The organism is Hydrogenophaga sp. 2FB (genome assembly GCF_005503365.1).
GTDB lineage: Bacteria > Pseudomonadota > Gammaproteobacteria > Burkholderiales > Burkholderiaceae_C > Hydrogenophaga.
Genome location: NZ_SCML01000054.1, coordinates 1 through 42,213 on the forward strand (window position 1 = coordinate 1; position 42,213 = coordinate 42,213).

General features: G+C 65.9%; 38 protein-coding genes and 2 pseudogenes. 23 read left to right on the forward strand and 17 right to left on the reverse strand.

Going from position 1 to position 42,213, the window contains the following annotated elements:
* Positions 1-222: 222 nt before the first annotated feature.
* The 3 genes from FFS09_RS24405 (at position 223) to FFS09_RS24415 (ending at position 4,021) form a co-directional block, all read left to right on the forward strand.
* Complete coding sequence (locus FFS09_RS24405) at positions 223-1,971, forward strand: tetratricopeptide repeat protein (protein ID WP_137921541.1); 1,749 nt, start codon at positions 223-225, stop codon at positions 1,969-1,971.
* Positions 1,972-1,974: 3 nt separating this feature from the next.
* Positions 1,975-2,883: an EamA family transporter gene (locus tag FFS09_RS24410; protein WP_137921542.1), complete on the forward strand. Its 909-nt coding sequence runs from the start codon at positions 1,975-1,977 to the stop codon at positions 2,881-2,883.
* Positions 2,884-2,968: 85 nt separating this feature from the next.
* The gene (locus tag FFS09_RS24415; RefSeq protein ID WP_137921543.1) at positions 2,969-4,021 is read left to right on the forward strand and encodes a LacI family DNA-binding transcriptional regulator; all 1,053 of its coding nucleotides are present in this window, start codon (positions 2,969-2,971) and stop codon (positions 4,019-4,021) included.
* On the opposite strand, the gene FFS09_RS24420 is transcribed toward FFS09_RS24415, so the two are convergent.
* From FFS09_RS24420 to FFS09_RS24450, 7 genes are all read right to left on the reverse strand, one after another.
* Positions 4,012-4,869: an aldo/keto reductase gene (locus FFS09_RS24420; RefSeq protein WP_137921544.1), complete on the reverse strand. Its 858-nt coding sequence runs from the start codon at positions 4,867-4,869 to the stop codon at positions 4,012-4,014. The genes FFS09_RS24415 and FFS09_RS24420 overlap by 10 nt on opposite strands.
* Before the next feature lie 19 nt (positions 4,870-4,888).
* Entirely contained in the window at positions 4,889-5,338 is a 450-nt protein-coding gene (locus tag FFS09_RS24425; protein ID WP_137921545.1) for a VOC family protein, read from the reverse strand.
* Between the two features lie 50 nt (positions 5,339-5,388).
* A complete protein-coding gene (locus FFS09_RS24430; protein ID WP_137921546.1) occupies positions 5,389-6,363 on the reverse strand; it encodes a Bug family tripartite tricarboxylate transporter substrate binding protein in 975 nt (324 codons plus the stop codon).
* A gap of 39 nt (positions 6,364-6,402) precedes the next feature.
* Positions 6,403-7,437: a fumarylacetoacetate hydrolase family protein gene (locus FFS09_RS24435; RefSeq protein WP_137921547.1), complete on the reverse strand. Its 1,035-nt coding sequence runs from the start codon at positions 7,435-7,437 to the stop codon at positions 6,403-6,405.
* A 102-nt stretch (positions 7,438-7,539) separates the two neighbouring features.
* Positions 7,540-8,001 carry an RNA-binding S4 domain-containing protein gene (locus tag FFS09_RS24440; RefSeq protein WP_137921548.1) on the reverse strand — a complete coding sequence of 154 codons (462 nt, stop codon included), beginning with the start codon at positions 7,999-8,001 and terminating at the stop codon, positions 7,540-7,542.
* Positions 7,998-9,428: a sensor histidine kinase gene (locus tag FFS09_RS24445; RefSeq protein ID WP_137921549.1), complete on the reverse strand. Its 1,431-nt coding sequence runs from the start codon at positions 9,426-9,428 to the stop codon at positions 7,998-8,000. Before FFS09_RS24445 ends, FFS09_RS24440 begins: the two co-directional genes overlap by 4 nt.
* Entirely contained in the window at positions 9,425-10,105 is a 681-nt protein-coding gene (locus tag FFS09_RS24450; protein WP_137921550.1) for a response regulator transcription factor, read from the reverse strand. The genes FFS09_RS24445 and FFS09_RS24450 overlap by 4 nt, the downstream gene beginning before the upstream one ends.
* A 137-nt stretch (positions 10,106-10,242) precedes the next feature.
* Between FFS09_RS24450 and FFS09_RS24455 the strand changes: the two genes are divergently transcribed.
* From FFS09_RS24455 to FFS09_RS24465, 3 genes are all read left to right on the forward strand, one after another.
* Complete coding sequence (locus FFS09_RS24455) at positions 10,243-11,202, forward strand: Bug family tripartite tricarboxylate transporter substrate binding protein (RefSeq protein ID WP_137921551.1); 960 nt, start codon at positions 10,243-10,245, stop codon at positions 11,200-11,202.
* A 176-nt stretch (positions 11,203-11,378) separates the two neighbouring features.
* On the forward strand, positions 11,379-11,903 hold the full coding sequence (locus FFS09_RS24460) for a tripartite tricarboxylate transporter TctB family protein (protein ID WP_137921552.1): 525 nt from the start codon (positions 11,379-11,381) through the stop codon (positions 11,901-11,903).
* A gap of 22 nt (positions 11,904-11,925) precedes the next feature.
* The gene (locus FFS09_RS24465; protein WP_137921577.1) at positions 11,926-13,419 is read left to right on the forward strand and encodes a tripartite tricarboxylate transporter permease; all 1,494 of its coding nucleotides are present in this window, start codon (positions 11,926-11,928) and stop codon (positions 13,417-13,419) included.
* Here the strand turns inward: FFS09_RS24465 and FFS09_RS24470 are convergent.
* Positions 13,411-14,340 carry a LysR family transcriptional regulator gene (locus tag FFS09_RS24470; RefSeq protein WP_137921553.1) on the reverse strand — a complete coding sequence of 310 codons (930 nt, stop codon included), beginning with the start codon at positions 14,338-14,340 and terminating at the stop codon, positions 13,411-13,413. The genes FFS09_RS24465 and FFS09_RS24470 overlap by 9 nt on opposite strands.
* Positions 14,341-14,436: 96 nt before the next feature.
* Between FFS09_RS24470 and FFS09_RS24475 the strand changes: the two genes are divergently transcribed.
* From FFS09_RS24475 to FFS09_RS24515, 9 genes are all read left to right on the forward strand, one after another.
* Positions 14,437-15,678 carry an MFS transporter gene (locus tag FFS09_RS24475; protein WP_137921554.1) on the forward strand — a complete coding sequence of 414 codons (1,242 nt, stop codon included), beginning with the start codon at positions 14,437-14,439 and terminating at the stop codon, positions 15,676-15,678.
* 30 nt (positions 15,679-15,708) lie between these two features.
* On the forward strand, positions 15,709-17,199 hold the full coding sequence (locus FFS09_RS24480; protein ID WP_137921555.1) for a sigma-54 interaction domain-containing protein: 1,491 nt from the start codon (positions 15,709-15,711) through the stop codon (positions 17,197-17,199).
* Between the two features lie 163 nt (positions 17,200-17,362).
* The gene (locus FFS09_RS24485; RefSeq protein WP_137921556.1) at positions 17,363-18,571 is read left to right on the forward strand and encodes a substrate-binding domain-containing protein; all 1,209 of its coding nucleotides are present in this window, start codon (positions 17,363-17,365) and stop codon (positions 18,569-18,571) included.
* Positions 18,572-18,703: 132 nt separating this feature from the next.
* A complete protein-coding gene (locus FFS09_RS24490; RefSeq protein WP_137921557.1) occupies positions 18,704-19,465 on the forward strand; it encodes an ABC transporter ATP-binding protein in 762 nt (253 codons plus the stop codon).
* Positions 19,462-20,196, forward strand: coding sequence for an ABC transporter ATP-binding protein (locus FFS09_RS24495; RefSeq protein WP_137921558.1), 735 nt, complete (start codon positions 19,462-19,464; stop codon positions 20,194-20,196). Before FFS09_RS24490 ends, FFS09_RS24495 begins: the two co-directional genes overlap by 4 nt.
* Entirely contained in the window at positions 20,193-21,179 is a 987-nt protein-coding gene (locus tag FFS09_RS24500) for a branched-chain amino acid ABC transporter permease (protein WP_137921559.1), read from the forward strand. Before FFS09_RS24495 ends, FFS09_RS24500 begins: the two co-directional genes overlap by 4 nt.
* A gap of 11 nt (positions 21,180-21,190) precedes the next feature.
* Positions 21,191-22,291: a branched-chain amino acid ABC transporter permease gene (locus FFS09_RS24505; RefSeq protein WP_137921560.1), complete on the forward strand. Its 1,101-nt coding sequence runs from the start codon at positions 21,191-21,193 to the stop codon at positions 22,289-22,291.
* A complete protein-coding gene (locus tag FFS09_RS24510; RefSeq protein ID WP_137921561.1) occupies positions 22,288-23,157 on the forward strand; it encodes an alpha/beta fold hydrolase in 870 nt (289 codons plus the stop codon). Before FFS09_RS24505 ends, FFS09_RS24510 begins: the two co-directional genes overlap by 4 nt.
* A gap of 238 nt (positions 23,158-23,395) precedes the next feature.
* Positions 23,396-24,277, forward strand: a complete 882-nt coding sequence (locus FFS09_RS24515; RefSeq protein WP_137921562.1) for a YihY/virulence factor BrkB family protein — start codon at positions 23,396-23,398, stop codon at positions 24,275-24,277.
* Positions 24,278-24,371: 94 nt separating this feature from the next.
* On the opposite strand, the gene hemH is transcribed toward FFS09_RS24515, so the two are convergent.
* Positions 24,372-25,421 (reverse strand): ferrochelatase, encoded by a 1,050-nt coding sequence (hemH, locus tag FFS09_RS24520; RefSeq protein WP_137921563.1) that lies wholly within the window; start codon positions 25,419-25,421, stop codon positions 24,372-24,374.
* A 19-nt stretch (positions 25,422-25,440) separates the two neighbouring features.
* On the opposite strand from hemH, the gene FFS09_RS24525 reads away from it, so the two are divergent.
* Positions 25,441-26,157: an HAD family hydrolase gene (locus FFS09_RS24525; RefSeq protein WP_252374502.1), complete on the forward strand. Its 717-nt coding sequence runs from the start codon at positions 25,441-25,443 to the stop codon at positions 26,155-26,157.
* 6 nt (positions 26,158-26,163) lie between these two features.
* Positions 26,164-26,811: a glutathione S-transferase family protein gene (locus FFS09_RS24530; RefSeq protein WP_137921565.1), complete on the forward strand. Its 648-nt coding sequence runs from the start codon at positions 26,164-26,166 to the stop codon at positions 26,809-26,811.
* A 3-nt stretch (positions 26,812-26,814) separates the two neighbouring features.
* On the opposite strand, the gene FFS09_RS24535 is transcribed toward FFS09_RS24530, so the two are convergent.
* The 4 genes from FFS09_RS24535 to FFS09_RS24550 all read right to left on the reverse strand — a co-directional run bounded on the left by FFS09_RS24535 (position 26,815) and on the right by FFS09_RS24550 (position 30,381).
* The gene (locus FFS09_RS24535; protein WP_137921566.1) at positions 26,815-27,276 is read right to left on the reverse strand and encodes an SH3 domain-containing protein; all 462 of its coding nucleotides are present in this window, start codon (positions 27,274-27,276) and stop codon (positions 26,815-26,817) included.
* Positions 27,277-27,383: 107 nt separating this feature from the next.
* Positions 27,384-28,769: a hydroxysqualene dehydroxylase HpnE gene (hpnE, locus tag FFS09_RS24540; protein WP_289509316.1), complete on the reverse strand. Its 1,386-nt coding sequence runs from the start codon at positions 28,767-28,769 to the stop codon at positions 27,384-27,386.
* Positions 28,770-28,771: 2 nt separating this feature from the next.
* Positions 28,772-29,638 carry a presqualene diphosphate synthase HpnD gene (gene hpnD / locus FFS09_RS31260; RefSeq protein WP_137921568.1) on the reverse strand — a complete coding sequence of 289 codons (867 nt, stop codon included), beginning with the start codon at positions 29,636-29,638 and terminating at the stop codon, positions 28,772-28,774.
* Positions 29,639-29,727: 89 nt separating this feature from the next.
* Positions 29,728-30,381, reverse strand: a complete 654-nt coding sequence (locus FFS09_RS24550; protein WP_137921569.1) for a cation efflux transmembrane domain-containing protein — start codon at positions 30,379-30,381, stop codon at positions 29,728-29,730.
* Between the two features lie 91 nt (positions 30,382-30,472).
* Between FFS09_RS24550 and FFS09_RS24555 the strand changes: the two genes are divergently transcribed.
* On the forward strand, positions 30,473-30,904 hold the full coding sequence (locus FFS09_RS24555; protein ID WP_137921570.1) for a Cd(II)/Pb(II)-responsive transcriptional regulator: 432 nt from the start codon (positions 30,473-30,475) through the stop codon (positions 30,902-30,904).
* Positions 30,905-30,929: 25 nt separating this feature from the next.
* A complete protein-coding gene (locus tag FFS09_RS24560; protein ID WP_137921571.1) occupies positions 30,930-31,262 on the forward strand; it encodes a YnfA family protein in 333 nt (110 codons plus the stop codon).
* Positions 31,263-31,436: 174 nt separating this feature from the next.
* Here FFS09_RS24560 and FFS09_RS24570 read toward each other — a convergent pair whose 3' ends face one another.
* Complete coding sequence (locus FFS09_RS24570) at positions 31,437-32,822, reverse strand: hypothetical protein (protein ID WP_137921572.1); 1,386 nt, start codon at positions 32,820-32,822, stop codon at positions 31,437-31,439.
* Between FFS09_RS24570 and FFS09_RS24575 the strand changes: the two are divergent.
* The 4 genes and pseudogenes from FFS09_RS24575 to FFS09_RS24590 all read left to right on the forward strand — a co-directional run.
* A pseudogene (locus tag FFS09_RS24575) lies at positions 32,821-33,453 on the forward strand (transposase); the annotation flags it as partial. The gene FFS09_RS24570 and the pseudogene FFS09_RS24575 sit on opposite strands and share 2 nt — an antisense overlap.
* 227 nt (positions 33,454-33,680) lie before the next feature.
* Complete coding sequence (locus FFS09_RS24580) at positions 33,681-35,030, forward strand: IS110 family RNA-guided transposase (RefSeq protein ID WP_137921573.1); 1,350 nt, start codon at positions 33,681-33,683, stop codon at positions 35,028-35,030.
* A pseudogene (locus FFS09_RS24585) lies at positions 35,026-35,937 on the forward strand (IS3 family transposase); the annotation flags it as partial. The gene FFS09_RS24580 and the pseudogene FFS09_RS24585, both read left to right, overlap by 5 nt.
* 47 nt (positions 35,938-35,984) lie before the next feature.
* On the forward strand, positions 35,985-36,884 hold the full coding sequence (locus FFS09_RS24590) for a hybrid sensor histidine kinase/response regulator (RefSeq protein WP_171020165.1): 900 nt from the start codon (positions 35,985-35,987) through the stop codon (positions 36,882-36,884).
* Between the two features lie 65 nt (positions 36,885-36,949).
* On the opposite strand, the gene rpoD is transcribed toward FFS09_RS24590, so the two are convergent.
* From rpoD to FFS09_RS24605, 3 genes are all read right to left on the reverse strand, one after another.
* On the reverse strand, positions 36,950-39,229 hold the full coding sequence (gene rpoD / locus FFS09_RS24595; protein WP_137921575.1) for an RNA polymerase sigma factor RpoD: 2,280 nt from the start codon (positions 39,227-39,229) through the stop codon (positions 36,950-36,952).
* A gap of 312 nt (positions 39,230-39,541) precedes the next feature.
* A complete protein-coding gene (gene dnaG / locus FFS09_RS24600) occupies positions 39,542-41,497 on the reverse strand; it encodes a DNA primase (RefSeq protein ID WP_137921576.1) in 1,956 nt (651 codons plus the stop codon).
* A gap of 71 nt (positions 41,498-41,568) precedes the next feature.
* Positions 41,569-42,213: gamma-glutamyltransferase (locus FFS09_RS24605; RefSeq protein ID WP_171020166.1), on the reverse strand; the 645-nt coding region annotated here is incomplete at its 5' end.

Consider the following 42,213-nt stretch of genomic DNA (forward strand, 5'->3'; position numbering starts at 1 on the left):
GCCTGCAGTGTCTTGCGATCCAGCATGCCACCTCCCAACGGCCTGTCATTGCAGACTTCAGCATAGGAGGGCGACGATCTTCAGTCCCCGGAAATCTCCGATGAACCTTTTTTCTTGCCCGCGGTCCGCACCGCTCGCGGAAAGCCTATCCCTTGGGCCCGTTGTTCGAATGGGCTTCTGCAATCGCGGAGAATCCGCTGCGATACAGAATCAGGGAAAACCATGAACGCCGGCAGCCTCGCCCCCACCCAGCAAATGCAACTGGCCGTGCATTTCCATTCGCACGGCCAGTTCGACAACGCCCGCACGTTGTACGAAGACGTTCTCAAGCAGTTTCCCAACGACTTCGTGGTGCTCTACCACCTCGGCATGCTGGAGTCCCAGGTCGGTCGCATCGACCATGCCGCGGACCACTTCGCGCGCGCGGTGCAAGTCGACCCGAGGAACGCCGACGCGCAGAACAACTTCGCGTACACGTTGCGGCAGCTTGGGCGCGATGCGGAGGCCTTGCAGGCCTACACCGAGGCGCAAGCCTTGAAGCCGGACGATGCGGACATTGCGGTCAATCTCGGTCTGTTGCACAAGAACCTGCAGCAATGGCCGCAAGCGCTGGCGGTGTTCGATCGTGCCTTGCAGACCAATCCCCGCCATACCGCGCTGCTGGGCAACCGAGGCAATGTGCTGCAGTTGCTGGGCCGTCACGAAGAAGCCCTGAGCAGCTATGAGCAGGCGCTGGCGGTCGGGCAGGACAACCCGGTGGTGCTGAGCAACCTCGCCAATGTGCTGAACGAACTCGGGCGCTACGAAGAAGCCTTTGCCTACACCGAGCGCGCCACACGCGCCCACCCCCGGCATGCCCAGGCATGGGTGGAACGGGGCAGTGCGCTCAAGTTGCTGGATCGCACGGCCGAGGCCGTGGCCAGTTTCGAGAAAGCGTTGGCACTCGAGCCTGCGCTGGTGCCGGCGCACACCGGCCTGGCGGCCACGGTGCTGAGCGACACGCAGGCGGACGCGCCGCGTGTGATCGAAGCCGGGCGCAAGAGCCTGGCGGTGTACCTGCAGGCCACTTACAAGGCGCCCACGCTGCGGCGAACGGGGCTGTTGCTGAGCACGTCCCGACTCAAGCACGACGTGCAGCAGGCGGCCTGGTTGCAGCAGCATGGCCATGACGTGCCCGGACTGCAGGCTTTCCTGGAGACCGGCGCGGCGTTGTTGCAGAACCCCGAGCAAGCGGGCATGCTGCGCGCCTCGGGCGCCGAACTGGCGCGCATGCAGGAATTCCTGGGCACGCCCTGGATCCACACCATGCCCGCGTCTTTGCCCGACGTGCTCAACCCCGACAACGACTGGCGCGCGCTGGAAGACGCTTACCTGGCTGGAACGCCCGAGATCCTCACCATCGACCACTTCCTGGCCGAGCCCGCGCTGCAGGCGTTCCAGACCTTCGCGCACGCCTCGCGGGTGTGGCACGGCGAGTACGCCAACAGCTACCTGGGCGCGTTCGCCAACCGCGGCTTCAACAGCCCGCTGCACCTGCAACTCGCGCGCGAGCTCAAGCAACGCATGCCGCGTGTGTTCAAGGACTACCTGCTCACGCAGCTCTGGGGCTTCAAGTACGAGCCGGCGGTCACCAGTGGCATCAACGTGCACGCCGATTTCGCCAAGGTGAACCTCAACTTCTGGATTGCGCCGAGCGAGCACAACCTGGACCCCGAGAGCGGCGGCCTCAAGCTGTACGACGTGCCCGCGCCGGCCGACTGGACCTTCGAGCAGTACAACGCCGACAGCGCGCTGATCTATGATTTCCTCCAGCGCCACGACGCGAAGTGCGTGACCGTGCCGTACCGCTGCAACCGCGCCGTGCTGTTCAATTCGGCGCTGTTCCATGAGACCGACACCATCCGCTTCGTGGACCGCTACGAAACGCGTCGGGTCAACATGACCTACCTCTTCGGTCAGCAGTTGCGCTAAGACATGGCGCACGCAACCACCGCCGGCATCAGCCGCGCCGCCTTCGCCACCTTGCTGCTCATCGCCTTCATGATGGGCGCCAACCACGTGGCCGCGCGCCTGGCGTTCGACGACGGCGTGAGCGTGGCCACCGCGGTGGCCTTTCGCAGCGGTGTCACGGCGCTGGTGGTCGCGCTTATCTTGCTGGCCTACCGCGTGCCGATGCGCTTGCAGGCACGGCATCGCAAGGCCCTGCCGGGCATCGGCTTGCTGGTGGGCGTGCAGAGCCTGTGCCTGTATGCATCGGTGGCGCGCCTGCCCGTGGCGCTCGCGCTGCTGGCCTTCAACACCTACCCGCTGTGGACCGCGCTGTGGGCGCGCCTCGTGTACGGCCAGCGGCCGCAGCCGCGTGTGTTGCGCGCCATGCCGGTGATGCTCGTGGGCCTGGCGCTGGCGCTCGACGTGTTCGGCGCTGCCTCGGGGCTGGGTGCTTCCGGCCATTGGGCGCGGATCGGCGTGGGTGTGGCGTTCGCGCTGGGGGCCGCGGCCACCTTCGGCCTGGCGCTGGTGCTCACGCAGCACGAAACCGAGGGCCTCGATGGCCGGCTGCGCACCGCGACCACGATGGGCATCGTCGCCGTGATGGCGCTGGTCGCCGCCAGCGCGCAGGGCGGCCTGGTGCTGCCCAGCGCGCCCATCGGCTGGTGGGGCCTGGCCGGTCTTACCTTCCTCTACGGGACGGCCTTCACCATCATGTTCACCGTGCTGCCCAAGCTCGGCGTGGTGGGCAACTCCGCGATCATGAACGTCGAACCGATCTTTGCACTGGTGTTGGCCTGGGCCATCCTGGGCCAGTCCATCGCGCCGGTGCAGGTGGCCGGTGGCCTGGTGGTGGTGGCCACGGTGATGTGGCTGGGTTTGCGCAAGGGTTGAAACCGACACGTCGTTGACGGCGCGTGCGCTACATTCGGCCGTGGTGCCGCGCGCGATGCGCGGCTGAATTCTTTGCTTCATCCCCATGCCGTCCAACAAATCCAATTCACCCGTCACGCTGCTGGATGTGGCCAAGGCGGTGGGCGTGTCCAGAGCGACGGTGTCGCTCGTGCTGCGCGAGAGCCCGGTGGTGGCGAAGGCCACGCGCGAGCGGGTGCTGGCCGCGTTCAAGGAGATGGGCTATGTGTACAACCGCAGTGCCGCCAACATGCGCAGCCGCCGCTCGAACACGGTCGCGGTCATCGTCAACGACCTGGCCAACACGCGGTTTTCGATGCTGGTGCGCAGTATCGAATCAATGCTGAGCCGCCACGGCTTCACGACCTTGCTGGGCAATTCGGACGAGTCGGTCGACAAGCAGCGCCGCTTCCTGGAGACGGTGCGGCAGTACAACATCGACGGCATCATGATCTGCCCCGCGGACGCGACCTCGGCGGAGGACATGAACCAGATCCTGTCGTGGAAGATCCCGTGCATCTGCGTGTCGCGCCACGTCAAGGGCGTGGAAGCGGACTATGTGGGCAGCGACAACAAACGCGGCATGGCGCTGGCGACCCAGCACCTGATTTCGCTCGGCCACAAGCGCATCGCCATGCTCGGTGGGCATGAGCGCTCGTCGATGGGCCGCGAACGCCTGGAGGGCTACCTCTCAGCCTTGGAGGCGGCGGGCATCAAACGCGATGACCGCCTCATCGCGCCAGCGCGCCAAGGCCATTCGCTGCAGAGCGAGGGCAAGCGGCTTGTCGCGGCGCAGCTGCGCATGAAGAACCCACCGACCGCCGCCGTCTGCCACAACGACGCCGTGGCGTTCGGGGTCATCATGGGACTGCGCTCGCTCAACCTGGAGGCCGGGCGGGATTTCGGCGTGGTGGGCTTTGACGACGTGCCCGAAGCCGCGTTGTGGGAGCCGACCCTGACCACCGTGGGCTCGCAACTGGAGCAGGTGGGCCAGTGGGCGGCGGAGCTGATGATCAGCCGCATGAACGACCCGGTGCGCCTGCCCACCCGCATCGAGGTGACCCCGACGCTGGTGGTGCGCGAGAGTTGCGGGTCAGGGCAGCGCCGCCCTCAGACCTGAGCCAGTGGCATCGCGGAGGGTGCCGCGTCCCACTGCGGCGAGAAGGGCGGGTTCACCTGCCTGCCATCGCTTCTGCGCAGCGCCGACACACGGGCCATCTCGTCGTCGCTGAGCGCGAAGTCGAACACCGCGAAGTTCTCCGCGATGCGCGCGGGGTTGGTCGAACGCGGGATGGCGCAGACCTGTGCTTGCTGGATGTTCCAGCGCAGCAGCACCTGGCTTTCCGTCTTGCCGTGGCGCTTGGCGATGGCCGTCAAAGCGTCGGACCGGATGTTGCCGCCACGCCCCAGAGGCGAGAACGAGATGAAGGCGGCCCCGGTGCTGCGCACCGCCGCCAGCACCGCGTCCTGATCGAGCAGCGGGTGGTACTCGCACTGGTTGGCGACGATGGGTGCGCTGCACAGTTCTGAGGCACGCAGGAACATCGCGGCCGGGAAGTTGGCCACGCCCACATGGCGCGCCAGGCCCTGGGCGCGCGCCGAGGCGAGGGCGCGCATGGTCTCTGCCAGCGGGATGTCGTCGTTCGGCCAATGCACCAGCAGCAGGTCGATGCAGTCCAGCCCCAGGCGCTCCAGGCTGGCTTGTGCGGAGCGCTGCAGGGCGCCGTCGCGCAGCTCTTCCCGCCACACCTTGGTGGTGACGAACACGTCCTTGCGGGGGACTTTGCTGTGCAGGATCGCGTGGCCCACGTCGGGCTCGTTGCCCGAGCGCGATGAGGTGTCGAAATGCCGGTAGCCGACCGACAGGGCGTGCGAGACGAGGTCGCGGCAAAGTTGCCCCGTCATGGGTGAGGTGCCGAAACCCAGAGCGGGAATGTCCGCGCCCCTGGCGTGGACGCAGGTGGTCATGGTGTGCATGGGGCGCCGCTCAGAACCAGAAGTCCGTGTCCTTCATGGACAACCAGGGCTCGCAAGGCGTCTGCCGTTCCATGCTGACGAATTCGACTTTCATCGCATCGGGCGTGCCGAACAAGGCCGTCATGCCGTCGCGCGGCGGGCGGATCAGCGGCACGCCTTTGTCGATCAGGTCATGGCAGGCGTCGTAGATGTTGTCGACGCGGTAGGCGAGGTGCCCCGCGGTGGACGCGTGTTGTTCGCGCAGCTTCTCGTCCTTGAAGTACAGCAGCTCCACGGTGGGGGCGAAGGTGGCGGAGTTCGCGGACTCGACATCACCATCGGCGGCGAGAAAGACCAGCGTGAACCCGCCCAGTGGCTCGCGCTCCATGCGCCGCACTTCGACCATGCCCATCACGTCCTGGTAGAAGGCCAGGGAACGATCGAGATCTTTGACTTTGATGAGGGTGTGCATGTACTTCATGGGATGTTCTTTGCCTTGGTAACGTGGTTCATAAAAAGAGGACGGGACGATCAGTCGGCCTTGATGTCGGCGGCCTTGACGACCTTGCCCCAGCGGGCGTAGTCGTCGGTGATCAACTGGGCGAAGGTTTCGGTGCTCTGTACCTTGATGAGCTGTGCGCCGCTGCCGAGCACGAAGGTCTTGAAGGCGTCGCTGGTGATGGCCGTGTCGAGCGCCGACTTCAATTGCTTGACCACGGCGGGTGGCGTGCCGGCGGGGGCGAACACGCCCATCCAGCCGTACAGCACGTAGTTCGGAACGCCCGATTCGACGGCGGTCGGAATGTCGGGCGCGTTCTCGACGCGTTGCGGTCCGGTGGTGGCCAGTGCGCGCAGCTGGCCGTTCTTGATCATGGGCATCAGTTGCACGACGGCGTCGATCATCACGTCCACCCGCCCGCCCAGCAGGTCTTGCAAGGCCGGCGCGCCGCCCTTGTACGGGATGTGTGCCATGTCCAGCCCCAGGCTGGTTTTCATGAGCTCCATCGCCACGTGGTTGATGCTGCCGCTGCCAGACGATGCGTAGTTGAGCTTGCCGGGGTTGGCCTTGGAGTAGGCGACCAGTTCGGCGATGGTCTTCACCGGCAGGCTCGGGCGCACCACCAGCACCATGGGGTTCTGCGAGATGACGCCCACCGGCGTCAGGTCCTTCATCGGGTCGATCGTGAGCTTGGTGTACGTGTGCGGGTTGATCACGATCGGGCTCAGCTGGGCGAGCAGCAAGGTGTGCCCATCGGCGTTCGACTTGGCCGCGTAGGCTGTGCCGATGTTGCCGCCCGCGCCGGGCCGGTTGTCGATCACCACCGTCTGGCCGAGTGACGTGCCCATGCTGCGGCCGATGATCCGGCCCATGGCATCGGCCGCGCCGCCGGCGGGGTAGGGCACCACCAGGGTGATGGGTTGGTGGGGGTACGCCGCCTGGGCCAGCGCCCACTGCGCCAGGGTCCACAGCAGCGCAAAGAGGCCGAGCTTTCTCAAGATGTTCATGCTTGTCTCCTAGGTGTTTGAATATGGATCGATCTAAATTCAAGTCAAAAAAAGTCCGGCCGGCGTTTGTTCCGGCGATTCTCTCCCGTTGTCGCGGTGCGCGGTGTTCCCCGCGATGCGGTTGCGCAAAATGCCCAGCGAACCGACCTCGCATTCGACGACGTCGCCCGGCTGGATCCAGCGATCGATTTCCATGCCGCTGCCATCGCCCAGCGTGCCCGAGGCGAAGAACTCGCCGGGGCGCAGCGTCTCGTCGCGGCTGGCATAGGCCAGCAGTTCCTCGAAGCTGAACAGCATGTCCGCGGTGGTGGCCGTGGCCCGCAGTTCACCGTTGACCCGCACCTGCGCCTGCAGCGACTGCACATCGGCGATCTCGTCGGTGGTGACGATCCAGGGCCCCATGGCGTTGGCGGTGTCGAAGCTCTTGCCCTTGCTCGGCCCCAGCTTCAATTCCATGTCGCGCAGCACCTGTTCGCGTGCGGAGTAGTCGTTGAAGACGGTGTAGCCGAAGATGTGCGCGCGGGCGTGGCGCGCGTCCAGGTTGCGGCCGCCGCGGCCAACCACCATGCCGACTTCCAGCTCGTAGTCCAGCAGGCCGGAGTAGGCGGGGCATTCGATCTCGGCGTCCGGCCCGACGACGTTGAAGCGGTTGGTGAAATAGAACGCCGGTTGCTGGTAGTACAGCGGGTCCAGTTGCAACACGGGCGGCGCGGCTTCGGTGTTGCCGGCCGCCTTGCGCCGCATTTCCGCCACCCGGGTGCGCGACTGCAGCATGTGTTTCTCATAGACGGAAAAGCAGCGGATCTGGCGCGGCTCGGGCAGTGGAGCCCGCAGCTGGATGCTGTCCAGCGGCAACGTCGGCAGGCCTTGGCCCGTAGCCTGGGTTTGCAGTTCGCGGGCGAGGTCCAGGCCTGGTTCACCGGCGGCAATCAGGTCCTGCATGGACCGCAAGAGGGGCGAAGCGTGTGCGTGAAGGCGTTCGTGGGTGGATTGCAGGTCCAGCACGGTCTGTTGCAGGGGATCGACGATCCCGATCCGGGCCGTGGAAGCATGCTGGAAAGTGCAAAGTTTCATCGATCACCTTTAGAAATTGACGCAAATTTAGATCGATCTAAATTTTGTGTCAAGAGGGAATTCGATGGATGGCATGTCGCCTCGGAGCGGACCGGCCGTTGTTCAGTCGGGGTCGTCGAGCGACGCGCTCCAGCGCTCGTTCCACTCGCCGCGCGGTGGTGCATCGCGCAGGTCTTCGATCTGGCGGCGGTCGCGCTTGGTGGGGCGCCCCATGGGCTGGCTGTGGGCGGGCTCGGGGGCCAGGCGGCGTTGTTCGGCGGCCTCGGCGCGCTGCTTTTTCGATGCCTCGGTTTCCTCGTAGAGCAACACGGCCACGGGCGCGGGGCCTCGCACGCCGCTCAAGCCGCGCACGACGATCGTGCGCGGCGTGTCCTGGTGCATGCGCAATTCGAGCGTGTCGCCCACCTTGACCTCCCGCGAAGGCTTCACCGGCAGGCCGTTGAGGCGCACATGGCCCTTGTCGATGGCCTCGGTGCTGAGGCCGCGGGTTTTGTAGAAGCGCGCCGCCCAGAGCCATTTGTCGAGGCGGACCTTGCTGTCGTTGCGGTCGGGTTGGGGTTTCATGGGGTGGTTGCTGCGGCCAGTGGCAGGCGCACGGTGGCGTCCAGACCGACCACTGTGCCTTGTCGGGTGCGGTTGTTCAACTCGATGCCGCCGTGCAGGGACTGCACGATTTCGCGGCAGATCGCCAGGCCCAGGCCGGAACCGGAGATGCCGGGTGCGGGTTCGGTGGCAAAGGGCTGGAACAGGCGTTCGCGCAGCGCGGGCGAAATGCCGGGGCCTTCGTCGCGGATGGTGAGCGCGGCGCTGTTCGCGTCGACCACGAGCGCGACCGACAGCGCCGAACCGGGCGGGGTGTTCTTGATCGCGTTGTGCAACAGGTTGCGGCTGAGTTCGCGCAGCGCCCATTCGTGCGCCTGCACGGGCGCGGGGTGTGTGTCGATCGAGAAGTCGAGCGAGCGATCGGCGATCAACGCCGAGAGGTCGAGCGCGACCCCGCGCACCACGTCCGCCCAGTCGATCACCGACGCGCCCTGTTCCTGGCGCAGCTGCTCGACCTTGGCCAGCGCGAGCATCTGGTTGGCCAGTTCGGTGGCGCGCTCCACGGTGTGGCCGATCTCTTCCAGCGCCAGCGCCGGTGGCACGTCGCCGCGCTGCGCCGATTGCACCTGCGTCTTGAGCACCGCCAGCGGCGTGCGCAACTGGTGCGAGGTGTCGCGCACAAAGCGTTTCTGGTGTTCCAGCAGGTGCGACAGGCGCTGCATGTGCTGGTTGGTGGCGTCGAGCAGCGGCAGCAGCTCGCGCGGTGCGCCTTCGGTGGGCAGTGGGGACAGGTCGTTTTCGCTGCGCAGGCCCAGCGCGTGGCTGAGCGCGCGCACCGGGCGCGTGGCGCGCTGCACCACGAACACCACCACCAGCGCGACCACGATCACCAGCGCGGCCTGCCGCCACAAGGTGTCCAGCAGGATCTGCCGCGCCAGGGTCTCGCGCAGTTCCAGCGTCTCGGCCACCTGAATGGTCGCCATGCCTTGTTCGTAGACGCCCGAGACCGGTTGCAGCAGCACGGCCATGCGCACTGGCACGCCGCGGTACTCGTCGTCGTAGAAGTTGACCAGTGCCGCGTACAGGTTCTTCTGCGGAATCTCGGTGCGCCAGGCCGGCATGTCTTCGAAGCCCGAGACCATTTCGCCCTTGAGGCCGTTGACGCGGTAGAAGATGCGGCTGCGGTTGTCGGCCTCGAAGGCTTCGAGCGCGGAGTAGAGCAGGGTGGATTCGATGCGCACGTTGTCGCCCGAACCGGTCACGCTCAGTTGCTCGCCGAGCGATTTGGCGGTGGCCAGCAGGGTGCGGTCGTACGCGGTGTCGGCGGCGGCGAGCGCCTGCCGGTACAGCACCACGGTGTTGACGACGATGAAGGCGAACACCGGCAGCAGGATGCCCAGCAGCAGCGTGCGGCGCAGCGAGCGCGGGCGGTAGCGCCGTGGTCTCATGCCTGGGCCTTGAGCAGATAGCCCAGGCCGCGCAAGGTGACCAGTTGCGCCCCGGTGTGCGCGATCTTCTTGCGCAGGCGGTAGGCCACCACCTCGATCGCCTCGGGCTGCACCTGGCTTTCACCCGGGAACACCAGCTCGAACAGGCGCTCCTTGGCCATCGCGTGCCCGGGCTTGCCGAGCAAGGCCTGCAGCAGCGCAAGTTCGCGCGGGGCGAGTTCCATCGGTTCGCCGTTGAAGTACACCGCGCCGCTGTCTTTCTCCACGCGCATGCCGCACCACGCGGGGCTGGCGCCCGGGGCGGCTTCGGCCTGGTTGCCCGAGCGCCGCACCAGGGCACGCACGCGCGCCTCGAGTTCGTCAAGATCGAAGGGCTTGGGCATGTAGTCGTCGGCGCCGGTGTTCAGGCCGAGGATGCGGTCGCCCACGGTGCCGCGCGCGGTGAGCACGATGACCGGGGTGGCCAATCCCGCGGCCCGCGCCTGGCTCAGGACTTCAAGGCCATCGACACCGGGCAGGCTCAGGTCGAGCAGCACCGCGTCGGGCAGGCTGGCCTGCCACATCGCCAATGCGCGGGCGCCGTCTTCGCAGCCCAGCACCTGGATGCCGCGCCGCTCGAAGCTGCGCCGCAAGGTGGTCTGCATGGTGGCGTTGTCTTCGATCAATAGCAGCTTCATGGCCGTCGATTATGGCCACGCGGTCCGTGTGTGCAGGCGCCTCAGCTAGGGTTTTCACCGAGGAAGTGGACAGCTAACTGACAGCGAGCCGGCAGAAGATACGCGGGTCGATTCTTCCCACATCCAGGAGACAAGCCATGCGTCGCGACACCTTCCTCAAATCCCTGGCCGCTTTGGCGGCCGCTGGTGCCCTGCCCAACGCGGCCTGGGCAGCCGCCAACATCAAGATGATGATCCCCGCCAACCCCGGCGGCGGCTGGGACGGCACGGGCCGCGCGCTCGGCGACGCGCTGCGCGACGCGGGCGTGGCCTCGTCGGTCACCTACGAAAACAAGGGCGGCGCGGCCGGCGCGATCGGCCTGGCGCAGTTCTACAACGCCAGCAAGGGCGACCCGAACGCGCTGATGGTCATGGGCGCGGTCATGCTCGGCGGCATCATCACCGGCAAGCCGCCGGTGTCCATCACGCAGGTCACGCCGATCGCGCGCCTGAGCACCGAGTACAACGTGTTCGTGCTGCCGGCCAATTCGCCTTTCAAGACCATGAAGGACGTGGTGGAGCAACTCAAGAAGGACCCGGGCAGCGTCAAGTGGGGCGGCGGTTCGCGCGGCGCCACCGAGCACATCGCCGCGGCGCAGATCGCGCAGGCGGTCGGCGTGCCGGCTTCCAAGATCAACTATGTGCCTTTCCGTGGGGGCGGTGAGGCCACGGCCGCCATCCTGGGCGGCAACGTCACCGTGGGCGGCAGCGGCTACAGCGAGTTCCAGCAGTACATCGAGAGCGGCAAGATGCGCGCGATCGCCGTCACCTCGGCGCAGCGCATCAAGGGCATCGACGTGCCCACGCTGAAAGAGCAGGGCATCGACGTGGAGATCGGCAACTGGCGTGGCGTGTACGGTGCGGCCGGCATCACTCAGGCCCAGCGCGACGCGTTGACCGACATGGTCGTCAAGGCCACGAAGAGCAAGTCCTGGGCGGCGGCCGTCGAGAAGAACAACTGGACGCCCGCGCTGCTCACCGGCAAGGCCTTCGACGAGTTCGTGGACAAGGACTTTTCCTTGCTGCGCGCGACCATGGTTCGCGCGGGCATGGTCTAGACAGGATCACCCCCTGCGCCGCTTCGCGGCTTCCCCCCTCTCTGGCGCGCCTTTGGCGCTGGGAGGGGGACGGCATCTTGGGCCGGCGGAGCCGGACCCTTGATGCCCCTGGTTTTGGGTTGCTCGTGCGTGGCGGGGCGCGCTCCGGGATATGGAAATAGCCAAGGGATACCAACATGAACAACGATCTTTCGCCTGGCGCCAACCACCGCCCTGGCCAGCTGGCCATGGGCATTGGCGCGCTCGTCGTGGCGGCTGTGCTGGCCTTCGGCGCCGCGGCCATTCCCTCCGACGCGGGCTACGCCGGCGTGGGCCCGGACTTTCTGCCCTGGGTGGTGAGCGCGGCGCTGGCGGTGTGCGGCGTGATGCTGATCCGCGAGGTGCTCACCGGCGGCTACCGGCAGATGGAGGAGCCTTCGGGCGCGGCGCGCGGCGACTGGCGCGCGCTGGCCTGGGTGTCGGCCGGCGTGTTGCTCAACGCATCGCTCATCACCACCATCGGCTTCATCCTCAGTTGCGCGATGTGTTTCGTGCTGGCGGTGCGCGGCCTGCGCATCAGCGAAGGCAAGCCCGCGGGGGATGTGCGCCAGACGGTGAAGGACGTGGTGACCGGCATGCTGATCTCGGCACCGGTGTTCTGGCTCTTCACCAAGGTGTTGGCCGTGAACCTTCCTGGCATCACCGCCAGTGGCTGGATCTGAACGCGAAGGCTGAAGCACCATGATGGACACCCTCAACCAACTGCTCGCGGGCTTTGCCACCGCAGGCACCCCGATCAACCTGCTGTGGGCCTTCGCCGGTTGCGCGCTGGGCACGGCCATCGGCGTGCTGCCGGGCCTGGGCCCGGCGGTGACGGTGGCGATGCTGCTGCCGATCACCGGCCAGGTCGAACCCACGGCGTCGATGATCTTCTTCGCCGGCATCTACTACGGCGCGATGTACGGCGGCTCGACCACCTCGATCCTGCTCAACACCCCGGGCGAGACCGGCACCATGGTGACCGCGCTCGAAGGTTTCAAGATGGCCAAGAGCGGGCGCGCGGGCGCGGCCCTCGCCACGGCGGCCATCGGCTCCTTCGTGGCGGGCACCATCGCCACCATCCTCGTCACGCTGTTCGCGCCCATCCTGGCCGAGTTCGCCGTGAAGCTCGGCCCGCCCGAGTATTTCTGCCTGATGCTGCTGGCCTTCACCACGGTGAGCGCGGTGCTGGGCCAGAGCACCTTGCGTGGTCTCACGGCGTTGTTCTTCGGCATCGCGCTCGGCCTCATCGGCATCGACCAGATCACCGCACAGGTGCGCTACACCGGTGGCGTGCTCGAGTTCATGGACGGCATCGAGGTGGTGCTCGTGGCCGTGGGTCTGTTTGCCGTGGCCGAGGCGCTCTACAACGCGCTGTACGAAGGCCGCAGCGAAGCCAGCATGAACAAGATGAACAAGGTGCACATGACGCGCGGCGAGTGGCGGCGTTCCTGGCCGGCCTGGATGCGCGGCACCGCGATCGGTTTTCCGTTCGGCACCATTCCCGCCGGTGGCACCGAGATCCCGACCTTCCTGAGCTACGCCACCGAGCGCAAGCTCGCCAAGCCCGAGCACAAGGCCGAGTTCGGCACGGTGGGCGCGATCGAAGGCGTGGCGGGCCCGGAAGCGGCCAACAACGCGGCCGTCACTGGCACGCTGGTGCCGCTGCTCACGCTGGGTATTCCCACCTCGGTGACGGCCGCCATCCTGCTGAGTGCGCTGCAGAACTACGGCATCAACGCCGGCCCGCAGCTGTTCCAGACCTCGTCCGCGCTGGTGTGGGCGCTGATCGCCTCGCTCTACATCGGCAACGTCATGCTGCTGGTGCTCAACCTGCCGCTGGTGGGCCTGTGGGTGAAGCTGCTCAAGATTCCGCGCCCCCAGCTCTACGCCGGCATCCTGATCTTCGCGACGGTGGGCGTGTACGGCATGCGCCAGAGCGCGTTCGACCTGTTCCTGATGTACGGCCTGGGCCTGCTCGGCGTGGTGATGCGCCGCTACGACTTCCCCACCGCGCCGGTGATCGTCGGTCTGATCCTGGGCCCCATGGCCGAGGCGCAGATGCGCAACGCGCTGTCCATCGGCGAGGGCAGCTTCATGGTGTTCCTGCAGCGGCCGATGTCGGCCACGCTGCTGGCGGTGGTGGTGATGGTGCTGGTGTTGCCGCGCGTGCTGGCGCGGCGCACCGCCTTAAGGTGACGCCGACACGCCCTCGCGCATGGCCTCGATGAAGCGGCGCAGGCGCACCGGGTAGTAGCGGGCGTGTGGGTACACCAGGTGCAAGGTGAGGTGCGGGGCTTGCCACTCGGGCACCAGTTGCACCAGCCGGCCGGCGGCTAGGTCGTCCTCCAGCATCCACGCCGAACCGATGCCAACGCCCAGGCCGAGCACCGCCGCGTGGCCCAACGCGTAGAGGTTGTCGGTGCACAGACGCGGCTGTATGGCAAAGCGCTGCACCTCGCCCGTGCGCACATGGGTCAGCGACACCTCGTTGCGGTAGTAGGTGCTCAAGGCCAGCCACGGCAACTGCGCCAGATCCGCGACTTGCCGAGGCTTGCGTGAGCCCTTGAGCAGCGCGGGTGCGGCCACCACGATGCGCGGAATCTCCAGCAGCTTGATCGCCACCACCGACGGGTCGCGCACCTCGCCCACCTGCAACGCACAGTCGATGCCTTCCCCAATCAGGTCGTGCACGTCGTCGCGCAGCAGCCAGTCCACATCCACCTGCGGATGGCGCTGCAGGAAGCCGGCCAGCGGGCGCACCAGTTGTTCCTGACCCAGGGCGTGCGGCACCTGCACGCGCAGGCGGCCCTTGGGCACTTCGCCCGCGCCCCGCGCATCGGCCTGGAGTGCATCCCAGCCGTCGATCAGGACCTTGGCGCGCTCGTAGCAGCGCTCGCCGTCTTCCGTGAGCCGCATCGCGCGCGTGGAGCGCTGCAGCAGCCGCAGACCCAGCGAGCGCTCCAGCGCCTGCAGACGGCGGCTCACGGTGGGTTGCGTCGTGCCCATTTGCGCCGCCGCCTGCGACAGGCTGCCGGCCTCGACGATGCGCACGAAGGTCTGCATCAGCTCCAGGCGGTCACCGGTGCCTGTGAGGGTGGGTGTTTGGGGCTTATTCATGCGGCCATCGTATATCTCAAGTGCGTTCCGTGCCTCTACCGGCGTGTTTGAAGGGCAAGCACAATCGGGCACCCCCCGTTTTTGCCAGCGCACACCATGTCACTCATTCAAGCAACGAATACCCTGCCGCAGACCGGCAACCCGGCGAGCGCGACCGGCCTGTCCACCCCGCTGGTGCTGCTGCTGGCCACGAGCGCGGGCCTGACCGTCGCGTCGATCTACTACAGCCAACCCATGCTGGGCGTGCTCGGCGAAGACACCGGCGCGGGCGCGCAGGCGTTGGGCCTGGTGCCCACGCTCTCGCAACTGGGCTACGCGCTGGGCATCCTGTTGATGGCGCCGTTGGGTGATCGGCACGACCGCCGCACGCTCATCCTCATCAAGTGCGCGCTGCTGGTCGCGGCCATGCTGAGCGCTGCCGTCGCGCCGGGTATGGGCTGGCTGCTCGTGGCCAGCCTGGTGATCGGCCTGGGCGCCACGGCCGCGCAGGACATCGTGCCCGCCGCCGCTTCGCTCGCGCCCGACGCGCACCGGGGCCGGGTGGTGGGCTCGGTCATGACCGGCTTGTTGCTCGGCATCCTGCTCTCGCGCGTGGTCAGCGGCTTCGTCGCCGAGCACCTGGGCTGGCGCGCCATGTTCGTGCTCGCGGCCGCGTCGGTGGCGGTGCTGGGCGTGGCCTTGTGGCGCAAGCTGCCCAACTTCCAGCCCACCACCCACCTGAGCTACCGCGCCTTGATGGGCTCGATGCTCGGCCTGTGGCAGCGCCATGCGCCGGTGCGCCGCGCAGCCCTGGCGCAAGGGGCGCTGGCCCTGGGTTTCAGCGCCGTGTGGTCGACGCTGGCGCTCTGGCTGCATGGCGCGCCGTTCCACATGGGCAGCGCCGCGGCCGGGGCGTTCGGTATCGCGGGCGCGGCCGGCGCATTGGGCGCTCCGGTGTTCGGGCGCCTGTCGGACCGCCATGGCGGGCACCGCATGGCCTTGCTCGGCGCGGTGATCGCGCTGGTGTCGTTCGCGGTCATGGCCTTTCTGCCGTGGCTCGGGCGCGAAGCACAACTGGCCTTGGTGGCGCTCTGTGTGGTCGGCTTCGATCTGGGTTTCCAGGGCACGCTGATTTCGCACCAGACCATCGTCTATGGCGCCGACCCCGCCGCGCGCGGCCGCCTGAACGCGATGCTGTTCGTGGTGATGTTCAGCGGCATGGCGATGGGCTCGGCCCTGGGCACCAGCCTGTTCGCGCGCTGGGGTTGGGCGGGGGTGACGGCGCTGTGCGTGGCCTCGGCGCTGCTGTCGATCGGCATCCGCCTGTGGCCGGGCAACACCACGCGCCCAGCGGCTTGAGACCGTACCGGTAGGGGGTACCATCCCGGCATGACCCGGGACAACCGCCTGCCGCGCGACGCGCAAAGCATTCTCGAACTGGCCGCGAGGTCGATGTTCGAGCTGTTTGCGAATGCGAGCGAGGGCATGTTGCTGGTGGACCGGGACGCGCGCGTGGTGTGGATCAACGACCAGTACCGCCGCTTCCTGCCCGCGCTCGGCTTCGAGCGCGAAGAAGACTTCGTCGGCCACCCGGTCTCGCGCGTGGTGCAGCACACGCAGATGCACCAGGTGCTCGCCACAGGCAAACCGATCCTGATCGACCTGCTCACCAACCGCGCCGGCACCTTCGTCGTCAGCCGCATTCCGCTGCGCGACGATGCGGGCGAGGTGATCGGCGTGCTGGGCATCGTGCTGTTCGACCACCCCGAGACCACGCTGCAACCCCTCATCAGCAAGTTCGCGCGGCTGGAGCAGGATTTGAGCGAAGCGCGCCGCGAGCTCGCGAGCCAGCGGCGCACCAAATACACCTTCGCCAGTTTCGTGGGCAGCAGCGCTGCGGCGCTGGAGGTGAAGCGCCAGGCGCGGCGCGCGGCGCAGTCGGCCAGCCCGGTGCTGTTGCTGGGCGAAACCGGCACCGGCAAGGAGTTGCTGGCGCACGCGATCCACGCGGCCTCGCCGCGCGCAGGCCGCCCCTTCGTGAGCGTGAACATGGCGGCGGTGCCCGACACGCTGTTGGAGGCCGAGTTTTTCGGCGTCGCCCCCGGCGCCTACACCGGCGCGGACAAGAAGGGCCGCGACGGCAAGTTCAAGCTGGCCGATGGCGGCACGCTGTTCCTCGATGAATTGGGCGACATGCCGATGTCGGTGCAGGTCAAGCTGCTGCGCGCGCTGCAGGAAGGCGAGATCGAGCCGCTGGGCTCGAACAAGCTGGTGCGTTTCGATGTGCGCGTGGTGGCCGCCACTTCGCGCGACCTGCAGCAGATGGTGCGCGACGGCACGTTCCGCGAAGACCTCTACTACCGCCTCAACGTGCTGCCCATCCGCGTGCCGCCGCTGCGCGAGCGGCAGGACGACATACCGCTGCTGATCGAAGCACTGTGCGAAGACATCGCCGCGCGCGGTGGCGGTGCTCAGCTGGAGCTGACGGCCGATGCGCAGGCGCTGCTGGCCGCGCAAGCCTGGCGCGGCAACATCCGCGAGCTGCGCAATGTGCTGGAACAGCTCGCGCTGCGCAGCGACTCGCACCACATCGCCGCCGCGCAGGTGGGGGCGGTGCTGCAGGAGGCAGGCCTGCCCGCATTGACGCCGCCCGCCGCGCCCTTGCGCGCCCCGCCGCGCGCCGCAGTTGTGCCGGGCGACCTGCGCCCGCTGCCCGAGCAGATCGCCGAGCTGGAGCAGCGCGCGATTTCCGATGCCCTGGCCCGCACGGGCGGCAACCGCACAGCAGCCGCGAAGCTGCTCGGCATTTCGCGCGCGAGCCTGTACGACCGCCTGGCTGCGCAGGATGGTGGTGCGTCTGAAATTCAGACGATTGTCTGAATTTCAGACGGTGGTGTTTTTGAAGACTGTCTGAAATCTGGACGGTGGTATTCCGTTTTTGAAAAAAGCTGTTTGAAATCAACGGCGTAGAAGATTGGCACGAAGCCTGCAATGCACCAGCACGGCGCTCGGCGCTGTGACCTTTCCAACCAGGAGACAAGACATGACACACACCACCCGCCGCCTGGCGGTCATCGCGCTCGCTTGCACGGCCGCGCTCGGCACCACGATGGCCAGCGCGCAGGCCAACAAGGGCGAGATCCGCATTGCCCACATCCACAGCAAGACCGGACCGCTCGAGGCCTATGCCAAGCAGACCCAGGCCGGCTTGATGATGGGCCTGAGCTACGCCACGGGCGGCACCATGATGGTGGGTGGCAAGAAGATCGTCGTGATCGAGAAGGACGACCAGGGCAAGCCCGACGTGGGCAAGAGCCTGCTGGCCGCCGCCTATGCCGACGACAAGGTGGACCTGGCCATCGGCCCGACCGCTTCACCCGTGGCGCTGGCCATGCTGCCGGTGGCCGAGGAATACAAAAAGATTTTGCTGGTCGAGCCCGCCGTGGCCGACTCCATCACCGGCGACAAGTGGAACAAGTACATCTTCCGCACCGGCCGCAACAGCAGCCAGGACGCGGCTGCGAACGCCGTGGCACTGGACCAGCCGGGCAACGTGATCGCCATGCTGGCCAACGACAACGCCTTCGGCCGCGATGGTGTGAAGGCCGCGAAGGACTTCACCAAGAAGGCCAAGATCGTTCACGAGGAATACCTGCCCGTGGGCACGACCGACTTCACCGCCGGCCTGCTGCGCATCGTCGACAAGCTCAAGGACCAGCCGGGCAACAAGTACATCTCGGTGGGCTGGTCGGGCGCGCCCACGCCGTTCGGCAAGATCGCCGAGATGGAGCTGGACAAGCGCTATGGCATCAAGCTCGCCACGGGCGGCAACATCCTGCCGGCCATGGTGGCCTACAAGCAGTTCCCCGGCATGGAAGGCGCGCTGTACTACTACTTCGGCATCCCCAAGAACCCGGTGAACGACGCGATGGTGTCCGAGCACTACAAGCAGTTCAAGACGCCGCCGGACTTCTTCACGGCCGGTGGTTTCTCCGCCGCGATGGCGGTGGTCACGGCGCTGAAGAAAACCAATGGCGACACGAAAACCGACACGCTCATCAAGACCATGGAAGGCATGAGCTTCGAGACGCCCAAGGGCACGATGACCTTCCGCAAGGAAGACCACCAGGCGATGCAGAGCATGTACCACTTCAAGATCAAGGCCGACCCGGCGTTTGCCTGGGGCGTGCCGGAACTGGTGCGTGAGATCAAGCCTTCGGATCTGGACATTCCAATCCGAAACAAGCGCTAACCCCCTGCGCCGCTGACGCGGCTTCCCTCTTGAAAGGGGGACAACACTGCGGCCCGGCGAAGCCGGTTCCGCGGTGTTTCTGGAAGGTCGGCGCACTTGCGCCGCCCACTGTCCACGCTCTCTGGATTTCCCATGCTTGAAACCCAAGACCTCACGGTCCGCTTCGGTGGGCACGTGGCGGTGAGTGCCGTCTCCTGCGCGTTCGCGCCGGGCACGCTCACGGCCATCGTCGGCCCCAACGGTGCGGGCAAGACGACCTACTTCAACCTGATCTCCGGGCAGATCAAGGCCAGCGCGGGCCGCGTGCTGCTGGGCGGCAACGACATCTCGTCGCTGGGCGCACCGGCGCGCGCCAAAGCCGGCCTGGGCCGTGCGTTTCAACTCACCAACCTGTTCCCCAACCTCACCGTGCAGGAAAACGTGCGCCTCGCGGTGCAGGCCAAGGCAGGTGCGGGCCTGAACCTGTGGCGCATCTGGAGCGATCGGCGCGACCTGCTGCAACGCGCCGACGAGGTGCTGGAGACGGTGGCGTTGGCGGACAAGCGCGATGCGCTCGCATCGAGCCTGCCGCACGGCGACCAGCGCAAGCTTGAGGTGGGCATCCTGATGGCGCTGGAGCCCGACGTGTTCATGTTCGACGAGCCCACCGCCGGCATGAGCGTGGACGAGGTGCCGGTCATCCTCAACCTCATCCGCAAGCTCAAGGAAGACAAGCGCAAGACCATCCTGCTGGTCGAACACAAGATGGACGTGGTGCGCGAGTTGTCGGACCGCATCATCGTGCTGCACAACGGCGAGCTGGTGGCCGATGGCGACCCTGCGACGGTGATTGCCTCGCCGGTGGTGCAGCAGGCCTATCTCGGTATCAATCCTGAAGAAGAGGTGGCGGCATGAACAACCTCCTCACCCTCAAGGGTGTCCACACCCACATCGGCGCGTACCACATCCTCCACGGCGTCGACCTCGTCGTGCCCGCCAACCAGCTCACCATGCTGCTCGGCCGCAATGGTGCGGGCAAGACGACCACGTTGCGCACCATCATGGGCCTGTGGCACGCGAGCCAGGGCTCGGTGACGCTCGATGGAGCGGACATCACCGTGCAACCCACACCCGACATCGCGCGCAGCGGCGTGGCCTACGTGCCTGAAAGCATGGGCATCTTCTCGGACCTGAGCGTGAAGGAAAACATGCTGCTCGCCGCGCGCGGCGCGCGCAGCCTGGACGACGTCGACACCACGCGGCTCGAATGGATCTTCGGCCTGTTCCCTGCGATGAAGAAGTTCTGGCTGCACCCGGCCGGCAAGTTGAGCGGCGGACAAAAGCAGATGCTCGCCGTCTCGCGGGCCATCGTCGAACCGCGCAAGCTGCTGCTGATCGACGAACCCAGCAAGGGCCTGGCGCCCGCGATCATCCAGAACATGATCGCCGCGTTCCGCGAACTCAAGGCGGCGCAGACCACCATCCTGCTGGTCGAACAGAACTTCAACTTCGCGCGCCAGCTCGGCGACAGCGTGGCCGTCATGGACGACGGCCGCGTGGTGCACAGCGGCTCGATGGCCGAGCTCGCCGCCGACGAAAACCTGCAGGCGAAGTTGCTCGGCCTCTCCCTCGGAGCACACCAATGAAACTGAATGCCGACTTCGACTGGAAGCCACTGGCCCTCGTGCCCGTGCTGGCGCTGCTCGCGCTGCCCGCCGTGGGCAGCCCGTCCACCTGGATCACGCTCACCGTGGCGGGCCTGGCCATGGGCATGATCATCTTCATCATTGCCTCGGGCCTCACGCTGGTGTTCGGCCTCATGGACGTGCTGAACTTTGGCCACGGCGTGTTCATCGCGCTGGGCGCCTTCGTCGCCACCACCGTGCTCGCGAGCATGGGCAGCTACACCACGACCGACAGTCTGTGGCTCAACCTCGTGGCGCTGCTGCCCGCGATGCTCGTGGCGATGGCGGTGGCCGGCGCCTTGGGCTGGGTGTTCGAGCGCCTGATCATCCGCCCGGTGTACGGCATGCACCTCAAGCAGATCCTGATCACCATGGGCGGCATGATCATCGGCGAAGAGATGATCAAGGTCATCTGGGGCCCGGGGCAGATCGCCTTGCCATTGCCCGAAACCCTGCGCGGCTCCTTCATCTTCGGTGACGCATCGGTGGAGAAATACCGCCTGCTCGCGGTACTGGTCGGCGCGGCCGTCTTCGCCGCCATGGTGTGGACGCTCAACCGCACCAAGGTCGGCCTGTTGGTGCGTGCCGGCGTGCAGGACCGCGAGATGGTCGAGTCGCTCGGTTACCGCATCCGCCAGCTCTTCATTGGCGTGTTCGTCGTGGGCAGCGCGCTCGCCGGCCTGGGCGGTGTCATGTGGGGCCTGTACCAGCAGACCGTGCTGCCGCAGATGGGCGCGCAGGTCAACGTGCTGATCTTCATCGTGATCATCATCGGCGGCCTGGGCTCCACGCTGGGCGCGCTCATCGGCGCGCTGCTGGTGGGGCTGATGGCGAACTACACCGGCTTCCTGATGCCCAAGGTGGCGCTGTTCTCCAACATCGCGTTGATGGTCGCCATTCTCTTGTGGCGCCCGCAGGGCGTGTACCCCGTCACCAACCGCTAAGGAGCCGAACCATGTTGTCCCGACTCCTCTCCAACGACCTCCCGCGCAGCCGCTGGCTCGTCGCGCTGCTGATCGTGCTGTTCCTCGGTCTGGCCTTCGCGCCATTCCTGTTCCCGGGCGTGAAGGCGCTCAACGTGGCGGCCAAGGTGCTGATCTTCGTGGCGCTGGTGGCCAGCTTCGACCTGCTGCTGGGTTACACCGGCATCGTGAGTTTTGCGCACACCATGTTCTTCGGCATCGGCGCGTACGGCGTGGCGATTGCGCTCAACGCGGCCGAGACCCCGTCGTGGGGCGCGATCGTGCTCGGCGTGCTCGGCGCGCTGGTGATCTCGCTGGTGCTCTCGCTGCTGATCGGCCTGTTCTCGCTGCGGGTAAAGGCGATCTTCTTCGCCATGATCACGCTGGCGGTGGCCTCGGCGTTTCTCACGCTGGCGTCGCAGCTGTCGGACTTCACCGGCGGCGAGGACGGCCTGACCTTCCGCGTGCCCGAGCTGCTCTCGCCCGGCTTCACGTTGACCGAGGAACCGCTGGTGACCCCGCTGGGCGAGGTGGACCTGAACGGCCGCTTGATCACCTACTACCTGATCTTCCTCGCCGTCACCGCGATCTTCCTCACCATCCTGCGCATCGTGAATTCGCCCTTCGGCCGCGTGCTGCAGGCGATCCGCGAGAACGACTTCCGCGCCGAAGCCTTGGGCTACCGCACGGTGGTCTACCGCACGCTGTCCAACGTGCTGTCGGCCTCGTTTGCCACGCTCGCGGGCTGCCTGCTCGCGCTCTGGCTGCGCTACAACGGGCCGGACACTTCACTGTCGTTCGAGATCATGCTGGACATCCTGCTCATCGTCGTCATTGGCGGCATGGGCACCTTGTACGGCGCGTTTATCGGCAGCGTGTTGTTCGTGATCGCGCAGAGCTACCTGCAAGACCTGCTGCGCCTGGCCGGCAACGCCACCGAAGGCCTGCCACTGCTGCCCGCGCTGCTCACGCCCGACCGTTGGCTGCTCTGGCTTGGCGTGCTGTTCGTGCTCTCGGTCTACTACTTCCCGACCGGCATCGTCGGCAAACTCAGAGAACGCGCCGCGCACGCCCGCAGAAGGGGGCAGCCATGAACACCGCCGCCGTCGTCGTCACACCGCGCTCGCGCTACCTCACCTGCGAAGGCCGCGAAATCCACTTCATGGACTGGGAGCCCGAGACGCCGGGTGGCCCGGTGGTGATCGCCTGGCACGGGCTGGCGCGCACCGGGCGCGACATGGACCCGCTGGCCGCGCACCTGTGCGCGCAGGGCTGGCGCGTGGTCTGCCCCGACACCATTGGGCGCGGCCTTTCACAGTGGAGCCCGAATCCCGAGGCCGAGTACTGCCTGGACTTTTACGCGTGCATCGCCACCGCGCTGGTGGACCAGCTCGCACTCAAGCGTTTCCACTGGGTCGGCACCTCCATGGGCGGCGCGATCGGCATGGTGTGCGCCGCGGGGCCGCTGCACGGCCGCATCGAACGGCTGGTGCTCAATGACATCGGTCCCCAATTGGCCGAGCCGGCGGTGCAGCGCATCCGCAGCTACGCGGGAAAGCCCGAGGCGTTTAACACGGTGAGCGAACTCGAGCAGTACTTCCGCACCGTCTACAAACCGTATGGCTTCCTGAGCGACGCGCAATGGCGCCTGCTCACCGAAAGCTCCACGCGCCGCCTGCCCGACGGGCGCGTGACGCCGCATTACGACCCGGCCATGGTGCAGCAGTTCACCCACCACCCGAACGACTACGACCTCTGGCCCACCTACGACCGCATCGACGTGCCGGTGCTGTGCCTGCGCGGCGCGGACTCCGACCTGCTGCTGGCCGACACGGCCGAAGCCATGCGCGACCGCGGGCCGCGTGCCTTGGTCGTGACCATCGCCGGGTATGGGCATGCACCTGCGCTGAACGTGCCCGAGCAGTTCGATCTGGTGCAGCGGTTCCTCGCGGGGGCGTGATCGGCTCGTGCCGCGCGGCACGCCCATCCGTGCGGAACGCTGTGAAAGAGGGCGTTACTGAACCTGAGTCCAGCAGGCCGTGCTCCCGTTCACTTGCGCTCTGACAGCAGCTCGATGAGGCCATCCCGCAGCGCGGCCAGCAACACGCTGTAGGACGCCATCGCATTCGCGCCTCGTCATCGGTCTGCTGGACTACGATGGCGGCACATCCGCTTTCGCAGCGAACCCTTGAGGCGCCATGCTCCGTTTTGCCCATCGCATCCGGCACGCCGCACTGCACACGCCCGGCTTGCGCGTGATCCTGCTGGCCATCCGCAACTACATCCGGCACCAAAGCGCCAACCAGGCCGGCAGCCTGGCGTTCTCGTCGGTGCTGGCGATGTTTCCGCTGTTGATTCTGCTGTCTGCATCCGCCGGCTACTTCGGCAAACCGGGCGATGCGGCGGCGCTGGTCGAGCGTGTGGTGGGCTATGCGCCGCAGGTGGTGCGCGACGTCATGCAACCGGTGATCGAGCAGGTGCTGGCGCAGCGCAACCAGGCTTTGCTGGCTGTGGGTGTGGTGGTGACGCTGTGGACCGCGTCATCGGGCATGCAGGCCATTCGCTCGGCGTTGAACCGTGCCTACGGCATCGAGCATGGCCTGGCGTTCTGGAAGGCCCGCATCAAGGTCACGCTTTTCACGGTCGTCGTGGGTTCGGGCGTGCTGCTCGCCTTCAGTTCGGTGGTGGTCATGCCGTATGTGTGGCTGCTGCTGGCGGAGAACCTCGGTGCAGGGCAGGAGACGCTGTGGCTGCGCAACAGCGTGCGTTACGGTTCGGCCTTCCTCGTGCTCGTCGCGTTGTATGCCTTGATGTACGGCTGGCTGCCCGACATCCGCCAACGCCTTTACACCGTGTTGCCGGGTGCGGTTGTGGGCGCCGCGCTCTGGGTGGGCGCTGCCGCCAGCCTGGCCTACACCTTGCGCACCGCCGGCAAGCTGGCCTTGTTGTACGGCAGCTTCGCGGGCGTGGTCGCCACGCTGGTGTTTCTGTACATCAGCGCCACCACCTTGATTTTCGGCGCCGAGATCAACGGGGTGTTGCGGGAGGATGCGCGCGCCGGGTCGGAGTCGCAGCCTTAGCGGATCCGTCTGCCCAACGCCCCGGGGCCCCTTTGCAGCAAGAAATGCTGCCATCATCAAAAAATTTTGATAACACCTGCGCCAGTCGCGCTGCTCAAGGTTGGCCCGACAAGCCTTCTCGCTTCGTAGGCCATCCCTGCAAGTGCCGCTCCGCCAGATCGGCGAGCGCGCGAATCCACTCGGGAGAGTCGTTCACGCAGGCGATGTACCGAAACGCTTGCCCACCCGCGTGCAGAAACGCTTCACGCGCTTCCATGTTGATCTCCTCCAGCGTTTCCAGGCAGTCGCTGGTGAACCCAGGGCACACCACGTCCACGCTCTTCAAACCCTTGCGCGCCAGCACCACCAGCGTGGGCTCGGTGTAGGGCTCCAGCCATTTCGCTTTGCCAAAGCGCGACTGGAAGGTGAGGGTGTAGCGGTCTTGTGACAGCCCGAGTTGTTCGGCCAGCAGTCGTGCCGTGGTCTCGCATTCCCTTTGATACGGATCACCCAGGCGCACCGTGCGTTCGGGAATGCCGTGGAAACTCATCACCAGGTGGTCGCTCTGGCCATTGGCCATCCAGTGCGCGCGGACGCGTTTGGCCAGCGCCTGGATGTAGCCCGGGTCGTCGTGGTAACGGTTCACGAAGCGCAGCTCGGGCACATGGCGCAGCGGCGCGGCCCATTGCATCACGGCGTCGATCACGCTGGCGGTGGTGGTGCCGCTGTACTGCGGGTAGGCCGGCAGCACCAGCATGCGCGTGACGCCTTCGGCCTTGAGTTCGTCGAGCACCGACGCGATCGACGGGTTGCCGTAGCGCATGGCATAGCGCACCGTCACCTGGTGGCCGCGCTCGCCGAGGTAGCCGCGCAGCAGCGTGGCCTGTTTCTCGGTCCACACCTTGAGCGGCGAGCCCTCGGGCATCCAGACGCTGGCGTATTTCGCCGCGGACTTGGCCGGCCGCGTGCGCAGGATGATGCCGTGCAGGATCGGCCACCACACCAGCTTCGGAATTTCCACCACGCGCGGGTCGCTCAGAAACTCGGCGAGGTAGCGGCGCAGGGCGGGGGCGGTGGGTTCGTCGGGCGTGCCGAGATTGCAATAGACGATGGCCGTGCGGGCCGGCTGGTCATGGGGAATCGGCGGTTCGGGGCGAAAGGGCATGCGCTATTCTCCCGCAGTCATGAACACCACCCTTGCCACCGCACTGGACGCGGGCCGCGTGCGCGCCATCACCATCGATCTGGACGACACCTTGTGGCCGATCTGGCCCATCATCGCGCGCGCGGAGGCGGTGCTGGGCGCGTGGTTGCGGGAGCATGCGCCGGCGACCGCCGCGCAGTGGGGCGATCCGGCCAAGCTGCGCGAGGTGCGCAACCAGATGCACGTCTTGCGGCCCGACCTGGCACACGACCTGAGCGCGCTGCGCCGCGAGTCGATCCGTCTGATGTTGACCCAGTCCGGTGACGACCCGGCGCTGGCCGAATCCGCGTTCGACATCTTCTTTGCCGAACGCCAGCGCGTCGAGCTGTTTGAAGATGCCTTGCCCGCGCTCGAATGGCTGGCGGCGCGCTACCCGGTGGTGGCGCTCTCCAATGGCAATGCCAACGTGCACACGGTGGGTCTGGGCGCGCATTTCCGCGCCGCGTTGAGCGCGTATGAGTTTGGCGTGGGCAAGCCCGACGCGCGCATCTTCCACGCGGCGGCCAGTGCGGCCGGCGTGAGCGCGGTCGAGGTGCTGCACATCGGTGACGATGCGGCACTCGACGTGGTGGGCGCGCTGGGCGCGGGCATGCAGGTGGCCTGGCTCAACCGGGAAGGCCATGCCTGGGAGCACGCGCCACTGCAACCGCACACCACCGTGAGCGACCTGATGGCCGTGTGCCGGCAACTGGGCTGACCGCACATGGGTCTCACCATCTACGGCGTGGCCGCCTCGCGCGCGGTGCGCCCACTGTGGGCTGCCACCGAACTGGGCATTGACTTCCACCACGTACCCTTGCCTTACCAGGGCGGCGCGACGCGCACGCCCGGGTTCCTGGCGATCAACCCCAATGGCCACGTTCCGGTGGTGGTGGACGCGCGGTCCGAGGGCGACGTGGTGGTGTGGGAGAGCATGGCCTGCGCGCTGTACATCGCGCGTCACCACGGCGGGGCCGATGGCGCAAGCATCACCCCGGCCACGCCGCGCGAAGACGCCGAGGCGCTGCGCTGGAGCATCTGGGCCGTCACCGAAACCGAGGCCGACGCGCTCACCCTGCTGATGCACCGCATGGTGATGCCCGAAGCGCGGCGCAAACCCGAGCTGGCCGACGCCGCCGAGCGCCGCCTGGCCGTGCCGTTTCGCGTGATCGAGCAGCACTTGCAGCGCCAGCAGGCGCTGGGTCAGACCTTTCTGGCCGCGGCGCGCTTCACCGTGGCCGACGTCTGCGTGGCCAGTGTGCTGAATTGGACGCGGGCTTCACGCACGCTCATGCATGCGCACCCGCTCACGCACGACTGGATCCGCCGCTGCGTGGGCCGGCCCGCGCACCACGCGGTGAAGGCCATATAAGGTTCACCAACCCCAGAGCAACTGCTTGGCGATCCAGCCGCCCGGGCCCTCGTTGCGCTCCACGCGCACCCAGTCGGCGCGCTTCTCGCGGGTGCGCAACACCTCGCCGTACGCCACCTTGCCCACGATGCGGTGCTGCGCGCCCGGGCCGCTGCGCACATTGGCCACCTTGGCCTTGACGACATGGTGCGCCGCGTTGCCGGTGAGCGAGCGCGCCACCCAACCGGTGTCGCCTTCGAAGTCGCGCACCTTCAGCCAACTGCCTTTGCGCTGCGTCACCTGCAGTGGATAGCCGCGTTTCAACTCCCACAACACGGTGGTGCTGGTGCCCGGGCCGTCGCGCATGTTGAGCGTGCTGCCCTTGACGCTGACCATGGTCTGTGCGTTGGCCAGGCTGGTGGTGAGGGCCAGGGCGCACAGGCCGGCGGCGGCGATGAAGGTTCGTGCGGGGTGGGTGCAGTTCATCTGCGGAGCTTCCTTTCCTTGGGTTGCAACAAAACAAGTCCAGAGGTGTGAACGTGTTGCGCGCCAGAGGTTCCGCCGATCTGCGCTGGCCTCGCGATGAAGCGTTGTCAGCCCGTGGCGCCCACGGCCTGTCGTGCCGCGCTGAGCCCGCTGCGCACCGCGCCTTCGAGCGTGGCCGGGTAGGGGCCCTGCACATAGTCGCCCGCGGCCCACAGACCGGGGGCAATGTGCTGCACCGGACGCACCACGCCGGGTGTGCAGGCGAAGGTGGCGCGTTTTTCCACCACGGTCTGCACCGGCTGCAGCGTGTCCAGGCCGAGCTGCCGCGCCGCTTGCTGCAGCACGCGCGCCTGCAGGTCTTCGCGGTCGTCGCTGCTGGCGCTGACCACGAAGGCGAGCAGGCCTTGCGCGGCCGGGTCCTGTGGCTGGAGCTGGCCGCGGTCGAACACGAACTGCGCGGGTGCGGCCTGCGCGTCGGGCTCGGACCGCAGGGCCAGCATGGGCAAGGGCAGTTGCGCGTTCGGCGCCCAGGCGTAGACGGTGGTGAGGGCCGTGAAGGGCAGGGCGCGGGTGCCGTGCGCCCAGGCGGTGAGCGTGTGCGCGGTGGTTTCGTCGCAGTCGTCGGCGGCCTGGCCGATGGCCTTTTCAGCGGGGCTGGCGGCGGTGGCCCAGATCACGCCGTCGAAGGCTTCTTCGCCGTCTTCGTGGCCGAGCATCCACTGCGTGCCCAGCGGCCTCAAGGTGCCCACGCGCGTGCCCAGGCGCACGCGCGATGCGGCGGTGTGGGTGTGCAGCCACGATGCGGCCGCGTCCGGGAACAGCCGCGAGAGATCGGTGCGCGGCAGCAGCAGGCTGGCGGGGCTGAAGCCCGCGAAGCCCTTTCCGAAGAGCGAATCGCGCAGCACGCGCAGGAACACGGCGGCGCTGGCGGTCTCCACCGGCGTGTTCAGCGCGGACACGCACAGTGGTTCGATCAGTTCCTGGTTCACGCGCGGCGGCAAGTCTGCGCAGAGTTCGGCCACGGAGAGTTCGGGGGCGCAGACGAAGCCGGCGCGCTGCCAGCGCAAGGAGGCACGCACCAGCGCCAGCCGGTCGCGCCAGCGCCAGCCGCGCGCGGTGGCGATGGCCGCCAGGGCGTCCAGCGGCGCGGGCCAGCGCGTGGCCCAGGCGGGTGTTTGCAAGCCCGAGCCGTCGGCATGGGGCAGCGCCAGCGGCAGGCTCATCAGGGCCTGTGACAGGTCCACGCCCACGCGCTGCATCAGCGCGAGCGAGTCGGCGTAGGCGCCGATCAGGATGTGTTGCCCGTTGTCCAGCGTCAGCGGCGTGCCGTCGGGCAAGGACGCATTCAGCGCGCGCGCGCGGCCGCCCAACGTGCGCGCGGCTTCGAACACCGTCACGTCCGCACCGCGCGAGGCCGCCTCCACCGCGGCGGCCATGCCGGCCCAGCCTGCGCCGACGATGGCGAGCTTGAGGGAGGATGGCCGCGAGGCCACCCTCAAAGTCTCCCCAACGCCTGCACGCGCCAGGCCAGCCAGAACTTGCGCAGCGGGGTGAGGCTCACGCGCTGCGTCAGCACCAGCAGCGGATCGGCCGCGATTTCCTTGAGCAGGGTGCGGTAGATGCTGGCCATCATCAAGCCGGGCTTTTGCGCCCGGCGATCGGCTTCGGGCAGCAGGCCCAGCGCGTCCTGGTAGGTCTGCAGGGCGCGCGAGCATTGAAATTGCATGAGCGCGCTGAAGCGGCGCTGGAAATCGGCGGTGTCGCTGCCAGGGGCCGCGCCGCGCTGCAGCAGTTCGTGCGCCTTGACGTTGAAGCTCTGCAGTTCGTTGACCGGCAGGTAGATGCGGCCGCGCGCCGCGTCTTCGCCCACGTCGCGAATGATGTTGGTGAGCTGAAAGGCCAGGCCGAGGCGGTGGGCGTATTCGGTGGTGGCCAACTGGGTCTGGCCGAAGATGCGCGCGGCCACCTCCCCCACCACGCCGGCCACCAGGTGGCAGTAGCGCTGCAGGTTGGCGAAATCAAGGTAGCGGTTCTGCTCCAGGTCCATCTGGCAGCCGTCGATGACGGCCGTGAGGTGGCGGGATTCGATCTCGTAGGTCCTGGCCAGCGGCATCAGCGCGCGCATCACCGGGTGGGTGGGCTCGCCGGCATACGACTGCGCCACCTCGCGCCGCCACCAGGCCAGCTTGGTCTGCGCCACGCCCGGGTCGCTGACTTCGTCGACCACGTCGTCGACTTCGCGGCAGAACGCATAGAAGGCCGTGATGGCCGCGCGGCGCTCGGCCGGCAGGAACAGGAAGGCGTAGTAGAAGCTGCTGCCGGAGGCGGCAGCCTTTTGCTGGACGTAGTCTTGTGGGCTCATGCGTGGGCGTTTTCCGGGTGCCAAGTGTACGCACCAGTCCAGGGGGTGGCTGCGGGGGGAGCCCGCTCCCGCGCCACCCCACCGAGAACTCAGTGCGCGTGCCCGTGGTGATCGTGCCCGTCCCCCGTGCCCAGCTCGCCGCGCGCCTGGCGCAGCACCTGCCAGCCGCCGTGCAGCGCAAGCGCGGCCATCAGGCTGGCGACGATCAGGTCGGGCCAGGCTGAACCGGTGCCCAACACACCCAGGGCGGCCAGCATCACGGCGACGTTGCCGATGGCGTCGTTGCGCGAGCACAGCCACACGCTGCACATGTTGGCGTCGCCCTCGCGAAAGGCGTAGAGCATGCCGGCCACCGCCACGTTGGACACCAGGGCCAGCACGCCGATCACGCCCATGGTGGTGGCGTCGGGCACGGCACCGTTCCAGACCGCCCACAGCGCGCTGCCCAGGACGTACAGGCCAAAACCCATCATGCTCACGGCCTTGAGAATGGCCGCGCGGGCGCGCCACGCCAGCGCCGAGGCCAGCACGGCGAGCGAGACCGCGTAGTTCAGCGCGTCACCCGCGAAGTCGATCGCATCGGCCAGCAGGGCCAGCGAACCGGCGCGCCAGCCGGCCACGATCTCCACCAGGAACATCGCGGCGTTGACCAGCAGCGCGATCCAGAGAATGCGGCGGTAGCGCCCGAGGTGGGCGATCTGTTCGGGTTGGGGGGTATCGTGGTTGCTGCAGTGGGCGGACATGGGGTTTTCCTTTCGATACGGGTATTGAAAACCCTGAAGCGGCTACAGTGTCAACACCACCCGCGTTGCCGGGTTCCGTCAGGAGAAAGCCATGCAGATCAAGGAACTGTCCCGCGCCACCGGCGTGGACGTGGAAACCATCCGCTACTACGAAAAGGAAGGGCTGCTGCCCGAACCGGCGCGGCTGGACAACGGCTACCGCAACTACGCGCAGCCGCACCTGGAGCGGCTGTCCTTCATTCGCCATTGCCGCGCGCTCGACATGCCCTTGTCGGACGTGAAGCGCCTGCTCGGCTTCGTGGACGACCCCGATGGCCACAGCCTGAACGTGGACCAGCTGGTGGACGAGCAGCTCAGCCGGGTGCGCGCCCGCCTCAAGAGCATGCGGGCGCTGGAGAAACAATTGCTGCAATTGCGTTCACGCTGCGATGGTGATCACCGTGGCGGTGCGTCCTGCGGGATCCTGGACGAGCTGGTGTCGGCCGCGCACGGCGAAGCCTGCGCATGCCACCCCGGTCACTGACCGTTTTTTCTATCGGACTCCCTTCATGGACGCGCTTCGCATCACCGTTCTCTTTGCCCTCACCGCGCTGGCCGAAATCGTGGGTTGTTACCTGACCTGGCTGGTGTGCAAGCAGGGCAAGGCGTGGGTGTGGCTGTTCCCCGCCGCGCTGGCACTGGGCCTGTTTGCCTGGCTGCTCACGCTGCACCCGAGCGCCGCCGGCCGCACCTACGCCGCCTACGGCGGCATGTACATCGCGGTGGCGCTGGTGTGGCTGCGGGTGGTGGACGGCGTGGCCCTCACCCGCTGGGACGTGGCGGGAGCGGTAATTGCCCTGGCGGGGATGGCAGTGATCGCGCTACAGCCTCAGACCGCCTAGGTGTGAAGAATCAAGAGGTTTCTTCGTGATTTCTTGATTCGAGACATGGGGGGGCTGGCAGCCGATGCTGTGATGCTTGAAAGGCCGGCGCGGCGCAATGCGCGACTGGCTGTGGCCTCGAAAACACCGAGGTAGGTCGCGATACGGGATTGCGTAAACAGCTTTCGACGCAACTCAACGATGGCCAATGTGCTTCACACCTAGGGCATGAGGTGCGATGCAGGCGCGCTTGCGCAATTCGATCTCCGTCTCGATGAGGCATTCAATCCGTGGTGGAATGCCTTGCGTGCCGGCCAGCACTTTGAGGGCTGCACCGGTTTGATGAAGTTCTCGATCACCCAACTTGCGGCAATCGAAGGTCAAAGCTTTTTCCAGCATCTTGAGGACAACCGCTCGCAATGCCTCTTCGGTTTTGAGAGCATCGAAGCTTGGCGCAAGCCCCAAGGCATCCGCATGCGCATGCACCTCACTCAGGCAGTGGGCCGCGCGGATCACATCTGCCGCGAGTGCCTTGAGGTCTTGAGACTTCCTTGAGGCAGGCCGGGAGATCAGCGTGTCGGCGGCTTTCTGGAGGAGGTTCTCCAGGCGCTGTGGGCGCTGCTTCACTTCGTCGGACAGCAGTTTGGTCACCGCCGCGTGATCTCTGCCGGCAACGAATGGCTTTGCCTTTTGCAGTTTCAGCAACTCGTCGCTGGGAACGCATTTCAGAACATCGGCGAGTCGACGTTCTCCCGACAGCAGATTCAAAGCCGTTTTGATCACCTCGCAGTGCATGGTGTCGTCGCTGTGGCGGCTTCCCAGGCGCTTGAGGAGCCGGTCGGCGATGCCCTTCATCGAATCGAACTGATGGAGGACGGAGCCGGGCTGGGCGGTTTCGCTGGCCAACTCAGTGACGCATTTTTCAAGCGCAGGTTGTATTTCCCGCGCAGCGAGTTCGACCTTCGTTGTGTTGCGAAGGGCTTCCAGTCGGGCGCGACATGTGGATATGTTCTTCAATACGCTTACGTCGATGCTGTCGATCAACCTGATGTGTTCCCAGAGTTGTTCCGAGGCCATGGCGTTGACCGGTGTAGCCGGTTGCTTCACGAGTTCGGCGTTCACAAGTGACAAGCAGCGCTTGTAGGTCACGAACGGGTCGGCGTTCCGGGGCGCGGTCTTGTCCGTGAGCAGCAGGACAGCATCCCTTAGCGCTACCAGTGCGTTGCGGTCGTAGCCGGTCAACGACATTCCATTGGTCACAAAAGCCGAAACCTGGAGCCGCGCCAGTCGGGGGGCGAGCACCGACTTGAATGGTTTCAGCTGCGCCTTGAGTGAGTCGGTACAGTGCGGATTCCGCAGGCAATCGTCAATGCCCTTGGACAGGCTTTGGACAGCGTCGTTGCTCATGTCTTGCATGGAGGGGCGCATTCGTGAGCCGACCATTTCATCGAACCTGGCGCCACTGCGAACGGTCATGATTTGCACGCTCACGCACAATGCTTCCATGGCTTGTTGATTCATTTCCAAAGCTGGGCCATTGGGGATGCGGCTAAAAACTTGGACTACTTGGAGGTAGTTCATGTATTCCTACGAAGATCGGATTCGAGCCGTTGAGCTCTACATCAAGCTTGGCAAGCGCCTCAGGGCCACCATCCGCCAGTTGGGCTATCCGACCAAGAACTCCCTCATTGGCTGGTACCGGGAGTACGAGCGGAGCCAGAACCTGCGAGTCGGGTATTCGCGATCAGGACAGAAGTATTCCGATCAGCAGAAGGATGCGGCGGTGAAGCACTACCTTGATCACGATCGGTGCATTGCCTCGACCATGCGTGCATTGGGATATCCCGGTCGGGAGTTACTGACCGAGTGGATTGACGAGCTGCACCCCGAAGTTCGCCACCGAATGGTGGGTCGGGCACCGAACACCCTGCACTCCGACGCGCTGAAAAGTGCAGCGGTGATTGAGCTTTGCACCCGAAAGACCAGCGCACAAGAAATCGCCCAGAAGCTGGCGGTGTGTCGGCCTACGCTGTACAACTGGAAAAACCAGTTGCTCGGCCGCGAGGTACCCGCATCCATGAAACGACAAAACAATTCACCGCCCGTTCCTGATGCAGCCGAACTGCAGCGCCAAGTCGAGTCGCTTCAACAGAGCATTCACCGTCTTCAGCTCGAACATGACATCTTGAAGAAGGCCAATGAACTGCTAAAAAACGTCCATCCTGGCGTTGCCCCGTCCCAATGGCAAGAAACACTGGAATGCCTACACTGAGCTGGCTGGACCGTGGCCGTCATCTTTTTGGAGGCACTTGTCCCCGTCAAAAAACGTGGCCCTTGGGGAACATGCGGACCCAACTGTGGTGGCGCCTCGTGCGACCCCGATTAGGAAATTGATTTAACCCGCTCCCCTGTCCAGCGCATTGCCTACAGGAGGTTGTCATGTCCAAAAGTGGTAAATCGATCGGCCTGCCGATCGTCAACGCACGAGCTGCCGGCATCGATATCGGCTCACGTATTCAAGTCGCGGCTGTACCGCCGGAGCTGAGCGACGATCCGGTGCAAACGTTTCAGAGTTTCACCGCCGATATCGAACGGATGGCCAATTGGCTGGTCTCGGTCGGCATCACGACCGTGGCGATGGAATCCACGGGCGTGTACTGGATTCCGGTCTATGAGATTCTGGAGGATCACGGGCTGACGGTCGTTCTGGCCAACGCGCGAGACTGCAAGGCCGTGCCAGGCCGTAAGAGCGACGTCAACGATGCCCAGTGGATTCAGCGCCTGCATGCCTGCGGATTGCTGCGCGCCAGCTTCCATCCGGCGCGAGACATTGCAGCACTGCGTGCCTACATGCGAATTCGGGATCGGCACCTGGAATACGCGGCCGCCCACCTGCAGCATATGCAGAAGGCGCTGACGCTGATGAACCTCCAACTGCATCATGTCCTTAGCGACATCAGTGGCGTGACCGGTGTGAAGATCATCCGTGCGATCGTGTCCGGGGAAAGAGACCCCGACGTTCTCGCCTCCATGCGCGACGTTCGCTGCCATGAAAGTATCCAAACCATACGTGCAGCGCTGGTCGGTAACTATCAGCCCGAGCACGTATTCGCACTGTCACAGGCCATGGCGCTGTTCGATGTGTACCAGGCTCGCATCACCGACTGCGACAAGCAGATTGAGAACTCGTTGCAGCTGCTGAACGCTGATCGTCCAGTGCCGGAAGCGCTGCTGCTGGCGCCACGCACGAAGACAAAACAGGCCAACGCGCCAAAGTTCGACGTGCGGTCGATGCTGTACCAGCTCACTGGCACCGACCTGACCTTAATTCATGGCATCGGGCCCAGCATCGCGCTATCGTTGGTCGCCGAGTGCGGAACGGACCTGAGCAAATGGCCCACCGAGAAGCACTTCACATCGTGGCTGTGCTTGTCGCCGGGCTGCAAGATCAGCGGCGGCAAAGTGCTCTCCGCCCATACCCGCAAAAGTTCCAGTCGCTTGGCATCGCAATTGCGCTTGGTGGCAGTGAATGTCGGGCGCACAGAGACGGCTCTCGGCGCATTCTATCGACGCCTGGCAGCTCGCATCGGCAAAGCCAAAGCGGTGACGGCTACGGCTCGCAAGATCGCCATCCTCTTCTACCGCACGATGCGCTTCGGCATGCAATATGTAGACCCTGGTGTCGACCAATACGAGCAGCGGTATCGCGAACGCGTGGTCAAGCAACTTCAACGGCGCGCCGCCCACTTTGGCTTCTCCCTGCAGCCGACCGAGGTTGGTGTTTCTTAGGAAAGGCCTGGGCGTCAACCCTCAGCTCCTGAGCAATCGGGAGAAGACTCTGCTGGTTGACGCCCTGAAGCCCATCTACTCGCTCACAGAGCTACTCGGCGAACTTGGCCTGGCTCGCAGTTCCTACTTCTACCACTGCGCCCGCCAGCAAAGGCCTGACAAGTACGCTGACGCCCGCGTTGCCGCTGCCGATGTGTTTCAGAGCAACCACCGCAGCTATGGTTACCGTCGCATGCGTGCGGCGCTGGGCAGACGCCAGTTGCACCTGTCTGAAAAAGTCGTGCAGCGCCTGATGAAGCAGGAGGGCTTGAGTGTTCCCGCGCGCAAAAAGCGTCGATACGGGTCCTACCTCGGAGAGATCAGCCCAGCGCCAGACAACCTCCTCAACCGTGACTTCCAAGCGGCGACACCAAATGAGAAGTGGCTCACCGACATTACGGAGTTCCAGATCCCGGCGGGAAAGGTTTACCTCTCGCCTGTGATCGACTGCTTCGACGGCATGGTGGTGAGCTGGACGCTTGGTACCCGACCGGACTCCGAGTTGGTGAACACGATGCTCGATGCGGCCATTGACACGGTGCAATCGTGCGACAGCAAGCCGATCATTCACTCCGACCGTGGTGCCCATTACCGCTGGCCGGGCTGGCTTGATCGGATGCACAGTGCGAACCTGACACGGTCGATGTCGCGCAAGGGGTGCTCACCGGACAACGCGGCCTGCGAAGGTTTCTTTGGGCGCCTGAAGAATGAGATGTTCTACCCGCGGGATTGGAAGTCGACCACCATCGAGGTGTTCATCCGAGCGGTGCACGAGTACATCCTCTGGTACAACGAAAAACGGATCAAGATGTCGTTGGGTTCCCTCAGCCCCATCGAGTACCGCGAAAGTCTGGGCTTAGTCAACTGAAACCAGTCCAAGAATTGCGCTGCACCCCCACTGGCTCAGTTGTGCTGATGAATCAACAGCCGTTCGCGCTGGAGCCCCTGCTTGGTCAGTTGCAGCAGGCCTACAGCGGCGTGGCGGCCAAGAAGAAGTTGCGCTTCGCCGTGTGCCCGACATCCGCCGTGGCCTACAGCGATCCAGCGCTGTTGCAACGCATCCTGTCGAACCTGATTTCGAACGCATTGCGCTACACCGAAGCCGGTGGCGTCGTGGTGACGTGCCGCCAGCGCGGTGATGCGTTGAGGCTGGAGGTTTGGGACACGGGACCAGGCATTCCGCGGGAGTACCAGGACGCCATTTTTCGCGAGTTTTACCGCATTGATCGGACCGATGCCCGCGGCGGAGTGGGGCTGGGCTTGGCAATCGTCCGGAGTTGTTCGGAACTGCTGGGCTACGGTGTGCGGCTGTCGTCCGATCCTGGTCGCGGCTCGCGGTTTTATCTCGATGTGCCGCGCGGAACGCTGCCCGCCTCACCACCCGGCGGCGTTGAGTCTTTATTCGGGGATGCCATCTCCGACGAACCCGTGAGCGACCAGTTTCAGGGGCTTCGGGTGGTGCTGGTGGACGATGACTTGGTCGTTCTTGAACGCACATGCCGCTTGCTGGAACGCTGGGGCTGCGTCGTGACGGCGGCCTCCTCGGGGCCGCAAGCCGAAGCGCTGGTCGCGCGTCTGACGGAGCCGCCCGATCTGGTGTTGACGGATTTGCGTCTCGACGCGGGCGAAGCAGGAACCGATCTCATTGCCCGCTTGCGCGCGCGTTTGCGACCCAATCTGCCCGCGATCGTCCTCACCGGAGACAGCTCGCTCAACACGGCGCGAGAAGTTCGGCGCGCGGGGCTCACGCTGTTGTACAAGCCTGTTCCGCCTGCCAAGCTTCGGGCGGTGATGAGAAAATTGTTGGAGGCCTGAACGGGTTGGCCAAAAAAAACGGGAGCCACTGGCTCCCGTTTTTTTGTTCTCTGTGTTGACGGCGATTACAGCGTGTCAATGAAGCTGCGCAGCTTGTCCGAGCGGCTCGGGTGCTTGAGCTTGCGCACGGCCTTGCTTTCGATCTGGCGGATGCGTTCGCGCGTCACGTCGAACTGCTTGCCCACTTCTTCCAGCGTGTGGTCGGTGGACATTTCGATGCCGAAACGCATGCGCAGCACCTTGGCTTCGCGCGGCGTGAGGCTGTCGAGGATTTCCTTGACCACTTCGCGCAGGCCGGCCTGCATCGCAGCCTCGATGGGCGCGGTATTGGCCTGGTCTTCAATGAAATCGCCCAGGTGCGAATCGTCGTCGTCGCCGATGGGGGTTTCCATCGAGATCGGCTCTTTCGCGATCTTCATGATCTTGCGGATCTTGTCCTCGGGCATCTCCATCTTCTCGGCCAGGATGGATGCGTCGGGCTCGAAACCAAACTCTTGCAAGTGTTGGCGGCTGATGCGGTTCATCTTGTTGATGGTCTCGATCATGTGCACCGGGATTCGGATGGTGCGCGCCTGGTCGGCGATCGAGCGGGTGATGGCCTGCCGGATCCACCACGTGGCGTACGTGGAGAACTTGTAGCCGCGGCGGTATTCGAACTTGTCCACCGCCTTCATCAGGCCGATGTTGCCTTCCTGGATCAGGTCGAGGAACTGCAGGCCACGGTTGGTGTATTTCTTGGCGATCGAGATCACGAGGCGCAGGTTGGCCTCGATCATTTCCTTCTTCGCATCACGCGAGGTGGACTCACCCTGGTTCATCCGCTTGTGGATGTCCTTCAAGTGCGCCAGCGGAACGACCACGCTGCTCTGGATGTTGATCAGGCCTTGCTGCAGTTCCTGCACGGGTGGGATGTTGCGTTCCATCACCACGCTCCAGGGCTTGCCGGCAGCGGCCTGCTTTTCAACCCACTTGAGGTTGAGCAGGTTGGCCGGGAAGTCGGCGATGAACTTGTCCTGCGGCATGCCGCATTTGTCCACGATGATGCGGCGCAGTTCGCGCTCTTTCTTGCGCACGTCATCGACCTGGCTGCGCATGGTGCCGCAGAGCTTCTCGATTGCCTTGGCGGTGAAGCGGATCGACATCAGCGTTTCGGTGATCGCGACCTGCGTCTTGAGGTAGGAGGGGGTGCCGTAGCCTTCCTTGTCGTAGGTCTTGTGCAGCTTCTCGAACAGCTCGCGCATGGTGTCGAAGCGGGTCAGCGATTCGCGCTTGAGTTCTTCGAGCTTGCGGGTGAGCGCCTTCGAGCCGCCCTTGCCGTCGTCGTCGTCCGCTTCATCGTAGTCGTCGAAGTCCTCTTCGGCCACGTAGTCGTCGGCCGCGTCGGCGTCGGCAAAGCCGTCGACCACGGTGGAGATGACGACCTTGCCTTCGCGGATGTCCTCGGCCATCACCAGAATTTCGGCGATGGTGGCCGGGCTCTCGCTGATGGCAGCCATCATGTCGTTCAAACCGCCTTCGATGCGCTTGGCGATTTCGATTTCGCCTTCACGCGTGAGCAGTTCCACCGTGCCCATTTCGCGCATGTACATGCGCACGGGGTCGGTGGTGCGGCCGAATTCGCTGTCCACGGTGGACAGGGCGGCTTCGGCTTCTTCCTCGGCTTCTTCTTCGGTTGCAGCGGTCGGGCCGGTGTTGTTCAGCAGCAGGGTCTCGGCATCGGGCGTTTGCTCGTAGACGGCCACGCCCATGTCGTTGAGCAGGGAGACCACGACTTCCAGCGTTTCCGCTTCAACCAGCTTGTCGGGCAAGTGGTCGTTGATTTCGCCGTGCGTGAGGTAGCCGCGCGTCTTGCCCAGCTTGATCAGGGTCTTGAGGCGTTCGCGGCGGTTGCGCGCTTCTTCTTCGGACAGAACGGTTTCGTCCAGGCCGAATTCCTTCATCAGCGCGCGCTCTTTCGCCTTGCTGATCTTCATGCGCAGAGGCTTGACCTTTTCGGTCGTCTGCGCGGTGGTGTCGACCGCTTCCGCTTCGGTCTCGCCCGCCAGGTCGTCTTCGATGTCGCTCAGGTCGGTGTCGTCCAGATCGCCGTCACCCTTGCCTTTGGCCTTGCTGTCGGCCTTGGGTTTGCGGCCTCGCTTGGCAGCGGGCTTGGCTGGAGTGGCGGCCTTCTTTTTGCCGTCGAGCGTCTCGTCTTCGGCCTTGGCGGCGGTTTTCTTGGCGGGGGTCTTTGTGGTCACAGCAGGGGCTTTCTTCGGGGGCAAAGCCGGGGCGGCGGCACGGGCGCTGGCCTTCGGGGCGGTTTTGGTGCTGGACACGACGGGCGTACTGGATTTCTTCGCGGGCATGAGGACCTCAAAAAAACGTCGAACTGGAACCGGCAGAACACACAAAAACCGCCTGAAGGCCGCGCGACGCGGTCCACCCCGGTGATTTTGTTGGGCACAACGCCTGCCTTTCGCCGGAAAGGGCAGGCCTGCAAGCTGTGGGGGCGAACATTTGGAGTGCAGTCCTTGCGGGGTTCCGTCGGGCCGGGAGGAGGCGCCGAGGTGGCCAGGAAGAGTGTTCCATCTAGCCCTGTACAGGGGCGAGGCCGGTGCCGGAGGTGCTGCTGTCGCGCTTGCGGTGCAAAACCTTGGATTATACCGCCGGCATGAAGTTCACGCTGTGCTGCTGGCGATCAAGGCCTGCAGCTGGTCGCGCACGCGCTTGTACTCGTCCATGGCGGCTGTGTCCCCCAGGGCCACGCGCTGGGCAAGCTGGCGGGCCTGCGCCTCCAGGCCGTCGCGGCGCAGGCGGTGCATGATGTCGGCCAACTCGGAGAGTTCGGTGTCGGGTTCGTCGCCCATGATGACCTGTTCCACCTGGCCGCACACGAAGGATTCGTGTTCGTGGCCGCGCAAGGCTTCGCGCATCGCGGCCCAGGGCTGGTGGCCGTGTTCGTGCAACTGGGCTTCCAGCCAGCTGAACACCGGGCCGTGCGGTGCGTCCAGGTGGGCCAGCAGGGCGTGGTCGTCCGCGGAGAGGGTGTCCCAGGCCGAGGCGTTGGTGAGCAGAAGGCCCACGGCCCGGTCGGCGCGGCTGCCGCCGACGTGGCGTGTGCCGAGCATGCGCGGTGGCGGTGGCGGGCCTTTGCGCCACTTGCCGCCGTAGCTTTTGCCGCCGCTGTAGGTGTTGCTGGTGCGGTAGGTGTTGCCCGAAGGGGCGTAGTTGTCGGCGGGAGGGCCACTGTCGTGGCCGTGCTCGTGCGATGGCTGGGCCGGTGCGTGCGCTGGCGCGCGTGTCGCCCTCGAGCCACCGGTGGCTTGTTGCCAGAGTTGCAGCAGGTCCTGGCTGCCAATGCCTATGCCGGTGGAGAGTTCGCCGATGAGCTGGCGTTTGAGCGCGCCATCGGGCAGGGCGCTCCAGAGTGGTCGGGCCTGGCTGGCCATGCGCGCGCGGCCTTCGGCGGTGGACAGATCACAGTCGGCGCTGGCGGATTCGAGCAGAAACCGTGACAGCGGCACGGCTTCTTTCACGCACTGGGCGAAGGCTGCCTCGCCGTTGGCGCGGATGAAGCTGTCGGGGTCGTGCTCGGCGGGCAGGAACAGGAACTTGACGCTGCGGGTGTCCGTGGCCAGGGGCAGCGCGGCGTCGAGCGCCTTGCGCGCCGCGCGCCGGCCGGCGCCGTCGCCGTCGAAGCTGAATACCACCGAATCGGTGAAGCGAAAGAGTTTCTGCACGTGGTCGGGCGTGCAGGCGGTGCCCAGGGTGGCGACGGCGTTGGCGAAGCCGAGCTGCGCCAGCGCGACGACGTCCATGTAGCCCTCGGTGACGAGTGCATAGCCGGCAACGCGGATCGCGGTGCGGCCCTCGAACAGACCATAGAGTTCGCGGCCTTTGCTGAAGACGGGCGTCTCGGGCGAGTTGAGGTACTTGGGCTCGCCCTTGTCGAGCACGCGTCCGCCAAAGCCGATGCACTCGCCCTTGACGTTGCGGATCGGGAACATGATGCGGTCGCGAAAACGGTCGTAGCGCTTGGCTTGGCCATCCGCGCCTTTTTCGTCCTCGTGCTCGATGACCATGCCGGACTCGACCAGCAGCGGCTCCTGGTAGTCGGGAAATACGCCGGCCAAGGCGCGCCAGCCCTCGGGGGCGTAGCCCATGCCGAAGGTCTTGGCGATCTGGCCGGAGAGGCCGCGGCCCTTGAGGTAGTCGATGGCGCGCGGTGCAACCTTGAGTTGTTTCGCGTACGCCTGCGCCGCCTTCTCCAGCACGTCGGTGAGGGTTGCCTGCTTCTGGCGCTGCTGGGCGGCGCGCTCGCGGTCTTGCGGCGAGGCTTCGTCTTCCGGTATCTGCATGCCCGCTTGCTGGGCGAGGTCTTTGATGGCCTCGATGAAGCTCATGCCAGCGTGCTCCATCAGGAAGCCGATGGCGTTGCCGTTGGCCCCGCAGCCGAAGCAGTGGTAGAACTGTTTGGTCGGGCTGACGCTGAAAGAGGGTGATTTTTCGCCGTGGAAGGGGCACAGGCCCATCAGATTGGCGCCACCCTTCTTGAGTTGCACGTAGCGGCCCACCACGTCGACCACGTCGACACGGTTAAGCAGTTCCTGAATGAAAGTCTGGGGGATGGCCATGGGGAGGGCGCAAGCTTAACGCCGCGAAGGGGCGGCGCGCGGGCCGCCCGCACCAAGTCCCCTCGCCCGGCTCAATCCCCGGCGACGATGCCCTCGCGGCGCGGGTCGGCGCCGCCCAGCCACACGCGTTGACCACGCTGCACGCCGCGCTGGATGGCCTGCAGGCCGCTGGTCATTTCCGGCTCTTCCACGGTGTGGCCCCTGCCGCGCAAGGCCTGCACCGTGGGAGCGGGGAAGCGGCCTTTTTCCAGCAGCACCGGCCCGCCAGTGGTGCCGAAGTTGGGCAGGTTGATCGCGGCCTGGGGCGACAGGCCCCACTGCTGTGTGCCATGCAGCGTCTTGGCGGTGAAGTGGATGATGAGGGCGCCACCCGGGCTGCCCGCGCTCATCAGCACCTCGCCATTGGCCTTGTCGAACACCAGGGTGGGTGACATCGAGGAGCGTGGCCGCTTGCCCGGCTCGACGCGGTTGGCGATCGGGCGGCCTTGAGCGTCGCTGGGTGCGAAGCTGAAGTCGGTGAGTTCGTTGTTGAGCAGGAAGCCGCCTGGACGCTTCGGATCCGTCGTGACCATGAGGCGGGATCCAAACGCGGCTTCGATGGTCGTGGTCATGGCCAGCGCGTTGCCAAAGGCGTCGACGATGCTGATGTGGCTGGTGCCGTACTCGGGTTGATCGGGCATCGGCGCCAAGGCCGCCTGAACGCCGGCGGGCTGGCC

Excerpts from the sequence above, each read along its gene's own strand:
- FFS09_RS24415 (WP_137921543.1), top strand. The coding sequence starts at position 2,969 with ATGCCGTCCAACAAATCCAATTCACCCGTCACGCTGCTGGATGTGGCC.
- FFS09_RS24410 (WP_137921542.1), top strand. The coding sequence starts at position 1,975 with ATGGCGCACGCAACCACCGCCGGCATCAGCCGCGCCGCCTTCGCCACC.
- FFS09_RS24505 (WP_137921560.1), top strand. The coding sequence starts at position 21,191 with ATGTTGTCCCGACTCCTCTCCAACGACCTCCCGCGCAGCCGCTGGCTC.
- hemH (WP_137921563.1), bottom strand. The coding sequence starts at position 25,421 with ATGCCCTTTCGCCCCGAACCGCCGATTCCCCATGACCAGCCGGCCCGC.
- FFS09_RS24420 (WP_137921544.1), bottom strand. The coding sequence starts at position 4,869 with ATGACCACCTGCGTCCACGCCAGGGGCGCGGACATTCCCGCTCTGGGT.
- FFS09_RS24465 (WP_137921577.1), top strand. The coding sequence starts at position 11,926 with ATGGACACCCTCAACCAACTGCTCGCGGGCTTTGCCACCGCAGGCACC.
- rpoD (WP_137921575.1), bottom strand. The coding sequence starts at position 39,229 with ATGCCCGCGAAGAAATCCAGTACGCCCGTCGTGTCCAGCACCAAAACC.
- FFS09_RS24515 (WP_137921562.1), top strand. The coding sequence starts at position 23,396 with ATGCTCCGTTTTGCCCATCGCATCCGGCACGCCGCACTGCACACGCCC.
- FFS09_RS24475 (WP_137921554.1), top strand. The coding sequence starts at position 14,437 with ATGTCACTCATTCAAGCAACGAATACCCTGCCGCAGACCGGCAACCCG.
- FFS09_RS24550 (WP_137921569.1), bottom strand. The coding sequence starts at position 30,381 with ATGTCCGCCCACTGCAGCAACCACGATACCCCCCAACCCGAACAGATC.
- FFS09_RS24570 (WP_137921572.1), bottom strand. The coding sequence starts at position 32,822 with ATGAACTACCTCCAAGTAGTCCAAGTTTTTAGCCGCATCCCCAATGGC.
- FFS09_RS24435 (WP_137921547.1), bottom strand. The coding sequence starts at position 7,437 with ATGAAACTTTGCACTTTCCAGCATGCTTCCACGGCCCGGATCGGGATC.
- FFS09_RS24535 (WP_137921566.1), bottom strand. The coding sequence starts at position 27,276 with ATGAACTGCACCCACCCCGCACGAACCTTCATCGCCGCCGCCGGCCTG.
- FFS09_RS24560 (WP_137921571.1), top strand. The coding sequence starts at position 30,930 with ATGGACGCGCTTCGCATCACCGTTCTCTTTGCCCTCACCGCGCTGGCC.
- FFS09_RS24485 (WP_137921556.1), top strand. The coding sequence starts at position 17,363 with ATGACACACACCACCCGCCGCCTGGCGGTCATCGCGCTCGCTTGCACG.
- FFS09_RS24430 (WP_137921546.1), bottom strand. The coding sequence starts at position 6,363 with ATGAACATCTTGAGAAAGCTCGGCCTCTTTGCGCTGCTGTGGACCCTG.
- FFS09_RS24590 (WP_171020165.1), top strand. The coding sequence starts at position 35,985 with ATGAATCAACAGCCGTTCGCGCTGGAGCCCCTGCTTGGTCAGTTGCAG.
- FFS09_RS24530 (WP_137921565.1), top strand. The coding sequence starts at position 26,164 with ATGGGTCTCACCATCTACGGCGTGGCCGCCTCGCGCGCGGTGCGCCCA.
- FFS09_RS24510 (WP_137921561.1), top strand. The coding sequence starts at position 22,288 with ATGAACACCGCCGCCGTCGTCGTCACACCGCGCTCGCGCTACCTCACC.
- FFS09_RS24490 (WP_137921557.1), top strand. The coding sequence starts at position 18,704 with ATGCTTGAAACCCAAGACCTCACGGTCCGCTTCGGTGGGCACGTGGCG.
- hpnD (WP_137921568.1), bottom strand. The coding sequence starts at position 29,638 with ATGAGCCCACAAGACTACGTCCAGCAAAAGGCTGCCGCCTCCGGCAGC.
- dnaG (WP_137921576.1), bottom strand. The coding sequence starts at position 41,497 with ATGGCCATCCCCCAGACTTTCATTCAGGAACTGCTTAACCGTGTCGAC.
- FFS09_RS24480 (WP_137921555.1), top strand. The coding sequence starts at position 15,709 with ATGACCCGGGACAACCGCCTGCCGCGCGACGCGCAAAGCATTCTCGAA.
- FFS09_RS24495 (WP_137921558.1), top strand. The coding sequence starts at position 19,462 with ATGAACAACCTCCTCACCCTCAAGGGTGTCCACACCCACATCGGCGCG.
- FFS09_RS24500 (WP_137921559.1), top strand. The coding sequence starts at position 20,193 with ATGAAACTGAATGCCGACTTCGACTGGAAGCCACTGGCCCTCGTGCCC.
- FFS09_RS24440 (WP_137921548.1), bottom strand. The coding sequence starts at position 8,001 with ATGAAACCCCAACCCGACCGCAACGACAGCAAGGTCCGCCTCGACAAA.
- FFS09_RS24580 (WP_137921573.1), top strand. The coding sequence starts at position 33,681 with ATGTCCAAAAGTGGTAAATCGATCGGCCTGCCGATCGTCAACGCACGA.
- FFS09_RS24445 (WP_137921549.1), bottom strand. The coding sequence starts at position 9,428 with ATGAGACCACGGCGCTACCGCCCGCGCTCGCTGCGCCGCACGCTGCTG.
- FFS09_RS24425 (WP_137921545.1), bottom strand. The coding sequence starts at position 5,338 with ATGAAGTACATGCACACCCTCATCAAAGTCAAAGATCTCGATCGTTCC.
- FFS09_RS24555 (WP_137921570.1), top strand. The coding sequence starts at position 30,473 with ATGCAGATCAAGGAACTGTCCCGCGCCACCGGCGTGGACGTGGAAACC.
- FFS09_RS24455 (WP_137921551.1), top strand. The coding sequence starts at position 10,243 with ATGCGTCGCGACACCTTCCTCAAATCCCTGGCCGCTTTGGCGGCCGCT.
- FFS09_RS24450 (WP_137921550.1), bottom strand. The coding sequence starts at position 10,105 with ATGAAGCTGCTATTGATCGAAGACAACGCCACCATGCAGACCACCTTG.
- FFS09_RS24460 (WP_137921552.1), top strand. The coding sequence starts at position 11,379 with ATGAACAACGATCTTTCGCCTGGCGCCAACCACCGCCCTGGCCAGCTG.
- FFS09_RS24470 (WP_137921553.1), bottom strand. The coding sequence starts at position 14,340 with ATGAATAAGCCCCAAACACCCACCCTCACAGGCACCGGTGACCGCCTG.
- FFS09_RS24525 (WP_252374502.1), top strand. The coding sequence starts at position 25,441 with ATGAACACCACCCTTGCCACCGCACTGGACGCGGGCCGCGTGCGCGCC.
- FFS09_RS24405 (WP_137921541.1), top strand. The coding sequence starts at position 223 with ATGAACGCCGGCAGCCTCGCCCCCACCCAGCAAATGCAACTGGCCGTG.